The following is a 53,747-nucleotide window of genomic DNA, read 5'->3' as shown; positions in this document are numbered from 1 at the left end:
CGGCCGCGCGGCGGCCTAGATAGGCCCGCAGGGCGTCGGCGACGATGGCCGACTTGGAGGTCCCCGGCTTGTTTCCCAGCCGATCGAGTTCGGCGGTCAGGGCGTCGTCGAGATAGAGGTGATGGCGGGGCTTCACGATCGCCCCCTCAGAAAGACGGAAGCAGGTCTTCGTCGCCACGACCGGCCCCTTCGTTCATGGCGTGGGCGCGGGCGACCGGAGCATTGGCCTGGGCGCGGGCCATGGCCGCGCGGTCGGCGGCGACGTCGCCGTCGTCCTCGCCCAGACCCAGACCAAGCTCGACATCCTCGCCGCTCGGCCGGACCGTGGCGTCCTCGGAAAGGCCAGGATGGCGTTGCTGCTGGAGACCGCCCTCCTCGTCCAGCAGGGCCTCGGCGTCGACCGCGCCGGCCAGCTCGGCGTGAGGACCACGCACCTGTCCGCCCCAATCGTCACCGCGCGGCGGCGGACGATCGACATAGCCGCCATCGCGCAGGGTCGGAGGCGCGGCGACACGGCGCGCGAAGTTGTCGTCCTCGTAGTAGCGGAGTTTCTTGGCGCGGATCGGCGCCAGGCCCGACACCAGGACCAGCGCGTCGTCCGGCGGCAGCTGCATGACCTCGCCGGGCGTCAGCAATGGCCGGGCGGTCTCCTGGCGGCTGACCATGACATGGCTGAGCCAGGGCGAGAGCCGGTGGCCGGCATAGTTGCGCTGAGCGCGCAGCTCCGTCGCCGTGCCCAGAGCGTCCGAGATGCGCTTGGCGGTGCGCTCGTCGTTCGATGAGAACGCGATCCGGACGTGGCAGTTGTCCAGAATGGCGTTGTTCTCGCCGTAAGCCTTGGAGATCTGGTTCAGGCTTTGGGCGATCAGGTACGCGCGGATGCCGTAGCCGGCCATGAACGCCAAGGCGGTCTCGAAGAAGTCCAGACGCCCCAGCGCGGGGAACTCGTCGAGCATCATCAGGAGTTGGTGCTTGCGGCTCTTGGCCGGGTCGCCTTCGAGGCGCTCGGTCAGGCGACGGCCGATCTGGTTGAGCACCAGGCGCACCAGCGGCTTGGTCCGGGAGATGTCGGATGGCGGGATGACCAGGTAGAGGGTCACCGGGACGGGCGCGTCGACGAGGTCGGCGATCCGCCAGTCGCAGGCGCTGGTGGTCAAGGCGACGGTCGGGTCGCGATAGAGGCCCAGGAACGACATCGCCGTGGACAGGACGCCGCTGCGTTCGTTCTCGGATTTATTGAGGACCTCGCGCGCCGCGCTGGCGACGACGGGGTGAACCTTGGGCGCGTCCGGCGTGCCCAAATGGTTGGTGGCCATCATCCGCCGCAGGGTGTGGGCGAACGAGCGCTGAGGATCGGACAAGAAGGTGGCGACCCGAGCGAGGGTCTTTTCCTCTTCGGCGTAGAGGACGTGGAGGATGGCCCCGACCAGCAGGCTGTGGCTGGTTTTTTCCCAGTGCGACCGGCGCTCCAAAGCGCCTTCCGGATCGACGAGCACGTCGGCGATATTCTGAACGTCGCGGACTTCGTCGGGTCCTTTGCGGACCTCCAGCAGCGGATTGTAGCGAGCCGACCGCGCGTCGGTCGGGTTGAACAGCAGGCAGTGCGAGAACGTCGAGCGCCAGCCGGCGGTCAGGGTCCAGTTCTCGCCCTTGATGTCGTGGACGACGGCGCTGCCGGTCCACGACAGCAGGGTCGGGACGACCAGACCCACGCCCTTGCCCGAGCGGGTCGGGGCGAAGGCCATGACATGCTCGGGGCCGGCATGGCGCAGGTAGCGGCCAGCCAACTGGCCCAGAAACACGCCTTTCGACCCGAACAATCCGGCGGCCGTCACTTCACGGCGGCTGGCCCAGCGCGAAGATCCGTAGGTGGTGACCTGGCCGGTCTGGCGCGCCCGCCACAGCGAGCCGGCGATCGCGCAGGCGCAGCCGAGAAAACCGCTGGCTCCGGCCAGCAAGCCGGCCTTGTTGAAGACCGACGGGGCGTAGGCCTCGTAGTGGAACCACCAGTCGAAGAGCTGCCAGGGGCGATAGAGGGGCTGGCCGAACGGCGTCGCCCAGGGCTCGCCCAGCTGGACCTGGTAGTCGAGCATCGCCGCGGCCCACTGGGTCGCGGTCCAGACGCCCAGCATCATGATCGCGAAGACCGCGAGGATCTGGCCGATGAGGAGCTTGGTGGGCGTCATGCGCCGGGTCCCGATCGCCCGGCCACGACGTGTGGCGCGGGACCTGGCGAGACTCAGTCGGGGTCCTGGAATCCCTTACAGCGGTTAGGCCCGCGCTAGGACGCGCTAGGCGCCGTCTTGTCCGGCGGGTTCAGTCTGGGCGCATCTTCGCGGGGCGCGCCAGTCTTGCGCTTGTCAGAAAATATGTGATACTTTCTGACAAGGAGACATGTCATGTCCGCGCTCGCAGATCATATCCTCGCCCACGCCGAAGCCGCGCCCGAAGGGACGACGCTTCGCGCCAAGGAGTTGCTGCATCTGGGATCGCGCGCCGCCGTCGATCAGGCGCTCGTGCGTCTGTCGCGTTCGGGCGCGCTGAGCCGCATCGGTCGGGGCCTCTACCTTCGTCCTCGGCAGGGTAAATACGGCCCCCGCACGCCCTCCGCCGCCACGGTGGTGCAGGCGATTTCCAGCACCACCGGCGAGGTCATCGCAAGCCATGGCGCGGCGGCCGCCAACGCCCTGGGCCTGACCACCCAGACACCGATAAAGGCGATCTATCTCACTTCGGGCAAAAGCCGGGGACTGAAGATCGGGGGCCAACAGCTCGAACTTCGCCACGCCCGGGACTGGGAGTTGCTGTTGCCCGGCCAGCCGGCCGGCGACGCCGTCCGTGCACTCGCCTGGGCTGGCCCTGAACGCGCCGCCGAAACGCTCAAGGCTCTCAAGCGCCGACTGCCGGCCGAGACCGTGCAGACCCTCCTGAACCTGCGAGGTCGTCTGCCCACATGGCTGGCTCAGGAAGTTTCGAGCCTGGCGCGTGGCTGACCGGTTCCTGAACCTCTCCCGGGATGATCGTCGCGAGGTGCTTGAGGCCGCGCCCGGGCGTGGCCTCGAACGTGCGTCCTATCTGCTCGAAAAGGATGTCTGGGTCGTCTGGACACTCGAGGCGCTCTTCGCCGCGCCGTTCGCCGACGGCCTGGTGTTCAAGGGCGGCACGTCGCTATCCAAGGCCTACGATATCATCGACCGGTTTTCCGAAGACGTCGACCTGACCTACGACATCGGCAAGCTGACGGGCGACCCACGCTTTGGCGACCCGGCCCAATTGACGCCTGAAGAGGCCAAGAGCGTTTCGCGACGCGTGCGCGAACGTCTCTTGCCACGCTTCATCCGCGATACGGTCGCACCATACCTTGCCGAACGCCTGGCGGCTGACGGCCTTCCCGCTCACGTCGAACAGGACGGTCAGGACCTGCTCGTGGTTTACGAGACCGCGGCCGACTACCCCGGCTATGTGCGCCCCCGAGTGAAGCTGGAATTTGGCGCCCGCGCCACCGGGCAGCCCGCCTCACCGCGTCCGGTCGACTGCTATCTGGCTAAGGCCTTCGAAGAGCTGGAGTTTCCTGCGGCCACGCCCTGCGTGATGACCGCCGAACGAACCTTCTGGGAGAAGGCCACGGCGGTTCACGTCTTCTGCGTTCAAGGCCGCTTCAAGGGCGGGGCGGGCTTTGCCCGACACTGCTACGACCTAGCGCGGCTGGATCTGGCCGGCGTCGCCGATGTCGCCATCGCGGATCCGGAGTTGGCCAAGGCCGTGGCTGACCACAAGTCCAAGTTCTTCATCGAAGCCGATCCTGCCGGGGAAGTCATCGACTACGGGGCGGCCGTTGCAGGCGGCCTGCGGTTGGTCCCGGAGGGCGAGGCTCGCGCCGTGCTCGAAGCCGACTACCAAGCCATGATCGAGGCCGGCTATCTGGACGGCGTCGCCGAGCCCTTCGACGCGCTGATGGCGCGATGCCAGAGCCTGCAGGACAAGGCCAACGCGGCCAGATCCAGCGCCACGCCGTAGGCTGCCAATCGACAGAAAGCTCTCGTGGATCACGACCGCCTGGCCTAAGCCAACTCGTCCCAGTCGATGGCGTTGATCGGCGATCGAATGTCGATCGGCGGCCAAGCCACGGCCTCGAACTGCGCCAGACACTTGGCCCCAAACTTCGGCTCCACCCGCATCGCCCAGCCGATCAGGCCGCGGACCCTATGATAGAGGGTCGACACGGAGAGCTTTTGCCGTTCCGCATGTCGCGATGGACCAAAATCCTCGCTGGCCAGGTAGTGCAGATGCTGGCGCAGATCATCCTTGAATTCGCGCGACAGCCGGGGCTCGGGTCCGTCGACCAGCATGCCAAGGACGATCCGGCGCGCGCCTGGTCCGCGGATGGCCGTCTTGCGCAGGTTCGGCCTATAGCCGGCCTCCGACAGTTCGCGCAGAACCTTGCGCTTGAAGGCCGCCACCGTGGCGCGCGTGTGCGGCTTTCGGGCCGAGAACGCCAGGTCGTCGGCATAGCGCGTGTATTTCATGTTCGCCGCAGCGGCCATCGCCGCGAACCGATCGTCCAGATGGCGCATGACCAGATTGGAGAGCATCGGACTGGTCGGTGCGCCTTGAGGTAGGAAACCTTCCGCAGCGTGCTGATAGGCCTTGATAGTTGGCCAGCGCACGGCCGGGTCAACGCTGGGGCTCTTGCCGCCGGACGCCACGACAGTTGTCAGTCTGGCCAACTCGAAGGCGATCAGGTCCGGATAGCCAAGACCTTCAAAGACCTCGCAGATCTTACCTTCTGTCACCCGGGTGAAGAAGTCTTCGATATCGACCTTAAGGAGGAAATCACAGCCGCAATGCATCCTCGCGGCGAACTCAGGTCGCGAACCGGGGTGGTAGGCGTAGCTCGCAGGATGGGCGCGGGTGTGTTGGAGGATGTTGCGGACGATCCAGTCCTGCGTCGTCTTAAGCTCCCGATTGGGCGTGCAGATCAGGCGAACGCGTGTGCGTCCGGGGATCGCCTTCTTCAAGGTGAAGACCTTGTAGGGGTGCGTCCGACGCGCGACGACGCTGCGCAACAGGCCGTAGCGCGTGCCCGTCATTTCGCTGAGGTGGCGCAGGGTGAAGACGGGCGTCATCCGCGGATCGACGCGCCGGATCCGCTCCATGATCGCGAGCGCGGAGTCGATCACCGCGCCGGGCACGCCCTGGCGCTCGCCATCGAAACGATAGTGCTGAGGGTTCCAGGACGACACTTACTTCGACCCACTCCGGTGGGTAATACTGCAAGGCGCACCCAAGACACCGCCAGGAAAGGCTTGCAGTATTGCGCAGCATGAAAAGAGAGCTACGCGAGACGAGCGCCGAGAATCCGACGCCCTAGGCTTCCGCGAAGAAGCCCATCGCCGCTTTCGCGGCGCATTCCTAATTGCCCTCAAGGAACCCTCAGCTGACTGGGATAGTAGAAGGGACTGTCCTTGCTGGGAAGCACCGGTCGCCGCCGACCTCGCCGACGCAGGCGCGCAAGCTCCTTTCGCCCCAGCGGCGTCATGGTGAGCTTGTCGGTCAGCCATCGCGCGACCTGCGCGAAGCGCAGTATCGACTCCGTCTCGGCAACGCCCAGACTCGAGCGCCCCGAAACCGCCTTGGCATCTCTGGCGCCGTCCTCGCAGGCGGCTAGCACCATCATCGTCGAGACCCACAATTTCGTGGTCGGCGCCGAGAGGGCTTCCTGGGCGCTGCGCACCCCGAGCAGACGTTGGGCCCGCTCGTCCAACGCCTGGGTCTCGCTAACAGGAAAGGCTTCCACCGTCGCGGCCGTGCTGCGGCCATGAAACAGTGGTCTCCAGCCGTCGGCCCGGCTCCAGAGCATGGCGGGCGCGTTGTTCGGACAGCCGTGGGCGAAGGCGATCAGGGCCCCGCCGCCTCGGAAGCCGAACGGATTGTTTCGCCTGGGCGGATAGCGGCGGCACAGATCGACCATCTTGACCGAAGCTGATCGGCCGAACCCGCCAAACAAGGTCGGACATCCGACGGCCAGGCGGACCTGAGGCTTCAACTTCTGGCTCTCGAGGATGTAGAGGCCTTCGGTCAAAGCCGAATAGGCCACGACCGTGAACTTCAGGCGCCCGCCCGACCGCCAGCTGCGCAAGGTCGCCACGTACCGGAACGCCTCCAACATGTCGTGGACGCGTTTGCCCGATCCGATGAAGTCGGTGACAATCACGATATGGCCGACGCGATCGGCCCTCAGTTTATCCGGGCCGGGATGGGACAGCGCCACCTCGGGGTTCTGTCGGCAGTAGTCGGTAATCAGCTGGGCGACCACGCCCTCGCTGCCGATCTCCTGATCGCGAGGATCGGCTCGAACGGGCTGCACGCCGGGGCCCGTCGCCTTGCCGTGACGCGAGTCAGGAAAGAACGCGGGAATCTTGCCGAACACCTTTTTGACCGGTCGCTCGGCATAGAGGGCGATCTTTCCATCCGCCGATGGCCTAGACGCGACGACCTCGTCCAGCAGCCGCCGCATTCCGCGCTGAAACGCCTCTCCACTGACCAGCAGGATCTCGTCGATGAGAGAGGCTGCGGCTTCCCGGTCGGACTCGTCGAATTGCAGGAGCCATTCGGCCGATCGGGATATGCCTGACAGGAAGGTCATGGCGCTAAACTTTGGATGGAGCACACGCATCGCCTCGACGCGCGAGATCGAGCTTTGCTGAAAGTGCCCGGTTGAGTTGCGGGACGCAACCCACCGCCTAGTCGATTGCGGGGCCGCCCCGCCCGCGTCCAATGGTCCAGCTGACGCCGGCCTCGCGCAGCACGCCGGACACGGCGCGGCCCTCCTGGCCGTCCAGCGCTGGACGCCACGGCACGAGCGTGAAGTCGCGGCTGCGCTCGATCATCGCAAAGCGTCCGCTGGCCAGGTCGACCGCGCGCCGATAGACGCCCTCGACCCGCTGCCCCGGCCGCGCCTCGGAGAAGGCCAGCCCGGTCTCGCGGGCCAGGCCTTCGGCCGCCGCGATCAGGTCGCGCCGTTGCAGACGCGTCAGGAGGCCGGCGCGATAGATCACCCGGTCCTGCTCCTGCTGGGCCAGGCCCTGCTCGATCAACCATTGGCGACGCTGGGCCAACGCCTGGCGCACGTCGCGCCCGAACCCGGCGTCGCGCAGCGGTTCGGGCGCCTCGGCGATCAGTTCGCGATCAAGCCAGGTGGCGCCGACCGCGCCGACCTGCTGGTCGAGCCGCTGGGCCGACAGGGTGCGGACCACGACGGGCGCGTCCTGGGCCTGCTTCTTCTCGTAGGCGCCGGCCCGCTCGACGTGGTCGGCGGCGATGATCCAGGTCCCGTCGTCCTGGCGCTCGACCCCGGCGCGTCCCCGACGTAGGGCCTCGAGCCTTCGGACATGGGTCTGCGCGAAGGCGGCCGAGGCGGTCGGATCGGTGGCCAGGTGCAGGTCGAGGCTGTAGCGCCCGTCGTTGACGGCGGCGATCCTGGCCACGGTATGATCGACGGCCCGGGGCTCGACCGGACGCGGCGCGATCGCCACCACCGCGCCCTCCGGGATCGGCTCGACCGCCAGGCCCCGGCCGATCTCGACATAGTGGGCGCGACCATCGACGCCGTCGACGACCAGATAATGGCGATCCTTCAACTCGTCCGACAGGCCGCGCGCGACCAGGCGGCCGACCAATGGTCGGGCACCCGGCCCCCCTGGCTGGTAGATGACCTGATCGGCCGGGGCGCGCGCGACGCCGCCCGCCTCCAGCGAACGGTACAGCGTCTTCTGGATGTCGCCGCGCTCACCCATGCGGCGCAGGGTGTCTTCCAGACCGTCGGCCAGGCGCCAGCGGGTCGGCGCGCGCTCCTGCGCCAAGCCCAGGCGCGCGAGGGTCTGCAGCCGCCCGGCCCGGACGGAATAGAGCAGCGGATCGACATGGCGCGGCGAGAACAGGCCCGCTTCGTCGACGTCGCGCAGCAGGCCGCGGTCCAGGCTCGTCAGTCGCTCCTGATCGACCTCGCGCCGCAACCGCCCTTCGATCTCGTGGTCGGCGCGCGGTCCCAGGTCCAGCGACACCAGCTCGGCGGCGCGCTCGCGCAAGCCCTGGGTCAGGTAGTCCTTGGCGATGACCAGCTCGCGGCCCTGGTCATCGCGACCGCGCACGATGATGTGGGTGTGGGGGTGGCCGGTGTTGTGGTGATCGACGGCCACCCAATCGAGCTTGGTGTCGAGGTCGGCTTCCATCCGCGCCATCAGGCGGCGGGTCAGGGGCTTGAGGTCCTCGTACTCGGCACCGTCCTCGGGCGAGACGATGAACCGGAATTGCCGGGCGTCGCCGCCGGCCTCGGCCCGGTCGATGAAGGCGCGGCCGTCGGCCTTGTCGGAGGCGGCGTCATAGAGCTGGCCGGGCGCGCCCTCGCGGGTGACGCCGTCGCGCTGGACATAGCGCATGTGGGCGCGGGCCGCGTCCAGGCCCTTGCCGGCAAGCTTCGGAATCGAGAACTTCACGATCACCCGGCGGGCGCGGTAGGCGGCGAACCGGTCGCGTGAGGACAGCACCCGGGCGACGCCCGCGCCCTTGCCGATCCGCGCGCCGGTGAACTTGAGCTTGCGCGGCGCCTTGCCGAAGACCCCGCCGCTGGCCAGCATGGCCGAGCGCAGCACCCGCGACAGATAGCTCTTGCCCTGCTTGGAGCCCAGCGCTCGGGGCTTGCCCAGGCGTGGCTCGAAATCGTCGTTCTGGACCATGGCAACTCTCCCGCCAGTCCTATGACCGATCGCGCCGATCACCGAAATTGGCGCTATGAATTGTCTTTTCGCGTCAGCGGCTTAGGCCAAGAATGGCGCCAATCCCGTCCGCATGGCGCCATGCCGCCATCTAAGAAAACGATGTGCAGACAAGGCCTTGAGGCGACGGGACCGCAGGGATGGCGCCGGTGCTTTATCTTGCCTTACCCGCGCATCCTTCGTTTGCGTCCGGTTGTTGCACTCTTGTTCTCGTCCAGCGGGATCAACCATCTCTGGCTCCTGATCTGTGAGGGAGTACGGCGGTGGCGTCGAAGCGGTACCAAAACCGTGCGCTGCGGATGTGGTGGGCGGTCCACGTCGAGGCCTGGCGTCTGAGCGGCCTTTCGCGGTCGGCCTACTGCCAGCAGCACCGGCTCAACAGCGAGACGTTCGGGCGCTGGCTGAAAGTGATCGGCGACGCCGACGCCTTGCGCCACAAGCCTTCGCGCAAGGCAAAGCCGTTGCCGCGACGCTCGACAAACGAGGCCCGCAATAAGGCCGTTCAGGCGTTCTGGGCCATGCACGTCGAGGCCCAATTGTGGAGCGGATTGAGCGCGGCCGAGTACGCCAGCGCCCATCGATTGACGCCGTCGTCGCTGCGGCAATGGCGTCGCAGGCTCGATGAAGAGCCCCTTGGGGTCGACTGGAGAGAGCTCGTTCATCCCAGCGCCCGCCCGTATGTGGGGTCCAGACGAAGCACTAGTGCTAAGGCCGGCCGCGCTGAATCCGGCTTGACGGAGGCGCCTCGCACGCTGCGCGAGGGCGACGGCCGCTCCAGCCGGCGCACGTTCAGCGAAGAGCAAAAGCGCGCCATGGTCGCCGAGACGGAAGCGCCCGGCGCCACGGTCAGCGCGGTGGCCAGACGCCACGGCGTTGTCACCAGCATGCTCTTCCGCTGGCGCGCCCAGATGGGCCTTGGCCAAGGCGAGCGCGCACAGTTGGCGCGGGTCAGGCTCACGGGCGAGGGCCTCAAGGCGGCCGGCGAAATCCCCGCCACGGCCATACCGCTGCCTATTCCCGAGGGGGCGATCGCCGTCGATCTGGGCGACGGACGACGGGTGTTCGCGCCGCCCGGCAGCGATCCCGACGCCGTCCGGCGGTACGTCAAAGAGCGCGAGGCGGCCCGATGATGCTCATCCCGTCGGGCGTGAAGGTGCATCTGGCGCTGGGCCACACCGACATGCGCAAGGGCTTCGAAGGCCTGTCGATGCTGGTCCAGGAAGTGCTCAAGGAAGACCCGTTCTCGGGCCATCTCTTCGCCTTCCGAGGCCGCCGCGCCGACACGATCAAGCTGCTCTACTGGGACGGGACAGGCCTTTGCCTGTTCACAAAGCGCCTCCAGCATGGCCGCTTCGTCTGGCCCCAGATCACCACGCCGGGCGGCGCCGTGGTGCTCTCGCCCGCGCAGCTCTCCATGCTCATCGAGGGCATCGACTGGCGCTTCCCAGAGCGCACCTGGCGGCCCGCCATCGCCGGCTGAGACACCGCCAAAACCCTTGCGCCACAAGGGGAAATGGCTTGGTCGCGGAGTCCGAAAAGTGTAGAATCGGGCATGCGGCTGGATCTGGAAAACCTGCCTACCGACACGGCCTTGCTGCACCAACTGGTGCGCGAAATGGCCGGCTTCGTCGAGGCGCGGGACGGCGAGATCGAGCGGCTCAAGACCATCATCAAGCAGCTCCAGCGCGCGCAGTTTGGCCGCCGCTCCGAGCGCCTGGATCCCGATCAGTTGGCGCTGGGCCTGGAAGATGTCGAGGCCGATCTGGCCGCTGTCGAAGCGCGCCGCCCTGACGTCTTGCCCGCGCCTCGGCCAATGCAGCCCAAGCGCAAAGCCTTGCCCGAGCACCTGCCGCGCGAGGAGCGCGTGCTCGATGTCGAGCGCCAGGTCTGCGCCTGCGGCGAGCCGCTGCATGGCATCGGCGAGAGCGTCAGCGAGATGCTCGACTGGGTCCCAGCGCAGTTGCGGGTGATCCGGATCGTGCGCCCCAAGTACGCCTGCCGCGCCTGCGCCAGCGTCGTTCAGGCGCCCGCGCCGGAGCGGCCAATCGCCGGCGGTCTGGCCACGCCCGCGCTGCTGGCCCAGGTGCTGGTCAGCAAGTACTGCGATCACACGCCACTCTATAGGCAGTCTAAGATCTTCGCCCGCCATGGCGTCGATCTGGAGCGCTCGACGCTGGCCGGATGGGTCGGCGGGGCTTGCTGGTGGCTTGAAGCCCTGCACGACAGGCTGGCCGCAAACCTCTTCGCCAGCAGCCATCTCTTCGCCGACGACACGCCCATCCCGGTGCTCGATCCGGGTCGTGGGCGCACCAAGACAGGACGTCTGTGGGCCTATGCCCGCGATGATCGCCCTTGGGGCGGGCCGGAGCCGCCCGGCGCGGTCTACGTCTATGCGCCAGACCGCCGAGGCGAGCGCCCCGCTGCTCATCTGGCGCGATTCAAGGGCGTGCTGCAGGTCGATGGCTATGCTGGCTTCGAGCCGCTGGCTGCGTCCGGCGAGGTCCAGTTGGCCGCCTGCTGGGCGCATGCTCGGCGTAAGTTCTATGAGATCGCCGAGGCCACCAAGTCGACCGTGGCCGTCGAGGCCTTGCGTCGGATCGGCGAGCTTTACGCCATCGAAGCCCAGGTGCGTGGACAGTCGGCGGCCTTGCGCAAGGCCGCGCGGCAGGAATCTTCCCGCCCGCTGGTGGCGGCGCTGAAGACCTGGTTGGAACGGGAGCTGGCCCGCGTGCCGCCACGAAGCGCCCTGGCCGACGCCATCCGCTATGCGCTCGGCCGCTGGGAAGGCCTCTGCCTGTTCCTCGCCGACGGGCGCGTTGATCTCGACAACAACCCCGTCGAGCGCTCGATCCGGCCCGTCGCGCTGGGCCGCAAGAACCATCTCTTCGCCGGGAGCGACGGCGGCGGCGCCCGCTGGGCCGTGGTCGCCTCGCTGATCGAGACCGCCAAGATGAACGGCGTCGAACCCTTCGCCTACCTGCGCGATGTGCTGGAGCGGATGGTCGAAGGCCATCCCGTCAACCGCCTCGACGAGCTGCTGCCCTGGGCCTGGAAGAGCGGAAATCACGTCAACACCTGACCGACGTGCAGCGGCCGGACGCTTACCATCCTTCCCCTCCCGTCCCGGCAACCCGACACCGCCATCACGGCGTCTCTCGGCCCCGCGCCGACCGGGGGACAAACAGCCCGGCCGACGGCGCGGGCGTGGCGTCCGGATCGATGGCCTGTAGCGGGAAGAACAATCGCGTCCCCGACAGCACGGCGGGCGGCAAGGCCGCTTCGCCGGGGGTCTGGGCGAGGGTTTCGATATAGCGGCGGGTCTCGGCCGGAAGCGGCGCGCCGGTCTCCAGGTGGGCGGCGTAGCGGGCCGGTCCGGCGTTGTAGGCGGCCAGCAGACCGGGGTAGCCGAACCGTGCGCGTAGGGCGGAAAGATAGGCCGCGCCCGCCAGGATGTTGTCTCGCGGATCGTAGGGATCGGGTCCCAGACCGTGGGCCCTGGCCAACTCCCGATAGGTCCCGGGCATCAGCTGCATGAGCCCCATTGCCCCGGCCTTTGATGTGATCGGCACGCCGTTGAGGTGGGTTCGCCCGCCGCTTTCGGCGCGCATCACCGCCACGATCCAAGCCTGCGGAATGTCGAACCGCTGGGCCGCCTCGGCGATCCACGGACGCCATTGGTCGATACGTTCGGGCGTCGCCGGGCTTGCCGCGACGACCGCCGCCAGGACGATCAGGGTAGCCATAGCGGGGTCGCCCGGCCGATGACCGCGCCCTTGCCGACCGGCCCGAAATAACGCCCGTCGAACGAGTCCGGCGCGGGATTGAGCAGCAGGACCGCGCCGCCCGACAGCCGCTCGCACCCCGACCACCACGGCAGCTTACGCCCCCGGCGGTCGGCCGCGCGGCGCATGGCGACGGGCCGGCCGTTGACCGCGATCGAGGTCCCGACCGCGCAGACCTCGTCGCCCGAGACGGCGGCCACGGCCTTGATCATCGGCACATTGGCGGGGAGGTAGCGGCGCTGGGCGGCCAGGCGCCGCGCGGCGGGCGGCGGCTCTGCCAGCACGTGATCGCCGACGCGGACCGGCGCGCCCGGCCTGATCCGCCAGAGACCGACCGGCGCGCTGGCGCTGGCGTTCCAGACCAGGCGCGGGGCGGGATCGAAGACCAGCGGCGCTGCCAGGGCGACCAGCGCGCCGGCGGAGAGACCGGCCAGGACCTGGCCGCGCGGGGTGAGCCAACGGCTAAACATGGCGGTCCTCGCGCTCGGCGTCACGGCGCGAACCGTTGCGCCGCGACCAGGCGTCCAGGTCGTCGATGTGGTAGCGGATGAACCGGCCGTGGCGCCGGAAGGCCGGGCCTTGGCCCTGGCCGCGCATGGTCTCCAGCGTGCGTTCGGCCAGCCCTATATAGTGCGCGGCCTGGGCGGTGTTGAGGAACGGGCTGCCCTTGCGCGCGCGGGCGGCCCGGTTGATCGCGTCGTCTTCGTCCATCATCGCCGTGCTCCCTTTCCTCGTGGGGCGCGGCGAGGGTTGATGGGGTTTGGCCGCGCTGGGGCGAGCAGACCGCGCCCAGCGCGCGGGCGGGACGTACGCAAACGCGCCTACGAAATTCGTTCCCCCCTGCCGTTGGGCGGGCGGTGGCCCCCGCGCCGGGCGGCGCGGGGGCGAGGCCGGTCAGTCCTCGGGGTTCCAGATCAGGGCGAAGACGTCGTCGTCGTCCTGGCCGGCGGCGCGACCGAGTTTGACCTTGTAGGTGCGCGGGCCGATGTCGGGATGGGCCAGGGTCAGGCCGACATATTCCTGGCCCTTGACCTGACCGACGTTGTTCCAGCCGGCGCCGATCTCGATCCCGGACGCCACGACCCGGTAGTCGGGATAGGCGGGCGAGGGCTTGTCGCGGACGGGCACGATCTCGATGTCGGCGCGGATGTTGAGCGTGCGGAGCTGGCCCTTGAAGGCGCCGGTTTCCGAGCGGGTGACGTGGCCGAGGGTGGCGGTCATGGCGGGGGTCCTTTCAGCGATCCGTCGGGGCCGATCCCCGGCGACAGGCGCCCGTCATGGGCGGCCCGGCCCGCCTTGACCCGCAGGACCCTTGAGGGTCCGGAGGGCCGCAGCGCAGCGCAGGACCCGAGCGACGGGCTTTTTTGCAGCGAAGCGGGCGCGAGGAGCCGCGCCCTCTTGTCTTGGGCGCGGCGGGGAAAAAAGTTCGGCGCGACGGTTCGAGGCGGGACGGGACGCCCATAGGGTCCAAGCCATCGTCGTGGGGTCGTGTCCGACGGTTTGCTGCAAGGCCCCCCGCCATGATCGCCCGCTCGGCCACGCCGCCCGCTCGGAAACCGGCGCCTTCAAGGGCCAGCGCCGTCACCCTCATGGCCTGGCCGCCATCGGGATCGCCCGGCCGCGACAAGTCCTCGCCCGCCTATCGCCGCGCTCGGGACGGGACGTCCGGGATCGAGATCGGCGCCGGCTGGCGCAGCGGCGGCCGGGTCACGGGCCAGGAGTATGTCGGCCTGACCCTGGCCCATCCCGACATCGGCTCGCCCGCCTGCGAGGTCGGGCTTCTGTCGCGCGGCCGGCCAGGACGACGACGACGTCTTCGCCCTGATCAGGACCTTCGAGGACTGACCGGCCCCGCCCTCGCGCCGCCCGGCGCGGGGGCCGCCGCCTGCCCAACGCCATGAGAAAAACCCCGCGTCGCCAGACGCGGGGCTCAGGGTCTTGGAGGGATCGGGGCGGGCCGCCGCCCGCCCCGCCGCTCATTCGGCCGCGAGGATGGCCGGGTTGGGATCGCTGACCAGGGCCACGGCCGGGGTCGGGACCTCGCCCGCGCCGGGGGTTTTGACCCGACGCAGCAGGGGCGCGACCGCCTTGCTGCGCTCGGCGGTGGCGAAGCGCCGCTTGGTGTAGGCGGCGGCCGGGAAGGTCAGCCAGCGCGGCGTCCAACGCGCGACCTTGGGACGGTCGTTCGTCCCGTCGAGGAAGTCGCGCAGGATGGCCTTCTGGGTCTTGACCTTCTCGGCCAGATTGCCGTCGGCGACCTTCTTGCCGCCGACCTCCCTGAGCATGGCGTTGACCGCCTCGCGGTCGCGGATCAGCTCGAAGAAGGCCGCGTCCGGGCTCCAGAACGCGGCCATGTCGACCTTCAGATGCAGGCCCGCCGCCTCGACCTCGGCGCTCCCGGCGGCCAGCGCCTCGCCCATGACCACGGCGGCGATCGCCAGGACGTCGGCGTCGGGCAGGGACAGGAGCTTGGCGAAGACGCCCGCCGCGCCGCCGTCGCGTCGCCCCCCGACCAGAGCGCCATCGGCCTCGACGCCCAGCAGGGCGGCGGCGGCCGCCTGCTTGGCCCGAAACCGCGCCTCGGCCGGGCTGGCCATGAGGCTGGCCGACACCGCCTCGGCGCCCGCCCGCCGGGGATCGGCCTCGACGCGCCACAACGCCGACCCGGCCACGGCGTGGGCCACCAGCAGCCGCAAGGCCACGCCCGCATGGTCGGCCAGGACCGCGCGCACGGCGGCGTGGCGGTGCAGGTCGATATAGGTCTGCTGTGCGCTGGTGACCTCGGCGCGGTCGGTCTTCGGACCGTCGGCGCCGCCCTCGCCGCGCGCGGCTTTCGCGGCGGCGGCTTCGGCGCGCCGGGCCTCCTTGGCGCTCAGCCAGCCTTCGTGCGGCGTCACCTCGCCGCGCGAACTGACGGCCAGGAACACCTTGCCGCCCTTGGCCTTGGAGACCCGTTCGTGCTTCCAGGACTCGAAGGACTTGCCGGTCTCCAGCACCTCCACCGCGCTCCAGCCGTCGGCTAACAGGGCTTCGCGCTTGGCCGCCAAGGCCTGGTTCTGGCAGGTCCAGAAGAGGTTGGGATCGGTGAAATAGCTGTCCTCGCCGAACAGGTCGGCGATGATCTGGCCGGGGTAATCGTCGAGCCGGAACAGGGCGTTCTTGGCCGGGATCGAGGCGCCGCCGAACAGCCAGGTCTTGAGCTGGGCGCCGGTCGGGGCGCGGCGCTCGGGATCGTCCAGCATGGCCAGCCACTCCTTCTGCTGGCTCTTAGTCGCGAGCGTCAGCGAGCGGACCGTGGCCACGTCGATGGCCTCGCGGCGATAGAGGCCCCGGATGCGCGGCAAGAGGTTGCCCAACGCCAGGGTGCGCCGGACCACCGCGTCAGTCATGTGGAAGGTGGCGGCGATCTGCTCGGGCGTGCGGCCCTTGCGGATCAGCTTGGCGAAGGTCTCCCAGCAGGTGACCTCGTCGGCCGGGAGGCGCGCGAGGTTTTCGATCAGCGAGGCCTCGATGGCGGCGGCGTCGTCGCCGGGCGCCAGGATGCCGATGGGCACCGGATCGATCTCCACGCCCTGGGCGATGGCGGCCATGGCCGCGAACCAGCGCCGCCGCCCGGCGACGATCTCGAAATGACCGGGGACGACGGCTCCGTCCTGCGTCTTTTCCTGCACCAGCATGGTCAGCAGAACCCCGCGCTGACGGATCGACGGGGCGATGTCGGCGGTGTCCGGATCAGGCCGCCCGTAGTTCATGTTGAGCGGCGAGATGGTCATGTTGCGGGGGTCGGCGAAAGCGAGTTTCATGGCGGTTGCTCCTGTTGTTCAGGGGTGGAACCGGCCCCGTCCGTGTTGCTGTCCAGGCTGCGGGCGGGGCCGGGGATGCGCCGGGATTGGCGCAGGGCGTCCGGCGCCGGGGCTTGATCCCGGCGCGCGGAAGGGCGGGATCAAGCGGCCATGGCGAGTCGCGCCACGGCGCTAGGCTCGGGCGACGGCGCGGCCTGGAAGGCCAGCAAGAAGTCAGCGGCCTTGGAGGCCTGGGACGCGGCCCGGAAGATGGCGCGGTTGTCCTCGCGCAGGACCTCCAGCCACGCGCCGATGTAGTCGGCATGGCGCACGGTGGGGACGATGCCGAGGGTCGCGCAGACGAAGGCCGCGCCCATTTCGGCGACCAGCTCCTCGCGCGCATAGGCCTTGCCGCCCCGGTGGCCCGACTGGTCGCGGTCCAGGCGGCAGCGGTGGCCGGTCCAGTGCGACAGCTCGTGGAAGGCGGTGCGGTAGTAGTTGATCTGGTCGGTGAAGGCCGGTTGCGGCGGAACCTGCACGTAGTCGAACAGGGGATCATAGAAGGCGCGCGGTCCGCCGACGCGGAAGTCCGCGCCCGTGGCGGCGATCAGCGCCTCGGCGTGGAGGACGGCTTGGCGCTCAGGCAGCGGCGCGGGTTCGGGATCGACGCCCGACAAGCCTTCGCATTGGGCCAGATTGAAGACGGTGAAGCGCTTCAGAAACGACACCTTGCCGGGCTCGTCGCCGTCACGCGCGGCGCGTTCCCGCTCGGCCTGGGGCGTGAAGCGATCGGCATAGACCACGCTCGTGCCGCGCTCGCCGCGCCGCACGCAGCCCCCGGCGGCCAGGGCCTGCTTGAAGGTCAGCCAACCCTGGGACGGATAGCCGTGCTCGATGACCGCGCCCCACAGCAAGAGGATGTTGACGCCCGAATAGCGCCGCCCGGTGATCCCGTTGCGCGGCAGGGACAGCGCCGCGCGCCCGGCCGTTCCCCACGGCTGCACCCAGGGCAGGCGCCCGGCCTCCAGCTGGTCGATGATCCGGTGCGTGACCTCGTCATAGAGGCTGGCTTCAGCTTGCCGGGATGGCTCCCGCCGGGAGGGCGAGGCCTTGGCGGCGGACTTGCGGCGTTGGCCGGTCGGGCGCATGAGCGGGCTCCTTCCCCGCCCCAAAACCCCGCATCCTTTCGCCGGAAAGGGGGGTGGGCGGCGAAGAGCGGCCGAAGAGGCCCGTCGCCGGATGGTGGCACCCGAAGGGCCGAAACGCAGTGGAGGAGCCGGCCCTGGCCGGCTTGCCGCCGCCCAAGGCGGGCCTAGAAGGGCGCGCCGCCCACCCCCGTTTCAGGGGAAAGGAAAACAAGGAAAGTCATCGCGCGCAGCGCGATGGCCGTGCCAGGATCACGACTGATCGACACAGGACCATGCGTCCGAGCGATGGAGGACGTCTTGGACATCGATCCGGAAGAGCATACCGACGAGCACGACGACCGCGGCTACCAGCCTTCATCCGAAATCGATCCCGCAACCCTGCCCGCCGCGCTGCGCAGCCTTGAACTGCTCGATGATCCCTACCTGTCCATGCAGGCGACGAACCTGGGCATGGTCGACATGTTCTGCATGAGTTTGGAGGATCAGCTGCTGGCGACTTATTGGGCTACCGACCGCACCCCTGTGATGGACGCCACCTTCGTGTCGGCCCAATCGCAGATGTGGATCTTCGCCGCCTACGAGTTGCTCAGGACCTGGCGCCAGCGCGCCAAGGACTCGATCAAATGGGCCGAGAACGGCGGCTTGCCCACCAAGATCGCCGACCTAAGCAAGGATGTCGGGTTCTTGCACACCGGACGCTTGATGCGCGCCGCGCAGCTGGAGCGCCTGCTGGCCGAACCCGCGCGGGTGGACAAGCTGCGCGAGGATTTGCGGCGAATTCACATGCCGTACGCGCGGATGCACTTCCTTCGCATCGCCCTGGCCAAGCATGAGGTCAGCGGCCGCAAGAACGCCATCGCCTACGCGCCGGGCTATGGGCGGATCAACATGTGGTGCGGCGCCATCGATTTCGAGCTTTCGAACGGCCGCTACATCCTGGGGAACATCAATCGGCGCGACATCGCCAACGACATCCGCTCGATCATGCTCAATCCAGACCCGCCTTCGCCCGAGCATCTGGCCGAGTTCGACGCCTTTATGAAGGGCCCTCCTGGCGGATCGGAGGCTTAGAACCTGGCGCTGTCCGCAGGCAGGCCCTGATGGACCGATGTCCAGGGCCATTCAGGCCTCCGGCGCGTGCTCGGCCGGCCGGGCCTTGCTGGAAAGCATGCGAGCCCCGTCGCGTTCGATCACCACGATCACCGCTTCGTCCCGCCAGACCTCCACCGACACGGCGCTGGCATGCTCGCGAAGCAAGCTCCACGCGTGAGCGACATAGGCGTCGGGCGCAAGCGCCTGAACGTCGACCGCCGTGGCGACCTGATTGTCGGCCAGGCAAACGAAGGTGTAGGTGTCCATTCCGGCAAGCCTAGCATCGATTGCGAGCGGCGCTGGAGGGAAAGGACCGCCGCTTCCGACTTGCTCGCCGTTCGATTCGACCTGTCTCTAGACTGATCGACCGACGGAGCGACCACCTTGCCGACCGATGTTGAGGCTCGTCAGCACTTGATCGCCTCCGATCGACTGGAGCGGCTCGCCGCAGCCATGGACGTCTGGGACTTCAACGCGTTCGACACCTGGCGCCCGACGATATGGCGCCTCATGGAAGACGTGCTCGATGCTCGGGTGTGTCGGGAGTTTGAACGCCATCCACCGGAGTATTTGGTGGGCGACGACCTTTCATGGCTGGACGCGATCATCGCGGACGCCACGGGCGCGCACACCGACATCAAGACGATGGCGGCGGACCGCATCGCCCGTCATTTTCGGGCCTTCCGGACCTGCCACGCGACCCGGACGGCCGATGTCGAGGCCTTCTATCGCGACGGCCTACGGCCGCTGGATCCCCAGACGGCCCACACGCGCGCCGCCAAGATCTTCTTGGGTGGCCAATTTCCGGAACTCTCGCAAGACGATCTCGACCAAGCCATCCGCGCTGTCGGCACGGACACCAGGGAGGGCCGCGTCTATTTCGACGCTAACGAGCGAGCCCTGATCGATCATGCCGGCCACTACCTCCTCTATGGCGGCGAGTACCTGGTCGCGATCGCCGCCCACCTGCCGCGCTATCGGGACTATCGACAGTGCCTCAAGGCTTTCGGAGCGCCGACCCTGTTCGTCTGCGATGTCCCGTTCGCATCGATGCACAGCTACACGCTGCTTGAGTTTGCCGGCGTGGCCCTGGAGTACATGTTCGAGCGCTTGGCCGACGACGACTTCGAACCCGAGCGCTTTCGCGGCGCGGGGTTCTCCATTCGCCGTCCCCTGCCGCCGGAATACATCGTCGGCCACTACCATCCCACCTGCATCCGCGACCCATTCCTAGGCTATGCGGTGTTGGCGGAACCGGCGCCCGCCGGGCCTCAATGATGAACCGTCAACTTCGACTCCGTACCCGTCATCGATCGGATGCCGACCATGCCGCATGATACTCCGGCGTCCAGACCCGCACCACGCATGGCAAACCCATCGCTCTACAAGAATTCAGATTCCGATCCTCGAGGTCCATGGATGGCATCGGACCTGACCATCGCGAGCGTCCGCCCCCGTCAAATTTATGAGTTGATGGGGAGCCTCCCACCGGAGGGCCGCAGCTGGCGATATACCCGCCAGCGCATGCAGGAGTTCGAAGCTGAAGGTCGTCTCGTCTTGCGAGCCGGCGGCCGCCCGTTCCTGAAGCGCTACATGGCCGATGCGGCCGGCGTGGCCGCCCCGTCGCCAGACGAGGTGGCGCAGCTACCGCCATTCGCCGCGTTCATCCGGGAGTTCTCGGCCGACTTGGCGCGCCGACTGGCCTTGCGGCCCGGCGATCTCAAGGACCTGGAATGGCGCGATCTCGAGCGGGCGTTGGCCGAAGCGTGCGAAGGTCTCGGCTTTCAAACCCGTTTGACGCGCCCGGCCAAGGACGGCGGTTTCGATATCGAGCTAGTAGCCGCCGGCGAGACCTACTTGGTCGAGGTCAAGCACTGGTCGGCGCCGTCTCGTGTGGGAAGCCCCGAGGTCACGCAGTTTGCGGAAATCGTCGTCTCTCGTGCCGCCGCCCGGGGTTTGTTGCTCTCCACCTCGGGCTTTCGATCCGCAGTGATGGCGGAACGGCTCGAAGTGGCGCCCCAGCGGGTCGCCTTGGGCGACGGACAAAAGATCATCGGCCTCTGTCAGCGCTATCTTGAAACCACACAGGGTATGTGGTGGCCGCAAACGCAGCTGCCCGAGGTGCTCTTTCTCGACACCTTTTAGCGATAAACACGCGCTTCTCCACGGACCTTCGATATTGAAGCTCGGAGGCTCGACCTCTCACGTCAACTTAAGCCCTAGGTGGCGACTTGCGGACAAGCGGATCTCCGTAGACGCTCATCGCGAAATGGACATCCGCCGTGTCGCCGAGACGCTCGCTGACCGCCGCATTGCCGGCGGCATTGGCGTCGATCACTGGCGCTCCGACGCTCCACGCCGCGAGGAACCCAGGAAGCCAGTAGACGGGAACGCTGGCGCTCAACGGCCAAGGAGAGCCGATCACTGTCGAACAGCCGGCGTTCAACAATTGCTTGGCCAGACCCATTGTCGTCTGCGCGCCGGGCATGGCGTCGACGCGTCCGCCGCTGCAAACCAACAACACGACGACCTTCACGTCCGACAACGCCCGGGCCAGGGCGCGCGAAGGCTCGGCCAGCCCGGCCTCGTCGCTGATCCCCTTGAAGAACCGGCCGTCGGGTAGATGCAATCCGCCATGAGCGCCAACGATGGCGAGTTCGGCGCCGGCGAAATCGGCAGGGATCGTTGGTTCCTGATTTAAAGATATCGCGTGCAGATCGAACGTCGACTGCAGGCGTTCGGCCATGACACCCAATGTCGGCATCTGCTCCGGCGCGGACGCTGTCGAAATCCAGGCACGCGGCGGACTTGCGACGCGATCGCGTCGCGCAGCGGCATGAGCGAGCCAAGTTAGCGACGGCGCCATCGCTATCGCGCGATGGCGAGCTGCAAAGTCGCCGTCCACGGGGATCAAGTTCGCCGGTAAGGACTGGAGCGCGGTGTCCATGATCATGACCGCCCGGCGGGGAGGCAGACTGCTCACGCCGACCGAGCGCAGACTTGTTAGGAAGGCATTCGCTTCATCGCGATCAAAGCCGTAGTTGTAGGGATACCGTCGCGACCATTGCCGGAACGCAGCTATCGAGAAAGTCCGCTCGTCTTCGACCTGCACGGTTTCACCGGCTTCTTCGTCGACTTCGACCCGCACCAGACGACTTTGTTCGTCGAGGCCCAATAGGGTGACACCCAACCCAGTCCGCGCGATATCCCGCGCGATGCGTAGCGGTGTCTCCGGGCGCGAAGGCAGGTCGACCGGCTCGGCGTCACCTATTTCGTCCCATCGCGTCACGGCCTGGTCAGCGAGCAGTTCGATGGCGAAAGCGACATCCTGTACCGCTCCCACGGCCGCCCCATTCAGGAATCGACGAGCGAGAATGGCCAGGTTGCGCATGTCGAATCCCGCGTCGCCGGCAAAGCGAGCGTTTTCCGTCCGGCCCGCCATTTGCGCCAGCGCGGCCGCATCAGGGCGATCTGCGGCAAAGACGCGAACCTGGTCGGCGATCGCGCCACCGAGCCGATCGATGGCGCTCGCCATGAGATCATCGACGTCCGCAGGCGTCTGAACGGCTTGAGCTCGCGCCAGACGCACGGCCTGAACCAGCAGCGTGGCCACCGGACCAAGCTCATCCCGTTTCTCCAAGACCACGCGGCAGTTGTCGGCGATCCGCTCGACCAAGGCTTCTAACTGGGCCGGATCGTCATCGTGCGAACCCAGGTCTGAGAAATCGAGCAGCAAGGTCACCGTCTCGAGCCGGTGTGCGTAGCGCTCAGCAAATCCGCTTTCCGTCAGCATGTCACTCGCCTGGCCGAGGAGACGACGCGACAGCAAGCTCAGACCCAGATCTCGAAACACCCGGATCAGCGATTGAATCTCGTACCAAACCTCCGCGGCTAAGACGGGTACCCGGCGTGCGGCGCCGCATGACAGCGCCAGCAAGGCTTCGAGCAAATCACCTGTCCGATGGTAGACATCGCCATAGGCGAACCAAGCAGCCCGCTGCCGCGCCGGGTCGGTTCCGCTGAGCTCAAGAACCCCCTCGATCAGGTCACGCGCCTGTTGGCGACGCCCGGCCGCCACAAGCTTGCCCCCTGCCAGCCTCATGGCGGTCAGATCAAGGTTTGGCTCGTTGGTGTAAGGCGCAAGAGCCGCTGCAACGGCGGTCGTTATCTTGAGCGCGCGCTCGTCGGCGTCATCGACCAGCGTGTCGCCCTGCATCTCAACCATCTCGAGAAGATCGCTGGCGATCCTCGGCTTGAAGTCGCGGGGCAACAACTGCGGAGGAAAGGTCAGACGACCGATCGAAACAACGGGCTCACTTTCAATCCAAGCCCGGGCGGCGGAAATGACGGCGCGCAGGTCTTCTTCAGTCGGTAACGGCCCAACGACGGGCGGCGTTGGACGGATCTCGGGTCTGAGGCTGGCAAGGGCGAAGAGCGCATGGGCTGCCGCCAATCTGCCGCTACTGCCACTGGTCTCGACCGAGACTAGTCGGGCCAGGGACGTTCGAATGGTGACGTCCCCAGGTACTACGCCCAGGTACCAGGCGGTCGTTTGGATAACGAGCGACAGGTCATCCTCGATCTCGTCGTCGTCAGATCGGCGGCGCAGAAACCTCTGGCTGGCGAAATGAAGCAGATGCTTGATTTCGGTCGCCGTTCGCCGATCGTCCGCCCCCGTCGACATGAGGATGTTCGTGGCCAAGGGCAGCAGATCATGCCGTTCGGCATGTTGGGCCAGCGCGACGCGGCCGATGTCGGCGAACGCGGCCCAATCTGCGTCGAAAGCCTCGTAGACCGCGTCGTAGTCGACATCGGCGGAGCCCAGGCTGGTTGCGAGCCATGTGTAGAAATTCGCCTCGTCCGCGCGGTCGGCGATGTCCCGCAGCAACGCAGCTGCGGCGGCGTAGTCGCCGTCGCGCCGGCGCTCCATCAAGCGATATTCCAGCAAGGCCGTGGATTGGGGGAAGCGACCACCCATCCTCTGCACACAGGCTTCCACGACATCGGCGACGCCGACTTCGTGGGCCAACCGCATGGCGGTTTCCAGGTCCTCTTCGCGTTCGAGTGAGGCAACGGCCGGGCGCAAGAGTCTGGCCACGAGGTCCCCGTCATGGGCCCGGTGAGCCACGCGGGCATAGGCGATGGCGACATCCGGCGGCAGGACCGACGGGCCGGCCAGTTCGGCGTTCAAAAGCTGCACGGCCGCTCCGTGCAGGCCGGCTTGCGAGAGCAGCTGAATCTTCATCCGCGACTTGACGAGATCGGAATAGGCCAAGCGATCGATTTCGGTGATTACGTCACCGACCCGTCCGGACTGGATCGCCTGCAGCCAGGCGACGGCGCGCTCGGCGACGACGGCCTCCGGTGAGTGCTCGGGGCCGCCGCCGATGACCCCGCAATCGTCGTCGATCTGGTTCAGACGCAGCTGGTTTTCCGGACGGAACGGGAAATCCTCTCCGGCGTCTACCAAGACGTAGATGGCGGTTTGGCGCGCGCGCTCCACGCACGACTTCGCCAGACGCGCTAGGTGCTGGCTCCAGATCGTCTCCGGCTGTCCAAGACCATCGGGGCGGTCAAGCTGCAAGGCGGCGTCGCGATATCGAGCCCCATAGGGCACCATGACCGCCTGCTTGGCAGCCGGTGCGGGAAACGCGGCCAGCACGGACGTCTGATCTAGATTTGATGTACTGACCACTTTGAGCGCGCGAGCTAACCAGCCGGGAAAATGCGGGTCGTCCGTCGGGACGGAAGCGGCGGTGAGCGCCGCGGTCACCGCTGCTCGCAGTTGCGCCTCGTCAGGATCGCTGGCCTGTCGCGGAGCGAGAACGACCGTGACGGTGTCGACTAGGTTGGCCTCACCATCACTGATCCCCAGCAACACGGCCACCTGCTCAGCCAGGCGGCCAAGCTCTGCGGGACCCATGCAATAGAGGTCGGCCTTTCCCATCATGGGCGCATTTCGCAACATCATGTCCTGCAAGGTCATGGCGGGGCTGTCCTCGTTGGACATGAAGGATCTCCATGGACGGTGACGCGACCGAGATTGACGGGCGACAAGGGTCGGCCCGACGCCCTTATCGACTTGCGCGCTAGCCCTGGCTAGGCTCCCGGACAAGGGGCGCTCCATGACCAAGGAGACCGGCAAGAAAGCCGCCAGCGACGCGGCCAAGGTGCTGTCGGACCCGACGTCCACGGCCGCCGAAAAGAGCGCGGCGGGCGCGGCCCTGACCCAGCGCGCCGGCCCAAAATCGTCGGCCGCCAACGAGACCACGAGCCCCGCCGCCGCCAAGAAGGCCAGCAAGGTCCTGTCGGATCCGAAATCCACGGCCGCGGAGAAGACGGCGGCGGCCTCGGCGCTGGCCCAGGCCGCGCCGAAGGCCAAGCCCGCCAAGCCGCCGGCCAAACCCGCGTCGAAGCCGGCGGCGAAACCGGCCGCGCCCAAGCCCGCGACGGCTAAGCCTGCCGCGCCCAAACCAGCCGCCAAGCCGAGCGCACCAAAGCGCAAGTAAGCGTGGCGCGCCTTGGCCATGGAAGCCATCACGCGAGGCTGGGCGACTGTGCGACGTGGCCTGATCGGCGCCGTCGCCCTCGCCGTACTCGCTCAGCCCGTCCAGGCCCAGACCCCCACGGCCGGCGACTGGACCGGCCGGGTCGGCGATGGCGCGACGGCCCTGCGCCTGAACCTCCACCTCGCCGCCCAGGGCGGCCTTCTGTCGGGCACGTTCGACAGCGTCGACCAAGGCGCGATGGGCCTGCCGCTGGCCAATGTCGAAGCGCGGGACGGCCGCCTGTCGTTCGACTTGCCGGTCGCCCATGGCCGCTATGTCGGCGCCTGGGACGCGGGCGCGAAGGCCTATGTCGGAACCTGGAGCCAGGCCGGACAGACCACGCCGCTGACCTTGGTCGCCGGCGCGGCCGCGGCGCCCGCCGCCGCGACCTTGACCCCGGCGCGCTTCGACTATGTCCCGGCTGCGCCGGCGCGGCCCCGCGTCGGACCCGCCCTTCCAGTCGGGCGCTGCATCAATCTCTCCAACATGCTCGAGGCGCCGACCGAAGGCGCCTGGGGGCGCCCCATCCAGGACGGCGACTTCCCGTTCATCGCCAAGGGCGGGTTCACGACGGTGCGGATCCCGGTCCGCTGGTCGGCGCACGCGGCCAAGACGCCACCCTACGCGATCGATCCGGCGTTCATGGCTCGCGTGGCGCACGTCGTGAAGACGGCCACGGATCATCGGCTCAAAGTCATCCTCAACGCCCACAATTTCGATGAGCTGACGGCCGATCCCCCAGGCCAGACCGAACGCTTCGCCGCGCTCTGGCGCCAGATCGGCGCGCGGTTCGCCCAGGCGCCGGACACCGTCTGGTTCGAGCTGATCAACGAGCCGCACGACAAGCTGGACGACGCCAACCTCGGCGCGGTCCTGGCGCCGGCCCTGGCCGCGGCGCGCGAGCGCAATCCGCGCCGGCCGGTGCTGATCGGCGGCGGCGACTGGAGCGGCCTTGGTAGTCTCGCCACTCTGGTCCTGCCCGACGATCCCTATGTCGTGCCGACCTTCCACTACTACGACCCCTTCGCGTTCACCCATCAGGGCGCGACCTGGGTCGAGCATCCGCCGCCGTTCGGCCGCCGCTGGGGCTCGGCGGCGGACAAGGCGTTGCTCGACCAGGACCTCACCAAGGTCAGCGCCTACATGGCGCGCACGGGCCGGGTCCCGGTGATGGGCGAGTTCGGGGCGCAGGATGATCCGCGCGTGCCGATCGAGGACCGCGTCCGATACTACGGCGCGGTCAGCGCCGCCTTCGCCTCGGTCGGCGTCCAGGGCTGCGCCTGGGGGTACGCGTCGGGATTTCGCCTGCGCGACGGCGCCGGCTGGTTGCCCGGGATCGCGTCGGCGATCGTGACGACCAAATAGGGGTCCGCGACGGCGCGTCCGACTTCCTTGACGGCGCCGAACGCGACTAGAAGCGGGCATGATCATCGCCGCCGCGCTCACCGCCATCATCGCCTGCAACGCCCCCGCCGTTCATGACGGCGACACCCTGCGCTGTGGCGCCGAGCGCGTGCGCCTGTTCGGAGTCGATGCGCCGGAGGTTCGCCGCGGCAAGACCCCCGCCGAGCCGCTGGCCTACGAAACGCGCGACGAACTGATCCGCCTGACGCGCGGTCGCGTCGGGTGCCGCTTTGTCGATCGCGACCGCTATGGCCGTTTCGTGGGCCGTTGCTGGTCGGACGCCAGCCCCGACATCAACGCCGCCCTGATCCGATCGGGCCTCGCGACGGAGTATCGACGCTACAGCAAGGGCGCCTATGCGACGGCGGAGGATGAAGCGCGCCGCGCCGGCCGCGGCGCCTGGCGGCGTCCCTAATCATCCACACGCGGCCCACAGGTGCGACGCCGACGCGCGATGAGTCCGATTGACTCTCTTGGCCCCAAGGAGAACATATAAGGAACATCGGAGCCCCCCATGCCATCCCAACCCGCGATTTCGCGTGCGACGCCGCACGCCTGCGCCTCAGTTTACGTTCCCTTCGAGGCCGACATCGAGACCCTGGCCGAGTGCGTCGCGCCCGACCGTCACCTGCGGACGATCTGCGGCTGCGGCGAGATGGCCGAGTTCGACGCGACAGCCTGGCTCGAGCGCCGCCTGGGCGACTTCTCCATCATCAATTTCACCGACCGGCTGCGCTGTCCCTGCGGTCGACGCCAGGGCCGCTTTGAGGTCTGGCCCGGACCGGCTGGCTGCTCGGGCCTGAAAACCCGTTTCGCCGCCTCGCTCTACGACTGAACCATGTCGATCCCACCACCATCTCCGCCCGTGACGCCGACCGCGCCGCGCGCCGATCGCCGCGTCATGAAGCTGACCCGCGTCCGGGTCGACACCACCGACAAGACCTCCAGGACCCTGCACTTCCTTCATCCCGACGGTACGGGCCGCGGCAATTCGCGGGTCGGCTTCGTCTCGCCCGAGCACGTGCCGGCGTTCGAGGGCGAGGAGGCCTGGTTCGAGATGGAGCGCGTCAGGGCCAAGCCCTGGTCGTACTGGCGCGCCGTCCGGCGCGTGGATCCGCCGCCCCATGCCTGAGCCCAGCGACGCCGACCGGCGCAAGGCCGCGCAGCTCGATCCTGCTTTCGCCGACGCCCGGCTGATCGACGCTCTGGAGCGCGGCTGGGAGATCGGCTTTCGCTGCCAGTACTGCGGTACGGGCAAGACCTGGCGCCGGGACACGATGTTGGGCCGGGCGCGGCGCTATCTCAACTGCACCATGGCCCGGATCCAGGCCCGTCTGCCCTGTCCGCGATGCCCTGGCCGCATGCCGATCATGACAATGTCCGGCGTGGTCGACCCCGGCGAGGCCGAACGCCGTCGCTGGGCCACCATCTCCCTGCTGCTCGATGCGGGCCTGAACCCCACTGACTACGGTTACGGCTGGACACCGCCGGACCGGCAAGCGGGCTGACGAGTATCATGGACCTGCAACCCAGCCTTTTCGACCTGCCGCTGGCCCCGCGCCGACCGATGCCCGACGGCTTCCGCTACCAGCCAGACCTGATCACCCTCGACGAGGAGCGCGCCCTGGTCCGCCAGTTTGAAGGCCTCGACTTCAAGCCCTACGAACACCTGGGTTATCTGGGCAATCGCCGCGTGGCCGCGTTCGGCTGGCGACGCGCCGCCGACGGCGCCATGGTCGCGACCGGCGAAGGTGTTCCCGACTTCCTCACGCCCCTGCTGGAGAAGGTCGCGGCGTTCACGGGCCTGGCCGCCAAAAGCTTCCGCCACGCCCTGGTCACCGAATACGCGCCCGGCGCCGGCATCGGCTGGCATCGTGACCGGCCGCCAGCCGTGGCCATCGCCGGCGTCTCGCTGCTGTCGCCCTGCACGTTCCGCCTGCGCCGCAAGGTGGGCGACAGATGGGATCGCGCCTCGATCATCGCCGCGCCGCGCTCGGCCTATCTGATGAGCGGCTCTTCGCGCAGCGACTGGCAGCACAGCATCCCGGAGGTGGAGGCCCTGCGCTACTCGGTGACCTTCCGCACGGTTCGCGCCTAGAGCCCCGAGCGCCAGAGCGGCTCTGGCCCGCCCAAAAACCGGAAAACATCTGCGTTAAACCGACTGTGCCGCACTCTCCTCCTTCATCCATTCCGAGATTTTGGCCTTATGATAAGTGCATGACCAACCAACGGCGGACGCGACACGCCTTGCAGCCGCTTCGCTCGGGTCGACGATGACGACCCGCGCCCGACCGGTCGGACGGGCGCGGTTGCCATCCGATTTTAGCTCGCCGTATTCTTGGCTGTGAAACCCGCACCGCAAAATGAACCGCGCGTGGAAATCCGCCTCTGGAAGCGAATAGCCCAGAAAGGTCACCTCCGAAGCGGTGCTAAGTACATCGACTGTTCTTCGCCATAGGTGCTGGGAGATCTCATCTTCAAAATGCTTGCTGTACACAGGCGGCACGATGAAGGGCATGTATCGTCGGCGGCTAGAGATCGGGGCCCGAAAAGGCTTGAAGGCGTACATGCCTGTTTCCTTGTCGCCGAAGAGCGAAAAGGTTTTGTCTCCCTGCAGGTGCTTTCCCGTATCGTGGAGATACCAATTGAGAGAGCCGTGAGGCTTAATCAGTTGCGGCCCTTCGCACTGGACGCCCAAACCATATGAATCAGGACAAACGTTCTCGCCAAATAGAAGTTGATCCAAGACCAAATCCCAATTGAAAGAAATGACTATCGCCTTTTCATTTTGAATTTTTTCGACTAATTTTTTCAGCCAAGGCGGACTCTTTTTCAGCGATGACTGCTGAAGTTCATGGAACCACTCCGACAACTCCAGAAGAAGCTCTTGCTGACGCTGATCGAGCTTTTCGGATGTGAACTTACCTGTCGCGGGACGACTAGAGCTGAATAGCTGACTATTCGCCTGCATCTCCGATAGCAGCGCTTCGATGTTCGGGAAGCTGTCAGGCAGCGCCGCGTTGAAATTTGGATGGTGGAAACGGATGACATCAGCAAGGTCTTGCGAGAGACCCTTCGCGTCCAAGCGTGCCCACATCTTCACGAGCAGGTTCGCGATGGTTGGAAAGCCCAACCCCGCCGACAGTCCCGCACCGACGACGTAAACCGATTTTGCCTTCACCGGCGCCCCCCCCCAAAAAGGCCTAGCCCGCCCAGCCGCGGTAACATCGAGGCAGGAGAGCGAAATAGCGCCGGCGACGCAATGTCACGCTGTATGTCCAGCGATTTACACGCCTATGAAATCATGATTTCATGATTTCATGACCTATGAAGCCGCGGCGACTGGACGCGACGAACATCTGCAGATCCAAGTGCCGTCGACGACCAAGCATGACTTGGCGGTCAAGGCGGCCAGCGCACGCGAGCCGATACGCGTCCTAGTATTGAAGGCGCTGCAGGCCTACGGCATCGATGTTCCTGACGAGGCCATCCAGGATCGAAGGAAGGGCCGTCGCTGATGACTGACGACTTCAGTCCCCTCACCGTCGCGAGCTATGCGGCTCAGGCGGGCTCGACCGACCAGCGCTCAGACGGAAACTCGATGAGCTTTCCGCTTCTCGGCCTATTCGGTGAAACTGGGGGCCTGTTGAGCGTCGCAAAGAAGAAGCAACGCGACCGCAATTCGTACCTTGGCTACTCAAGCGCAGTGGTCGAGGAATTTGGCGACGTACTATGGTACCTCGCCGCCGTCGCGGCACGCGGCGACATTCGTTTGAGCGCCATCGCTGCGAACGCCCTCGAAGGGTCGTCAGATTGGGGACGGGAACGCCCGGACCTCACGTTCGAGCAGTTGCAACCGGACGATCTGAATCACACCGTCAAGCGCAATCCTGCCTTCGAAACCACGCTGCTTCAGTTGGCACAGGATGTCGGCACCCTGATCGAGGACCATAACGCCGGTAATCTATCCGACAACCGCGACCTTCTCGCCCGCCGGCTTGCGACTATCATGGGACGATTACTCCAGTCGACCAAGGAAGCAGGCGTCACGCTTGAGGCTGCGGCCGTCAAGAATCTCAGCAAGAACTTCGACCGTTGGCCCCAGGAGCGCGCGTACCCGACCCCCTTTGACGAAGCGGCCGACCCGAACGAGCGCCTCCCTCGTTTTCTGAAGATCGAGATCTTCGAGCGCGAGATCGGAGAGCAACGGTTCGTCTATCAGCGGTGCAACGACATCTTCATTGGCGACCGCCTCACCGACAACGCCGCCGTCGCCGACAACTATCGTTTCCATGATGTCTTTCATTTCGCCCACATGGCAGTTCTCGGATGGTCTCCGGTCATTCGGGCGCTGCTTCACCTGAAGCGAAAGAGCACCCCCAAGATCGATGAGGCTGAGGATGGCGCCCGCGCGATCCTGATCGAGGAAGGGGTCACCACCTGGATTTTCGGCCAGGCGAAGGAGCTTCATTTTTTCGATGGTCTCGGACCGGGCAAATTGCCGCTCGACATGCTCAAGCACGTCAGGCAGTTCGTCGCCGGCTACGAAGTGGGCGAGCGTCCCTTGTGGCTCTGGGAAGAGGCGATCTTGCAGGGTTACGAGGCGTTCCGCTTCCTCTGCAAGCACCGCTGCGGTCGCCTGATCGTCGACATGAACAATCATAGCCTGAAGATCGAGGCGCTGCCCAAATGACTCCTGATCAGTTCGTCGACACGCTTGCCGCGACCCACCTGCCCGCCGTGTTCAACCCCTGGGGTGAACAGTGCGAGATCCACGATCTCAAGGATGCCGCCGAGACGCGACGCGGCAATTTCGCGAAGTTCCTACAGGCCTCTCTCGATGGTGGGGTCAAGACGATGTGGATTGCGCGCGACCTTGGCTACCGCGGCGGACGTCGCACCGGCATTCCGCTGACGGACGAGGTCCATCTCGGATCCTGCGGCGCCCTGCTGGGTGGGGTGAACCTTGATCGAGCAACCGACGGCCCGGTCGTGGCCGAACGGACCGCCGCCGTTATCTGGCGGGTACTCTCGCGGATCGGGGAGCCCGTAATGCTGTGGAACGTGTTTCCTTTCCACCCGCATGTGGACGGCGATCCGATGTCCAACCGTTGCCATACGCGGCAAGAGCGGGAGGCCACCTGGCCCCTGCTCGAGGCACTCATCGAGATGATCGAGCCCACTCGGATCGTGGCCATTGGCCGCGACGCGAACCTCGCCCTGGCGGAACTGGGCGTCGAGACCATCGCCGTCCGGCACCCAAGCTACGGCGGACAATCGGAGTTCATCGCCAGTATGTACGACCTCTACGGCGTCGATGAGGAGGCGTCGGCGCCACCGCTTCCATTCGGCGATCCGCCCACCGCACGTGAACTGCGAGTCGCCTAAGCGCAGGCCTCGAGAAGAGCAGCAATCTCGGCGGTCGAGGTCGAATCAGGCCTGTCGACCTGCGCGTGAGTCGAGACCAGCGTCATCGCCCCCACCGTGACGCGCCCTTCCTTCGCGATGAAATCCATCAGCTGACCCAAGCCGATGATATTCCCCAGAAGCTTCTCGATATAGAAGTGGTTGCGATACATCGCCGTCAGATCGAGAACGTCTACGCCGTTTTCCTTTCGCAACTTGAAGCTAGCGAAGCTCAGGCACTGGCCGCCATACGGCGAATTGTCGACATCTCTGAGCGGGTCGAAAATCTGCAGCTCAAACTTGTTCCGCGCCCTCACGTTCGGATTTTTTATCCTGGCAACAATGTCGGCCAACTGATTGACGGGCTTCCCCTGACCGTTGGGCAGACGGATCATGCGCTCAAAATAGTAGCCCGACCAACGGTCCGACTTGCCGACCACCGGGAGGACGTTCTCCTCGAACCGCTGGTAGAATTTGGGTGCTCCGTGACGACGGTAGAGCCCCGCCGGAAATAGCGTGTTCGCGACTGTATCGACGCCCTTCTTGCCCTTAGAGCGCAGAAACGCATCGACCGCCTCCACAGCCGGATCGGCAAGCGAAGCTCGTAGAAGTGGGTTCTCCACGCCAATGATCACGTTGGATGCGTGGTGACCCTTCTGTCCTTCGACAGTCTTGGTCGCCTCACGCCATGCCGACACGCAATCAGGCTGCGGCTCGATGGGCATATACATCGACATCATCCGTCAAAATCGCCGCGCCAAACAGCCTCGGCCCCATGTATTCCTCGGTAATCCAGGCGTGGCCGGCCTTCCCCCAAGCCGCACCCCAACTATTACGCACAAGTAGCGCCGACCGCCCTCCGACGTCCCCTTCGGCCACCACCACGACAGCGTGACGGACTGGTGTGTCGATTGGCTCACTGGGCTTTGCGTGAACCACGCCATCCAAGTCGGGTGAGAAAAAGCTGTCCGACAACCTGAGCAGTGCGACGACGGCACGGCCGGACGCGAGCTCGGACCTGATCGCGGCGACGCTAACCGGCAGAGCTGAACCTCTGCGCCCAAATAGCGGTGTCGCGCCTGCCGGCGGTCGCCATTCCGCTAGATCTGACGGCAGCGAGACCAAGTAAGGCCATCCGGCCTCGATAGGCTGTCCGTCTTCCCGCAGCGCGTTCAGCATGTGCGGCAACGTTGCGCCCTGTGTGGGAAGACGCCCGCCCCTTCGCTGGGCGTGGTAAAAGGCGAACTCACACGACAAGGCGACCCGTTCACCGCGAACCTGAGCGTGCGCATCGCTGGCCGCGAAGGCCAAGCAAGTTGGACGTTGCCCCTGATCGCGAACTGGTCCTAGCGCCGGTCGGAGATCATGCTGGATCGAAACGGTGAGCGTCACAGCTCCTCCAAAATTCGACGCCGCTCAAACCGCGATAGCCCAGCTTCTTCCGGGCCGCTCAGATCGAACTCAAAGTCCAGGGAACCTGCCGCGTCGCCAGACCAAGGACGGCGCTCGTCCATCCGCAGATGTCCGCGGGGCGCATCCACAGGTTCGACGGTCAGTTTCCGCAGAACGGGGTTGCCAATGCCCTCGTCGTCAATCGCTTCTCGTTGATCGCGAACGATCGCGAAACCGCTCGCCGCAAGCTGATCGACATTCCAGACGTAACCGGCGCTACTGCGCTCTTCTAGCTGGAGAACGAAGAGGTCGTTTCGGCTTCCGGCAATGTGACCACCTTGATCGCGTGCGGTCAGTCGCCATACGTCACCACGATAGTTTGGCGGCTGATAGTCGCCCAGGAGAGCCACTTTCAGTTCCCGTGGCTTGACGCTGAGGAGCCGTTGACGCTGAGCTCCCGTGATCAAGTTGTGGCGCTCAAGAGACCTGCAGGTGGCCTCGTAACTGGCGCCCAGGCGAACCGACAACTGGTAAGCAATGGCCGGATGGATCAGATCGTCAGTTCGCCACCCTTGCCGCTGGCAATGCAAAATGACCAACCATCGCGGCATCATGAACGCCGTGGCGAATGCGTCTGCTTCCGTCTCCTGGAATTCGATGTCTTGAGCTCTGGCCAAGGGCGCACGCCGTAGGATGTTGTTCTCGTCATCCAGGCTTGGCCGATGCCCCATCGCGAAATGCCCAAGCTCATGGGCAGCGGTGAAGCGTTGAATGCTCATGGGACGCTCGGTAGTGACCAGAATCCCGGGCATCGGCGCGGGCAGGAACACCCCAAGTAGCCCCTGCAGCGGTCGCAGCATCAGCGGCAGGCCGAGCTGGTAGATGGCTCCGAATACATCGACTGGCTCACCCGAACTCTCGACGAGTTCACGAACACCAAGGTCCCGAAGCATTCGCCCCGCCGCCATCGTGCCGGCCCGCACCGCGCTGGCGTAGTTGTCCGCCACCGCTAGACCTTCGGCGCTTGGGAACGGGCGCGAAGAAACTCTGCGAAGCGCCCAACTTCCTCGCGGTCGGCCTCCGACAAGGCGGCGACCTGACGGGCCAGATGGGCGACGTCGGCCGGTAGCGTCGCGGCTCCCTCGTCCTCGCCCGTGAGATAGGCGACCGACTGCCGATAGAGGCGCGCCAGTCGCGTCAACTCGATCGCCTCAACGCGCCGCTGACCACTCTCGATGTCGGACAGCGCAGTCCTAGGCAGCTTGAGGTAACCTGCCACCTCCTCCTGCTTGAGGCCCAGATAGCGCCGTGCGTCCCGCAAGCGGGTTCCGAGGCGACGCCGCGCCAAATCGTCCGCCGCGTCCGCGTCGTCGCTCACGCCTTCACTCCGTTGGCCTTGTTCCATGAGCGCTCGATACGCGGGAGCAAATGCTCGATCGCCGCATCGATCGACTTGTACCCGCCGGTCTGCACAACGCTGTCGCGCAGCTTGTGGCCGAGAATGGGATCGAGTTCGCAGAGCACGTCGACCACCGTCAGGGAGTCGAAGCGGATAAAGGTTCTCATCGCTGCCGCAGGCGCCTTGGGTAATTCAATGCCCTGCACCGGCGCCTCGTTCTCCGCGAGCAACAGCAACTCCTTACGCAGCGCCGCCTCGACAGCCACTGCCGGGAAAACTTTCTGCTCGGCCTTTTCCTTCACCTCGGGATCCATTTCACCACCCCTGAGAACACATAACGACGATATAATGTCTGAAATTCCAACATGCAACCCTGAGAGCAACAAGCTTCACCTAACCAGGTGAAGCCCCAAAGGCCTGGAATCAAAGGTTTGACCGTTGAAAAACGCGTCAGCGATCGTCACCCGAAGGGCCGAGACCGCTAAGCGGGCTCGGCGGCGGCCGGCGTAGCCGACGGCGTAGAGCGCGATCGCGCGGAACGCGCGAGACGCCCATCCTCCGCTTAGATCTCGAAATGGTCAGGCACCGCAGCGACGATCTTGGCGAACAAGGCAACCGGATCTTCGTTCATCGCTCGCGCCAGAGCGATGAACTCCAAGATGTCAACGCGACGTTGGGAGCGCTCGATGGTTGAGATGACCGTCTGGTCTCTTCCGATCTTTGTAGCAACCTCAGCTTGGGTCAGACCTGACCGTTTGCGAGCGCCAATCAAAGCCTCGACGACACAAAGGTGCGCTCCGTCGAAGATTGATTTGGGCATGATCGCCGACCGAAATTGGACCGGCAATCCAGATATATGGAAAAATCTCTTAGGTGATTTTCCCATAATTTATTAGGATTCACCCCGCGCGCCGCTCGGCTCGGGATGATTTATGTCTCCGCTCGATGGTCAAATCACCGCCCCGGACACCCCGCCCTCGGAGGGCGGGACGCCGCCGCTCGCCGACGCCTATCTGCGCCATCGCGACTGGCTGACGGCGCTCCTGGCGCGCCGTTATCCGCAGGACGCCGACGATATCGCCCAGGACACCTGGCTGCGCGTCCACGACTACCAGCCGCCCAGGCCCGTCCGCAGTCCCAAGTCGCTGCTGGCCCGCATCGCCCTGAACCTGGCGGCCAGCCGCTTCCGCCGGAGCGCGCGCGAGACCCCCACCGATCCCGACCACAAGCCCCTGGCCGACCAGACGATCGACGCCAGCCAGGAGCAGGCGATCCTTTTCGAACAGATGTTGCTCGCCTTACCGCCCAAGTTGCGCGATGTTTTCGCCCTGAACCATGTCAGGGGCCTCACCTATCGGGAAATCGCGCAGCTGCGCGGCATCTCGGTCAAGGCGGTGGAAAAGCGGATGACCCAGGCTATCGCCCGATGCGCCGACATGATCCGGAGCTAGGCGGATCACGTCATGATCGATGACAAGACCCAGGCCGCAAGCGCCCAGCCGGGCGGTGGGGAGCCCCGCAGCGCCGACGACAAGCGCGCGCGCGACGAAGCGGCCGCCTGGTACGCCAAGCTCAGCGCCCAGCGGGTCAGCAACGCCGAACTGACGACCTTCTTCGCCTGGCGCGAAAACAGCCTCAACGACGCGGCCTACACCCGCATCGAGGCCCTGACGACCGGCGTGCGCGCCCTGGCCGACGATCCCAGGCTCCAAGCCATCGCCGAGACGGCCGCGCGCCGGCCGCGCGGGATCGGCGCGCGGCTGCGAGGCCTCGGTCAAGGTCGCGGCGCCCGGACGATCGGCTTTGGCGCGGCCCTGGCGGCGGCCGCGGTGATTGGCGCGGTGCTGCTTGGCCAAGCGGGCCAGCAGACCTATCGTACCGAGATCGGCGAGCGGCGGGCCATCAGCCTGGCCGACGGCTCGACGGTCGAACTCAACACCAACAGCCAGGTGCGGGTGCGGCTGTCCAAGGCCCAGCGCAGCCTGATCCTCGACAGGGGCCAGGCGATGTTCGTCGTCGCCCATGACGCCGGACGCCCCTTCGTGGTCACGGCGGGCGACACGGCGGTGCGGGCGATCGGCACGCGGTTCGAGGTCTATCGCGCCGACGACGCGGTGCGGGTGACCCTGGCCGAAGGCCGCGTCCAGGTTAGCCAGACCGGCAAGGCCGGCGCGCAAAACACCACGCGGCCCGCGCCGGTGATCCTGACGGCGGGACAGCGGGTCGATGTCGCCCGCGCCGCGCCAGCCAAACCGGTCGTCGTCGACGTGGCGGCGGCCACCGGCTGGACCAACGGGCGCCTGACCTTCAAGGACGTGCCGCTGGCCGAGGCCGTGGCGGAGGTCAACCGCTACAGCCGCCGCCAGGTGGTGCTGGGTCCAGGAGCGCCGGCCGACCAGCGGGTCAATGGCGAGTTCGACGCTGGCGACACCGAGACCTTCGCCCGGGGGATGGCCGCCTTGCTGGACCTCAAGAGCGTCCCGCGTCCGGACGGCGGCGTCGAACTGACCGCCGAACGCTCCGGCCCCGCTTGACGTCATAAATCTTTCGCATCCCGGTAGGGTGTGACGCCTTCCCAGGAGTCTTACCCCCGCCGCGCCCCGGCGAGAGACCGCCATCGTGGCGGCCCCGTGCGCGCGGCGGGGGGATGTGAACGATGCGCGCTTATCGTCAAAGCCTGTTGGGGCTCAGTTGCCTGACGCTGGCCGTCGGCTGGGTCGGCCCGGTCCTGGCCGCCGAAGGCCTTCAAGCCAATGCGCCCGGTGGACCAAGCAAGACCAGTCAGGCCGCCGATCCGGTGGTCGAGGTGCGCCTGGCCAAGGGTCCGCTCGGCGCGGCCCTGTTCGCGCTGGGACGCCAGACGGGCACTCAGATCCTGTTCACCAGCGAGATGGTGGCCGGCCGCAGCGGGCCGGCGGTCAGCGGGCGGATGACCGCCGCCGAGGCCCTGGACCGGCTGCTGGTCGGGGTCGATCTCGAGGTCCAGCGCATGACCGGCAAGGTGTTCGTGCTGCGGACCCGCGCCCAGCTGATCTCGACGGCCGGGTCGCCACGCGCCCAGGACACCGACACCGATGCGCAGCCCGTCTCGCCGCTGGTCCAGGCCGCGGCGGAAGATCCGACCCTGCTGTCGGAGATCGTGGTCGGCAGCCATATCCGGGGCGCCAAGGACAGCGCCTCGCCGGTGATCGTCCTGGATCGCGAGAGCCTGGATCGGGCCGGCCGCACCAGCGTCGCCGACGCGCTTTCGGCCTTGCCCCAGGCGTTCGGCGGTCTCGGCAACGAGGACGCCAGCTCGACCGGCGCCGATCCGACCGGGACCAATTCCAACAAGGCCACGGGCGTGAACCTGCGGGGCCTGGGCACCGACGCCACCCTGGTGCTGGTCAATGGCCGGCGCCTGGCCGGGACGGGCCTGCGCGGCGACTTCGCCGACGTCTCGTCGATCCCGATGGCGGCGGTGGAGCGCATCGAAGTGCTGCTCGACGGGGCCTCGGCCCTCTATGGCTCGGACGCGGTGGGCGGCGTCGTCAACATCGTGCTGCGCAAGCGCTTCGACGGCGCCGAGACCCGTGCGCTGGTCGGCGGAACCACCCAGGGTGGGGCGAGCCAATGGTCGTTCGGCCAGACGGTCGGGCACGACTGGGACAGCGGCAATCTGGTGGTCAGCTACGAGCACAGCGCCCGCGACCGGCTGAAAGGGCGGGACCGGGACTATGCTGGCCAGGCGGACCTGCGCGCCCTCGGCGGCACGGATCATCGCCGCTATTACGGCATGCCGGGCGCCATCCTGCGCGCCAACGCCGCCGGGGTGCTGGTCCCGGCCTATGCGATCCCCGCCGGCCAGAACGGCACGGGGCTGACGCCCGCCAGCTTCCAGGCCGGCACGGTCAATCTGGAAAACCAGCTGGCCGCCTATGACGTGCTGCCGCGCCAACGCCGCGACAGCCTCTATGTCGCCTTGGCGCAGGACCTGACGCCGGGCGTGTCGCTGTCGGCCGACGCGCGGGCCACGCGCCGCCGGTTCACCAACCGCAGCGTCGCCTCCAGCCCCACCCTGACGGTCAACCGCAACAACCCCTATTTCGTGTCGCCGACCGGCCAGACCTCCGAGCGCATCGCCTATTCGTTCCTCAACGAACTGGGCGGCCAGCGGGTCAACGGCGTGGCCGACACCCTGGGCCTCAGCTTCGGTGGCCAGGCCCGCCTGCCGGGGACCTGGCGGCTGGACGCCTACGGCGCCTATGGCCTGGAACAGGGCCGCTCGCGCACCGACAACCTCGTCAACACCAGCTACCTGTCCGAGGCCCTGGGGACCACCGCCAACAACGCCGCCACCCCGTTCAGCACGGCGGCCAACGGCTTCTTCAACCCGTTCATCGGCCAGGGCTCCAATTCCAAGGCGATCCTCGATTTCATCAGCGGTGGCTACCTGACGCGCAAGACGCGCGGCGAGACGGCTTCAGTCAATCTCAAGCTCGACGGCGAACTCTTCACCCTGCCGGCCGGGGCGGTCGGCCTGGCGGTCGGCGGCCAGGTTCGGCGCGAGGCCTTGAAGACCGGCGGCGTCAGCCTAACCTCGGGCTTTGTCCCGACCGAGGTGGCGCGGCGTGACGTCCACCGCACGATCGACGCGGCGTTCGCCGAAGTGCGCGTGCCGATCTTCGGCGGCGGCTTCGTGCGGCCCGGTCTGCAACGGCTGGAGCTGTCGGCGGCCGTCCGGCGCGAGGACTATGGCGAGATCGCCAGCACCGACCCGAAGGTCGGGGTGATCTGGTCGCCGGCCGCCGGTCTGACGGTCAAGGCCAGCTACGGAACCTCCTTCCGGGCCCCGGCCCTGATCGAGCTAAACGAGCCGCAGATCTATGCGCCGACCACCCTGACGCGGAACGGTCAGGACACCATCGTGATGATCCTCTACGGCGGCAATCTCGACCTGCGCCCCGAGACCGCGACGTCCAAGACCCTGACCGTTGAACTGGCGCCGGCGCGCTGGCCCCGGTTCAAGGCGTCGGTCACGGGTTTCGACACCCGCTTCACCGACCGCATCGGCCAACCGGGTCTGGACAACCTCTCCACGGTGCTGACCGCGCCGGAGTTCGCCCCGTTCGTCAGCCTGGTCGCGCCGGGCAGCAACCCCGCGGATCTCGCCCGCATCCAGGCCCTGATCGACGATCCGCGCTCCCTGGCCCAGGGCATCTTCCCGGCCCAGTCCTATGCGGCGATCATCGACGGGCGCTGGGTCAATACCGGTCAACTGCGCGTGCGCGGCTTCGACATCTCGGCGCGCTACGCCGCCCAGCTCGGCCAGGATCCGCTGGCGCTCACCGCCGACATCACCTGGCTCGTCGACTACCAGCGCAAGATCACGCCGCAGGCCCGCGCCGTGCAGCAGGCGGGGGTCGCCGGCCAGCCGGCGGACCTGCGCCTGCGGGCCGCCGCCAGCTGGACCCACGGCGCCCTGACCACAACGGCGGCGCTCAGCCATGTCGGTGATCTGCGCACCGAGACCGGCGGCCGGATCAAGCCGTGGACCACCGCCGACCTCAACCTGACCTACGGCTTCAAGGCCGGGCCGATGCGGGGCCTCTCATTGGCCCTGAACGTCCAGAACCTGCTGGACGACGATCCGCCGTTCTACGACTCCAGCCTTGGCGTCGGCTACGACCCGGCCAACGCCGACCCCCTTGGCCGCACCGTGACCCTGCAGCTGACCAAGACCTGGTAGCGGCGCGCCCGCGCCCCTGACCCCAACCCCGTAATCCGGAGCCTCCCCATGCGCCGCCTCGCGCCGCGCCTGCTCGCCTGCGCCCTTTTCGGGACCGGCGCGGCGCAGGCCACGCCGTTCACCGTCGACCAGCTGCTGAACCAGCAGCGGCTGGGCGCGGTGAGCATCGATCCCTCCCAGCGCTGGCTGGTCGTCCCGACCACCGCGCCGTACCGGTCGGCGACCTCGTGGGCGCTGGAGTTCGACACGCCGATGACCATCACCCGGTTGTCGGTGGTCGACCTGCGGGCCGACAGTCCGCCCCGGTTGTTGCTGGGCGAGGCGGACGGGGGCGCGGGCGATGGGCCCGGCGCCTATGGCTACACGCCGGGGCCCTTCGCGCCGTCAGGGGCGCGGATGGCGGTGATCCGGGCGCGAAGCGCCAGCCTCGAAGTGGGGATCGTCACCCTGGCGACAGGGGCGGTCGTGTGGACGGGGCTCTTTCCGACCTCCGACGTCTGGGGCCGATCGATGCAGTGGGCGGGCGAGGACCGGCTCGTCGTCCTGGCCAAGGATCCAGACACGCCGGCGATGGGCGCGCTCACCGGCGCCCAGACGCAAGGCCGCCTGATCGACAAATGGCGGGAGACGCAAAACGGCCGCCCAGGCGTCACCCTGCTCGGGGCCGGCCGCTATCTCGACCGCACGCCCTCGGCGCCGCCGGGACGGCTGGTGGCGGTCGACGCGACCACCGGCCAGGGCCGCGTCCTGGCGCAAGGGGCGTTCATCGACCTGGAGGTGGCGCCGGGCGGGCGACGGGCCGCCATGCTCGCCGAGGCCGAGACCCTGCATCCGGATCCCTCGCGCCCAGCCTATACGACCGATCCCTACCGTCGCCGGCGGGTCGTTGTGGTCGATCTCGCCAGCGGCGCGACCTGGTCGCCGTGTCCGACCTGCGAGGTCGCCACCGATCTCCTGGCCTGGTCGCCGAGCGGCCTGCAACTGCTTGTCTATGCCAAGCCCGACGCGGAAAGCTGGGCGGCGGCGCGCTACTGGCGCCTGAACGCCGCGGCCCAGCGCGCGCAGCCCCTTGAGGATCCGACCGCCCAGACCAGCGCCGAGACCACGCGCTACGGCTCTCGCGTGCCGCGCGCCGACTGGATGGGCGAGGATCCGCTGATCCTGGCGAGGGCGCCGGGCGCGCCGACGGGCCAGACCGACTGGCTGCGCTGGACGACGGACGGGCCCCGTCCCCTGACCCTGGGCCTGCCGCCGGGCCCGCGCGCGTTGGAAGCGACCGCCGCCAACGCCATCATCGTCTCCCAGGCCGGCAAGCTCTGGCGGATCGACGGCCAAGGCCGGGCCAAGCTGCTGGGGACCGGCGCCAGTGTTCCGGGTCCCGGCGCGGCGGGCGGCGAGCGCCTGGCGTTCAACAATCGCCCCGCCGTCGAGGCCCTGGCCCTGGCCTTGCCGGCTCCGGACGGCCAGGACCTTGGCCAAGTGCGCGATCATCGCCTGCGGCGGCTGGGCCTGACCACCGCCCCCGGCGAGAGCGTGCTGGCCGCGGCCGGACAGGCCGGCGCGCTGGCCAGCCTTGGCCGTGACGCCCATGGCGTCGAGCGTGTGGTCCTGCGCCGCCGCGATCGCTCGCCCCAGACTGTCGCCACCCTGAACGCCCAGTTGGCGCAGGTGGATTTCGCGCGGCCACGGGCGATCACGCACCAGGGACCGCGCGGCCAGGCCCTGACCAGCTGGCTCTACCTGCCGCCCGATCTGCCGGCCGGCCGCAAGGCGCCGCTGGTGACGATCCCGTATCTGGGCCGCAACTATCCCGGCCCGCCGGCCAGCCAGAGCGCCCCAGCCCGACAGGTGTTCCTCAACGCCCAGATCCTCGCCGGCGCCGGCTACGCGGTGCTGCTGCCCAGTCTGCCGATCGATCCGGAGCGTGAACCGGCCCAGGGTCTAGCCGACCAGATCCTGAACGTCGTCGACGCGGCGGCGGCCCAGACGCCGGCGATCGACGCCAGCCGGCTGGCCCTGATGGGCCACAGCTACGGCGGCTACACCGTGCTGACCGCCGCGACCCAGAGCCCGCGCTTCAAGGCCGTGGTCGCCAGCGCCTTCTCCGCCGACCTCGTCGGCCACTACACCCGCAAAAGCCTCTCGGCGACGGTGCTGCCCGAGGCCGGGATGAGCCTGATGGGCGACGCCGGATGGGCGGAGCTGGGTCAGGGGCGGATGGGCGCGCCGCCCTGGCGTGATCCGCAACGCTATGTCCGCAACAGCCCCGTCCTGGCCGCCGACAAGATCACCGCCCCGGTCATGCTGATCATGGGCGACCTCGACGGCGATCCGGCCCAGGCCCTGACCATGTTCGGGGCGCTCTTCCGGCAGGACAAGGACGCGATGCTGCTGACCTATCATGGCGAGGGCCACGTCGTGCTGACCCCCGGCAACATCGCCGACGAGTATCGCCGCGTGCTCGACTTCCTGAACGAACGGATCGGCGACGGCGCGATCGGTCCGAACGCCGGCGGCGCACCGGCTAGACCGTCGTGATCTTCCGCTCCCAGGCCCGGACCCAGGCCTCGACCGTCGCCGCCAGCATCACCTCGCCCACGCAGTCGCGCCAGATCATCGGCTCGGGATGCAGCAGCGGTTCGAGCCGGTCGATGTCGATCAGGCCCTCGGCCGCCAGCCGGCCGTCGAGCAGGAACGGCCGCAGGGCCGGCAGGCTGGCGGCGACGCTCTTGGAAAAGAACACCGTGACGTCGCCCTTGGAGCGGCGGTGCAGGCTCTCGGGCGGCAGGCGGTCGGCGAAGGCCGCCCGGGCGAACGGCCGATCGACCGCGCCGAGCGCCAGGATCGGCGCGGGGATGGCCAGGCACGCCTCGACGATCGGCTGGGCCATCAGCGGATGGATCAGATCGGCGGCCCGGCCTCGCAGGCTGTCGCCATAGGCGGTCTGGATGTTGGTCAGGCCGCGGATCTGGATGCGCTTGGCCGGGCTGACGCCGCGATGGTCGGCCACCCAGGGATGGGGCGGCGGCAGGGCCACGCCGTCGGCCAGGAAGCTCGGCGGTGGAATCCCCGGCGACAGGCGCGCCAAGGGCTGCATCGCGCGTCCCATCAACGACCACACCGTGCTGCGGGTCCGCCGGGCCAACATGGCCAGGGAGGCGGCGCGACCGGCCGGCGTGGGACGCCCCCGAAGGATATCGGCGGCCAGGGCGGGATGCCCCATCTGATAGAAGACGCCGTCGCCGCCCTGGCCGGTGAACAGCGCCTGGGCCCCGATCTTGCGCAACTGCTCGGCCAGGTCGCGGTCGAGATCGGGGTCCTGGGCGTTGAGGCCCGGCCGGGCGGCGCCGGCGGTCTGATCCAGCACGGCCTCGTCCACGGCCATCAGGCCCCGCGGGCTGGTCACCAACGAAAAGCCGAAGCGATCGGCGATGCGCTGGGCCCAGGCCCGCTCGTCGCCTTCGCGCTGCGGCCAATAGGCGTTGATCGCCGCGACCACCGGCGCGCCGCAGCGGGCGAGGCTGGCGGCGACGATCGCCGAGTCCAGGCCGCCGGAGATTTCCAGCAGGATGGAAGCGCGATCCTTGGCCAGGGCCGCCACGCAGTTGTCGACCAGATCGGCCAGGCCCTTGGGATCGAGCCAGGTTCGAGACGGCCGCGCGTGATCGGCCGGTCGCCACAGCCGGGTCGCCTGGCTCGCGTCCCAGCCCGCCCGCATGACGCCGGGGCCGACGGCGACGACGCCCGCCAAGGGGCAGATCTCGCTCCAGAGATTGCCGCGCGCCAGGAGGTCGCCGAGCTTGGCCCAATCGACGGCGAGCCCTTCGGGCGCGCAGGCCCCCCGCCCAGGCGGGATCGAGGCGATGAACGTCACCTCATCGCGAACCCAGGTCAGGCAATCCAGCGCCCCGGTCGGATCGCGGTAGAGCACGGGCGGCGCATCACCCGCCTTGAGGATCGCCACATAGCGCCCCCAGGCGTGGCGGGTCAGGAGCCGCGCGGCGTCGGCCGGCGCCACGCCGACCATCAGGTGAAGGGGAAAATCCTGCGCGCGCCCCTCACGGGTCGCGGCGGTGTCGAAGAGGTCGCCGATCACGGCCCCGCCCTGGTTTGGCGCGGCCCTGACCCTCGGGGGACGGACGCCGCGGACATAGACCGCGATCTCGTGGGCGCGATGGGCCAGGGTCCAGTCCCCTTCGGCCTCGATCGCGGCGCGCTTGGCCTCCGCCGCCTGGCTCGGCACGCCTCGGGGCCAGACCATGGCGAGATACTCGCCCATCAGACCGCCAGGATCGGGGTGTAGGCGATCAGGCGTTCGACATCGTCGTCCAGCGCCACCGGCCCGGACTGCAGCCAGCAGTGGGCCATGAACGGCCAGGTCCGCACCCCGATCACCCAGTCGGCGTCGAGCCCGAGGCGCCGCAGATAGGCCAAGAGGTGATAGCTGCGCTTGAGGCAGGCGCCGCCGACCGGCGACCAGGGCCGCAGGACCGCGAAGACGGCGGCGGCGTCCAAGACGGCCTCATGGTGCGCGACGTCAGCGGACTCATTGACCGGCGGGCGGCCTCGCCGCGCGCGCTCCAGGATCCGCGCGAAGTCGAGGCGGCGGAAATCGCGCGCCGCCGCGCCGCTGGCGAGCAGGCCGGCGGCGATCTCTCGGGCGCCTGGACGGCGACCGGCGCCGCGCAGGTCGAGGGTGGGTTTGGGCGGGATCGCCCGGACCGCCGGCCTGGGCGTGTGCGTCACCAGACCGGCCTCGACCAGGGTCTGGGCGGACGCCTCGTCGCGCGGGATCACCGCGCCGCCGTCATCCAACGTCACCCGCAAGCTGGCCTGGACAAGGCAGAGATAGGCGTCGGCGGCGACGTCGAGAAAGACGATGTCCTCGTCGATCGCCGCCGCATGAACATCGCGGGCCAACCACAGCGCCATCGCGGCCTCCCAGCCGATTGCCCTGTCGCGCGGCGCGGCGGCCGCGCGGCAGGACCGATCGCTCAGAACCAGGCGAGCTGGGGTTGCATCGGCTCGCGCAGGCCCTCGTCGTCGACCGAGCGGGTCAGATCGAGCGCGCCGCCGAGGCGGATCACCCGAAGGGTCACGGTGGAGTTGGACATGGCTTTGACTTTCGCTGTGGCCGCGTCAAAGACGCGGCGGCGTTACGGATCTCGACGGCAAGGACGCCGACGAGGCGATGGGCGGCGCGACCGGGCGCGTCGCCGCGGCCGGGTCAGACGAAGTAGTACTGGCTGCTGCCGGCTTCCTTGATCGTCCCTTCCTCGATGGACAGGGTCAGGGCCTTGGCGGCGCCCAGGCGCAGCAGGATGAGACGGGGGGTAATGGAGGTCATGGCAGGCTCCTTTTTCGAAACGCCGCCGATCGCGGCCTCTCAAGCCAGCGCCCCGCCTGTTTGATATTCAAACGATATCCGGTCGATATTTTCCGCCCCCGGCCAGGCGGGCGATGGCGTGGGCGGCGCCCATCCGCCGACGGTGGTGCGCGCGCACCGCGCTCCTTAGCGCCGCGCCATTGCCGGTCTCGAAGGCCGACACGACGCCCAGGGCCTCGGCCGACAGATCGGCGAACAGTTGCGCCTCGATCGGCTGAAACGGGGCCAGCCGTTCGGCGGTGCGCTGATAGGCTTGGGCGAGCATCAGATCGTCCGCGCCGAGCACGATTTCGAGGAACAGCGCCTCGAGGATCGCGGCGGGGTCGTGCCCGGGCTCGGCCAGGTCGGCGGCGAAGCGGAAGGACGGGCGGGCCGGCCAGTCACGATGCTTGGCGCGCCGTTCGGCGTCCGGCGCCAGGGCCGCCGCCAGATAGAGCAGGCGCAGGTGGTAGAGTTCGGCCAGGGCCGGGCCGTCGAGGTTGGGCCTGGTGTAGGCCGGTCCCCGTTTCTCGACGAGATCTTCGCCCGCCAATCGCGACAGCGCCTCTCGCACCGGCGTCGACGACAGGCGCAGCTCCGCCGCGATCAGGTTGATGGGCAGGGCCGCGCCTGGCGCGTCCACGCCCAGGCGAAGACGACGCCGCAAGGCGCCCAGCGCCAGGCCGAAGGAGTCGCGCGATGGAGGCAAGGTCTTGGTCCGCGATGCCGCCTCGCCAGTTTCAACCTCGTCGCAGCCCGGTCGACCCTCTGGCGCGACCAGCAGACGCCGACGCGCGGGTTTCTCGACAAGTTCTGGCGTTTGGCGGTGATTTTAGACGTCGCATGGACCGTGTTTTCACCGCCGACCCGCCAACCTGCATGAACCGTGCAGGAATCCGGTACGACCTTTCGGAAAATTCGCACGAACACGGATGAACACGCTTGGTGGTCGGCTAGGCGACATTAAATGTGGCCGAACAGCCCGGAATACGTAGGGTTGTGCTTTGACCATGGGTTCGCGTGAGGACTCATGTCTGTAGCCAGTGTCGAGTACAGCTTTGGTCAAACGCGCATCCGAGGACCTGGAGCGTCAGCGCCAGCTCCTGTCAAAGACCCTGAAACTGATCCGCGGCTTGCGCCACATGAGCGCCCGCGCGGTCGCCGACGCCATGGGCATGCCGCTGCGCAGCTACTACAGCTTCGAAGCTGGCCAGGGTCCGCTGGACATCGCCAAGATCTGGCGGTTCGGCGAGGCCACCGACAGCGATCCGGCCGGCATCATGGACACGCTGATGCTCGGCTCGCCCGACCACGCCCTGCGCAGCATGGACAACAAGATCGTCTCCATTCAATTGGCCTCGTTCCGTCGGTTCAGCGACAAGGTCGGAGACCGGATGACCCACATCGGCCCGGCCATCCTGATCGAGGCGTTCAAGCGCCCGTTCGACAGTCTTGAGGATCATCTGGACAAGCGCGACGAGAACACCGAGCGCTGGTTGGCGGAGAATCTGCCAAGGATGCTGCCACCGGACGAATAGTCCTGGCCCGCCGCTGGCGGGGAACGTCGAGGATTGGCGGGCCGCGCCAGATCGCATCGACGGCGATGTCGACCGCGTCCGGATCGACCGGCGCCCGCAAGCCCCAGTGCCCGGGCAGGGTCTCCATCGCGCCGGCTCGCAGGCGCGCATAGTCCGCGCGGTAGCGAGGATTTCGTCGCAGGAACTCCCAGGCCAGACGCGCCAGGCACAGGGCGACGCCGGCGGCTTCCACGGATGCCGGGACGAGCGGGGGCGGGACGGCGGCGACGAGGGGCTTGGCCATGGCTTTATTGAAGCGCCTGATCCGCTCGACCCGGAATCACCGTCGCCGCGAGGCTCGGCGGTCGCTTCGGAAAATTGGCGCCGTCGTCCGGTCCGCGCCGGATTGCCGTCCACGCCTACCGGTTTCCTGCACGACGTCTACCAAAGCCGGCACAGGCCGTGCAGATCTCCCGTCAGCGCACACGATGTCCCCAGGAAAGATCCCGACAGCAGCAGCAGCATGACCGCGCTCCCGCCCCTCCAGGCGGCGGAGCGCCAGACCTCGACGGTCTTGGGCGGATCGGTGCGGGCCGGCCGCAGGCCGCAGAGCGCGCGGTAGCCGCCCGCGACGAGATCCTCGGCGGCGCGCAGCAAGCGCTGGACGCGCATGCGCATATAGTCGGATCGGCCGCCCCAATCCTCGTGAACCCGGGCCTCCCCGAACAGCAGCATGGCGATGTCGCGCTGGCTGGCCCCCGCGCGCCGGGCGTCGTGCGCCCGAAGCATTTGAACCCAGCGCGTGGCCTTCGAGCGCGAACCCCGTCCAACCGATGAAAGTCGTCCAGTGTCGCGCAACGCGATCAGCGAACGCAGGCCGTCCATCGACGCCACGCCGACGCTATAGGCGGGCAGATGGAACCGGCAACGCACGGGTCCGGCCAGGACGTCGCCGTCGGCCACGGCGAAGCGAAGACGCCGCGCGCCGTCGCTGACCATCACGTGTTGATGGCCGTCCTGCGTGCGCACCACGATGACGGCCAGGTCGAGCCCGCGCAGATCGAGGGCGTCTGGATCCTCGACCATCGCCGGTGTCAGGCTCAGCACCGGCACCGAACTGTCGGCTTGCCAGCGCCAAAGCACCGTAGGAACCGGGTCGGCGCCTGGGCCTTCGCCCGCGAAACAGAGACCCGGGACGACGCCGGCCAGATCCTGCGACTCGGTCACGGTCTGTCGTCGCCCAAATTCCCAGGCCCACACCGACGGGTCGGCCGCGAGCAGGGGGCGATAGGCCTCTTGGGACCTCCAGGGCGGCAATGGCGTCCGATCCGCCGACATGGCGACCCGCTCATCATGGCGCAGGACTAAAAGTCTGGCCAAAGGTCCAAGGGCTGTCGAGGGGCGGCCGGCGTCGGCGCCGGTTGCGCCTGGGCGGAAGCCGGGTCATTCATCGCCGGGTTGGACGGCCCCGACACGCTGTGGCGGGACCGTCCAGACGAAGACGAAGACCAGACGGAGGACGCGCATGGCGCCCGTGCTCGATCCTGAGATCGCCGACCTGGCGCCCTGGTCCGAGAGCCTGACGGACTACGACCTACAGCATCTGGTCGTCTACCTGCGCCTGCTCGACGCCCGCCGGGACGAGGCTGACTGGCGCGAAGTCGCGCTCTTGGTGCTGCACCGCGACGCCGCCCAGGATGAGGCCTCGGCCCGCGCCTGCTGGGAGACGCACTTGAAGCGGGCCGAGTGGATGACGACGACCGGCTACAAGGACCTCCTCACGGCCAAGACGGGCCAAGCCTAGTGGAGGCGCTAGGCGCCGCCCTCTGTTCGGAAGCGCGCCTTGGCCGGATAAACGACCCCCACGCCGACGTCGCTGGTTGAGGTCCGGGCGCCGAGCGCGACCCATGTCTGCAGATCCGCGATGCGGTAAACGACCCTGCCGCCGAGCTTCGAATAGGCTGGCCCCGTTCGGTAGGAGCGATGCTTTTCCATGGTCCTTGGCGAGAGGCTGACGAAGCGCGCCGCCTCCTTCGTGTAGAGCAGCCGGGGTGGCGGGAGCAGTTCATAGTGCGTGTGGGACTCGTGACTGGCGAACCGGAAGCGGCTCGTCTTGCAAGACATCTGGCGACGGCCGTTACCCTACCGGCCGCCCGCCACGATCTGACTCCGCCCGCCCTCGTATCGCCAACTCCGCTTTTCGTACGCGCTGGGCGCTATCGACATCGCCTGGTCCCGGTCTTGCCCCGGGCCGGGTTGCTTGAACGCCCCGCCGCGCCAAGGTGAAGGCCCATGAGCCCACGTGAATGGACGGCCCCGATCCGGTGGGCGCCGGCGCGGGCGCCGGGAGCCGACCTCATGGCCGACGAGAAGTTCCTGACCACCGAGGAGGTCGCCGAGCGCTATCGCGGCGAGGTCTCGATCGGCACCCTCGAAAATTGGCGCGCCCAACGCATCGGCCCTCCCTTTGTCAAAATCGGCAAGGCCGTGCTCTATCCGATCGAGGAATTGGACGCCTGGGACCGGCGGAATCTCGTCAGCTGCGACGACGCCAAGGTCGTGGGACGCCGCCGCCTGCGATCCGATGGCGAACCCCTCCCATTTCGCTAGCATCGGGACCACCGGCCTTGAGGCGGGCCGTTCGACGAGGCTGACGGGCGGCGGCGGACGTGGTCAACGACGGCGCGTCCGCGCGCGCGGTTGATGTGGATCATTGTCTTTGCGGCGGACGGCGCTGAAGATGGTGTTTCAGATGCAGCGCTCTGGGCTTCCTGGAGCTGACACCGATCGGTCCAGAGATGCAGAACCGCGGGACGTCACTTGATCATCCGACTTCGCGCCGCGGTCTGCGAGGCTGCGCGGTCGCCTTGATCGGCCTGTGTGGGGCCTATCAGGTCTGGCTCGGGACCTATTTCAAAGGCCGCCGGTCCTTGCGGAGGACCTGCGCTTCTTCGGCGTCGGACACGACGCGCTCAGGGCCGCCCAGCCCCGCCTCGAACCATGGTTGCACCTGGTGTTCACGGTGCTCGGCGGACAGATGGCGGCCGTCGGCGTGCTCGTGATCGGCGCGAGCGTTCGGCTCGGCCACCGGAAAGCCAGCCGCAGCGAGCTTGCCCTGTTGGCCGTGGCCGGCACCCTGTCGGTCGGAACGATGGCCGCGGTGAATTTCGCCTTGGGATCGGACTTTCGCTGGCTGCTGATCTTGCCGGCCGGACTGTGGCTTCTTAGTCTTGTGCTGGCGCTGGGCGGCCCGCCAGGGCCTGCATGGGCGGAGGACCGTCATGCCCGATGACAGCGGCGCCAGAGGCGATCTTGACGCGGTGCTGAACAGGGATTGCTTTTGCATCACATTGGATGGCGCCGGCCTGCGGGCGGCGATCGAGGCGCAAACGCGCGACGCGGACCTTCTCGCCGCGCTGCTGTCGGCCAGGCCCCACCTTTTCTCCCAAGGCCCGGTGTTCCTCTCCAGCCGCGACCTGTCGGCCATGGCCGATGTTGTCGCCGCCATCGAGGCGGCCGCGCAGAGCCCGGCCTATCAGGCGACGGTTCTGGAGTGGGCTCCCGACATCGCCCGTGCGGATTTGGGTCCGCGCGGCGTCTTCATGGGCTACGACTTTCACCTGGGCCCAGATGGCCCCAGGCTCATCGAGGTCAACACCAACGCCGGCGGCGCCTTCCTCAACGCCTTCCTCGCGCGGGCGCAGACCGCCTGCTGCCGTGAAGCCGAGGCGGCGTTGGGCGCGCCCCTGCTCGCCCAATTCGAGCCCGCGGTCTGGCGCATGTTCCTCACCGAATGGCGCCTGCAAGGGCGGCTAAGCCCGCCGCGGACCATCGCCCTGGTCGATGATGGCCCCCAGGACCAGTACCTCTACCCCGAGTTTCTCATCGCCCAGCGTTTCTTTGAACGGCAAGGCTTGAAGGCCTGGATCCTCGACCCGGCCCAACTGCGCTTCGCCGAGGGCGGGTTGCGGCACGAAGGGGAGACGATCGACATCGTTTATAATCGCCTGGTCGATTTCTCGCTCGAGGCCGCCGAGCATAGGGCCCTGCGGGAGGCTTATCTGGCCGGGGCGGTCGTGGTCACGCCCAATCCGCGCAACCACGCCCTGTTCGCCGACAAGCGCAACCTGGCCCTGTTGTCCGATCCGTCAGCCGCCGCGCGTTGGGGACTATCGCCGGATCAACAGAACAGCCTTACGGCCGTTCCGCCGACCACCCTGGTCACCGCCCAGAACGCCGAAGGGCTGTGGACCAGGCGCAAGGGGCTGTTCTTCAAGCCCGCCGGCGGTCATGGCGGCAAGGCGGTCTATCGCGGCGACAAGCTGACCCAGCGCGTCTGGTCGCAGATCCAGCAGGGCGGCTACATCGCCCAGGGGCTGGCCCCGCCCAGCGAGCGCCGGATCCGGATCGACGGCGAGATTCAGAGCCTGAAGCTCGACGTGCGCCTCTACACCTATCGCGGCGCGCCGCTGCTGCTCGCCGCCCGCGTCTATCAGGGCCAGACGACCAATTTTCGGACCCCCGGCGGGGGCTTCGCGCCGGTCTTCGTCCTCGATGCCTTGGACTAGCGCATCTTGGGACGCGCCGCCGCGACACTCGCCGGGCGGTCGGCTGGCGCCGAAAAGTGCTCGGCGGCGTCGCGCGCCATCCGGCCCACGCACCAGCGCGCATAGGCGGGGGCCGTCAGGAGCCCAAGCAGGCGGCCGGCTTGGCCCTTGGGAAGCGCGTAGCGGATCCAGACTCGCAGCTTCGAACCGTTGGGCGTGGGCGAGCGATCAAGGCCCATCTTGTCGGCTTAAAGGATGAGCAGGCGGGTGGCGCCGGTGGTTCGCCAGGCCTTGGGACGGTGCGGATCGCGTTTGGTCACGACCTCGTCGACCGCCAGAGAAAGGCCGATCTTAGCAATTCATGAAATCGCAAAATCCAACTATTATTCTCTATACGGGATACCAATAGCTAATTCTCAGAAAAATATCGCAACATGAATAATGCTCAGTATTGAATAACAATCTGACGGACTTTATAAGATATTTGTTGGCTTTCATGCAAAATACGAACCTGGCTAGCGCAATCACTTTCCGCCACGCTTGCCTTTAAAGTATTTCACAGCGTCAGCCGTCGTGCCGCCAAGGCACCAACGCCCGTAGAACCTCCCCAATAGCAAGCCGAGCCATCGGCGCGGCCCGGTTGGAAGATCGTAGTCGATCCAAACCGTGAGGCGAGAGCCCAAGGCTGTGGGCGTTATGTCGAACCCCATGCGATAGCCCGATAGAATGACGAGCTGTGAAGCGCCCGCCGTTTCCCACTGTTTTGAATGGGGTCGGTCCCGGGCCGTGACCACCTCGTCGACAAACAAGCGCAATCCCAAAGCCGAGCCGTCCATTCGAATATGGGAGCCCACGACCTGGCCGCGCCCTTCGTCGAAGTCGTACGACATCCGGCCGCCGGCCATCATCATGGACGACTTGGTCATATGGGCGGCCAGACGGGTCTGATCGTCGAGGTGGTCAAACACCTCGTCGGGCGTGGCGGTCAGGTCCACCGTCTGGCTTAATTGGCTGCCCATACGACCCAAGCCTTCTGCGTCCTACTTCTTCTCGCCCGCCATCTTCGCGGCGCAGGTCTTATGCATCTGCTCCATTTCGGCCTTGGTCAGGGCCTTGCCGTTTGGCCAGGTCGGAGCGCCGGTCTTGTCGCGCCCATGATCATGCGGCGCCGTGCGGTCCATGGCCTTGCCCATGACCGACTTGCACATTTCGTGCGTCGGCGCGTCGGCGGCAGCTGGACGGGTCGCGGTCTGTTGCTGCTGGGCAAAAGCCGTTCCCGAGACGGTCAGGACGAGTATCGAGGCGATAGCGAGCGCGCGCATGGCGTTCCTCCGTTGCAAGTGTGTTCCATGATGCGCGCCGCCCCGACCATCGCCTTGATCCGGATCAATGCCCAAATCCCCGCCTTGCCTAGTCTGGACGGAAAATCGGTGGAGCACGGCCGATGCCGTTGAACCTTACAAACCGCGCCCTCGCCTTGGCCGCGCTGTCGTCCGGCCTTGTTCTGTCCTTCTTCGTCCTGCGCGAACACTGGGCTCACGCCCTGGGCCTGGCGCCCTATCTGCTCCTGCTGGCCTGTCCCCTGATGCACCTGTTCCATCACGGTCATGGCGGTCATCGCCACGGCCGCGACGGACCTGCCCAGGCGCCGCCCCCAAAGCCGACGCCTGAGGGCCGCGTGGCATTGGGCGATGAACGGCTTGAGGCGTTTTGAGGGATCGGGCCGCGTCCCGCGTAGACACGTAGGACAAAGTCGCCCTTCAACAGGACCCGCCCCATGACCTATCGCGCTTTCCTCGCCACCGCCGTTCTGTCGGCCTCGATCCTGGCCGGCGGCCAGGCCAGCGCCCACGCCAAGCTGGT

The 53,747-nt window shown here is 67.6% G+C and carries 59 protein-coding genes and 1 pseudogene (1 of these 60 running past the window's edge); 29 read left to right on the top strand and 31 right to left on the bottom strand.

Translation table 11 applies throughout. The features are described 5' to 3' along the window. A protein-coding gene (locus AC1RJ9_RS24005) for a ribbon-helix-helix domain-containing protein (protein ID WP_492840567.1) crosses the window boundary here: on the bottom strand, nt 1-136 show its beginning. Its footprint begins 263 nt before the window's first position; the window shows 136 of its 399 coding nt (coding positions 1-136); it begins with the start codon at nt 134-136; its stop codon lies beyond the left edge, outside the window. Nucleotides 137-146: 10 nt separating this feature from the next. Continuing rightward, nucleotides 147-2,186 carry a conjugal transfer protein TraG gene (locus AC1RJ9_RS24000; protein ID WP_492840569.1) on the bottom strand — a complete coding sequence of 680 codons (2,040 nt, stop codon included), beginning with the start codon at nt 2,184-2,186 and terminating at the stop codon, nt 147-149. 213 nt (nt 2,187-2,399) lie between these two features. On the opposite strand from AC1RJ9_RS24000, the gene AC1RJ9_RS23995 reads away from it, so the two are divergent. Next, on the top strand, nt 2,400-2,993 hold the full coding sequence (locus tag AC1RJ9_RS23995; RefSeq protein WP_492840571.1) for a DUF6088 family protein: 594 nt from the start codon (nt 2,400-2,402) through the stop codon (nt 2,991-2,993). Further along, entirely contained in the window at nt 2,986-4,017 is a 1,032-nt protein-coding gene (locus AC1RJ9_RS23990; protein ID WP_062093394.1) for a nucleotidyl transferase AbiEii/AbiGii toxin family protein, read from the top strand. Before AC1RJ9_RS23995 ends, AC1RJ9_RS23990 begins: the two co-directional genes overlap by 8 nt. A gap of 44 nt (nt 4,018-4,061) precedes the next feature. Here the strand turns inward: AC1RJ9_RS23990 and AC1RJ9_RS23985 are convergent, their stop codons facing one another. The 3 genes from AC1RJ9_RS23985 to rlxS form a co-directional block, all read right to left on the bottom strand. Continuing rightward, nucleotides 4,062-5,243: a reverse transcriptase family protein gene (locus AC1RJ9_RS23985; protein ID WP_062093395.1), complete on the bottom strand. Its 1,182-nt coding sequence runs from the start codon at nt 5,241-5,243 to the stop codon at nt 4,062-4,064. A 179-nt stretch (nt 5,244-5,422) separates the two neighbouring features. After that, nucleotides 5,423-6,778 carry a phosphoribosyltransferase-like protein gene (locus AC1RJ9_RS23980; RefSeq protein ID WP_492840574.1) on the bottom strand — a complete coding sequence of 452 codons (1,356 nt, stop codon included), beginning with the start codon at nt 6,776-6,778 and terminating at the stop codon, nt 5,423-5,425. Next, a complete protein-coding gene (rlxS, locus tag AC1RJ9_RS23975) occupies nt 6,744-8,735 on the bottom strand; it encodes a relaxase/mobilization nuclease RlxS (protein ID WP_492840576.1) in 1,992 nt (663 codons plus the stop codon). The genes AC1RJ9_RS23980 and rlxS overlap by 35 nt, the downstream gene beginning before the upstream one ends. Before the next feature lie 302 nt (nt 8,736-9,037). On the opposite strand from rlxS, the gene tnpA reads away from it, so the two are divergent. The 3 genes from tnpA (at nt 9,038) to tnpC (ending at nt 11,853) form a co-directional block, all read left to right on the top strand. Next, nucleotides 9,038-9,904 carry an IS66-like element accessory protein TnpA gene (gene tnpA / locus AC1RJ9_RS23970; RefSeq protein ID WP_492840579.1) on the top strand — a complete coding sequence of 289 codons (867 nt, stop codon included), beginning with the start codon at nt 9,038-9,040 and terminating at the stop codon, nt 9,902-9,904. Beyond that, a complete protein-coding gene (gene tnpB, locus AC1RJ9_RS23965) occupies nt 9,901-10,254 on the top strand; it encodes an IS66 family insertion sequence element accessory protein TnpB (protein ID WP_099539012.1) in 354 nt (117 codons plus the stop codon). The genes tnpA and tnpB overlap by 4 nt, the downstream gene beginning before the upstream one ends. A gap of 72 nt (nt 10,255-10,326) precedes the next feature. After that, complete coding sequence (gene tnpC / locus AC1RJ9_RS23960; RefSeq protein ID WP_492840581.1) at nt 10,327-11,853, top strand: IS66 family transposase; 1,527 nt, start codon at nt 10,327-10,329, stop codon at nt 11,851-11,853. 64 nt (nt 11,854-11,917) lie between these two features. Here tnpC and AC1RJ9_RS23955 read toward each other — a convergent pair whose 3' ends face one another. The 4 genes from AC1RJ9_RS23955 to AC1RJ9_RS23940 form a co-directional block, all read right to left on the bottom strand. Then, the gene (locus AC1RJ9_RS23955; protein ID WP_492840583.1) at nt 11,918-12,517 is read right to left on the bottom strand and encodes a lytic transglycosylase domain-containing protein; all 600 of its coding nucleotides are present in this window, start codon (nt 12,515-12,517) and stop codon (nt 11,918-11,920) included. Then, on the bottom strand, nt 12,505-13,026 hold the full coding sequence (locus AC1RJ9_RS23950; protein ID WP_492840585.1) for a S26 family signal peptidase: 522 nt from the start codon (nt 13,024-13,026) through the stop codon (nt 12,505-12,507). The genes AC1RJ9_RS23955 and AC1RJ9_RS23950 overlap by 13 nt, the downstream gene beginning before the upstream one ends. Further along, the gene (locus AC1RJ9_RS23945; protein ID WP_201723080.1) at nt 13,019-13,270 is read right to left on the bottom strand and encodes a helix-turn-helix domain-containing protein; all 252 of its coding nucleotides are present in this window, start codon (nt 13,268-13,270) and stop codon (nt 13,019-13,021) included. The genes AC1RJ9_RS23950 and AC1RJ9_RS23945 overlap by 8 nt, the downstream gene beginning before the upstream one ends. A 180-nt stretch (nt 13,271-13,450) precedes the next feature. Then, nucleotides 13,451-13,777 (bottom strand): DUF736 domain-containing protein, encoded by a 327-nt coding sequence (locus AC1RJ9_RS23940; RefSeq protein WP_099538427.1) that lies wholly within the window; start codon nt 13,775-13,777, stop codon nt 13,451-13,453. A gap of 299 nt (nt 13,778-14,076) precedes the next feature. On the opposite strand from AC1RJ9_RS23940, the gene AC1RJ9_RS23935 reads away from it, so the two are divergent. After that, nucleotides 14,077-14,457 carry a DUF736 family protein gene (locus AC1RJ9_RS23935; RefSeq protein ID WP_492840587.1) on the top strand — a complete coding sequence of 127 codons (381 nt, stop codon included), beginning with the start codon at nt 14,077-14,079 and terminating at the stop codon, nt 14,455-14,457. A gap of 75 nt (nt 14,458-14,532) precedes the next feature. On the opposite strand, the gene AC1RJ9_RS23930 is transcribed toward AC1RJ9_RS23935, so the two are convergent. After that, entirely contained in the window at nt 14,533-16,359 is a 1,827-nt protein-coding gene (locus tag AC1RJ9_RS23930; RefSeq protein ID WP_492840589.1) for a ParB/RepB/Spo0J family partition protein, read from the bottom strand. Nucleotides 16,360-16,499: 140 nt separating this feature from the next. Next, entirely contained in the window at nt 16,500-17,486 is a 987-nt protein-coding gene (locus AC1RJ9_RS23925) for an ArdC family protein (protein ID WP_492840591.1), read from the bottom strand. A gap of 297 nt (nt 17,487-17,783) precedes the next feature. On the opposite strand from AC1RJ9_RS23925, the gene AC1RJ9_RS23920 reads away from it, so the two are divergent. Continuing rightward, entirely contained in the window at nt 17,784-18,557 is a 774-nt protein-coding gene (locus tag AC1RJ9_RS23920) for a hypothetical protein (RefSeq protein ID WP_184717338.1), read from the top strand. Between the two features lie 51 nt (nt 18,558-18,608). Here AC1RJ9_RS23920 and AC1RJ9_RS23915 read toward each other — a convergent pair whose 3' ends face one another. Continuing rightward, entirely contained in the window at nt 18,609-18,845 is a 237-nt protein-coding gene (locus AC1RJ9_RS23915) for a hypothetical protein (RefSeq protein WP_492840594.1), read from the bottom strand. Nucleotides 18,846-18,962: 117 nt separating this feature from the next. Between AC1RJ9_RS23915 and AC1RJ9_RS23910 the strand changes: the two genes are divergently transcribed. Both AC1RJ9_RS23910 and AC1RJ9_RS23905 read left to right on the top strand, forming a co-directional pair. Then, nucleotides 18,963-19,856, top strand: a complete 894-nt coding sequence (locus AC1RJ9_RS23910) for a hypothetical protein (RefSeq protein WP_492840596.1) — start codon at nt 18,963-18,965, stop codon at nt 19,854-19,856. A gap of 141 nt (nt 19,857-19,997) precedes the next feature. Continuing rightward, nucleotides 19,998-20,723 carry a restriction endonuclease gene (locus AC1RJ9_RS23905; protein ID WP_492840598.1) on the top strand — a complete coding sequence of 242 codons (726 nt, stop codon included), beginning with the start codon at nt 19,998-20,000 and terminating at the stop codon, nt 20,721-20,723. Between the two features lie 67 nt (nt 20,724-20,790). On the opposite strand, the gene AC1RJ9_RS23900 is transcribed toward AC1RJ9_RS23905, so the two are convergent. Next, entirely contained in the window at nt 20,791-24,588 is a 3,798-nt protein-coding gene (locus AC1RJ9_RS23900; protein WP_492840600.1) for a hypothetical protein, read from the bottom strand. A 115-nt stretch (nt 24,589-24,703) separates the two neighbouring features. Here AC1RJ9_RS23900 and AC1RJ9_RS23895 point away from each other — a divergent pair, with 115 nt between their 5' ends. The 7 genes from AC1RJ9_RS23895 to AC1RJ9_RS23865 all read left to right on the top strand — a co-directional run bounded on the left by AC1RJ9_RS23895 (nt 24,704) and on the right by AC1RJ9_RS23865 (nt 28,628). Beyond that, the gene (locus AC1RJ9_RS23895) at nt 24,704-25,087 is read left to right on the top strand and encodes a hypothetical protein (RefSeq protein WP_492840602.1); all 384 of its coding nucleotides are present in this window, start codon (nt 24,704-24,706) and stop codon (nt 25,085-25,087) included. Between the two features lie 18 nt (nt 25,088-25,105). Continuing rightward, nucleotides 25,106-26,491, top strand: a complete 1,386-nt coding sequence (locus tag AC1RJ9_RS23890; protein ID WP_492840604.1) for a glycoside hydrolase family 5 protein — start codon at nt 25,106-25,108, stop codon at nt 26,489-26,491. 58 nt (nt 26,492-26,549) lie between these two features. Further along, nucleotides 26,550-26,945 carry a thermonuclease family protein gene (locus AC1RJ9_RS23885; protein ID WP_184717328.1) on the top strand — a complete coding sequence of 132 codons (396 nt, stop codon included), beginning with the start codon at nt 26,550-26,552 and terminating at the stop codon, nt 26,943-26,945. A 99-nt stretch (nt 26,946-27,044) separates the two neighbouring features. Then, nucleotides 27,045-27,365 carry a hypothetical protein gene (locus AC1RJ9_RS23880; RefSeq protein ID WP_184717321.1) on the top strand — a complete coding sequence of 107 codons (321 nt, stop codon included), beginning with the start codon at nt 27,045-27,047 and terminating at the stop codon, nt 27,363-27,365. 3 nt (nt 27,366-27,368) lie between these two features. Then, a complete protein-coding gene (locus AC1RJ9_RS23875) occupies nt 27,369-27,662 on the top strand; it encodes a hypothetical protein (RefSeq protein WP_492840607.1) in 294 nt (97 codons plus the stop codon). Then, nucleotides 27,655-28,038, top strand: coding sequence for a hypothetical protein (locus AC1RJ9_RS23870; protein ID WP_492840609.1), 384 nt, complete (start codon nt 27,655-27,657; stop codon nt 28,036-28,038). The genes AC1RJ9_RS23875 and AC1RJ9_RS23870 overlap by 8 nt, the downstream gene beginning before the upstream one ends. An 8-nt stretch (nt 28,039-28,046) precedes the next feature. After that, nucleotides 28,047-28,628 (top strand): alpha-ketoglutarate-dependent dioxygenase AlkB, encoded by a 582-nt coding sequence (locus tag AC1RJ9_RS23865; RefSeq protein ID WP_492840611.1) that lies wholly within the window; start codon nt 28,047-28,049, stop codon nt 28,626-28,628. A gap of 54 nt (nt 28,629-28,682) precedes the next feature. Here AC1RJ9_RS23865 and AC1RJ9_RS23860 read toward each other — a convergent pair whose 3' ends face one another. Beyond that, entirely contained in the window at nt 28,683-29,711 is a 1,029-nt protein-coding gene (locus tag AC1RJ9_RS23860) for a hypothetical protein (RefSeq protein WP_184717313.1), read from the bottom strand. Nucleotides 29,712-29,850: 139 nt separating this feature from the next. Here AC1RJ9_RS23860 and AC1RJ9_RS23855 point away from each other — a divergent pair, with 139 nt between their 5' ends. Genes AC1RJ9_RS23855 through AC1RJ9_RS23845 form a run of 3 tightly spaced genes read left to right on the top strand, consistent with a single transcriptional unit; the run spans nt 29,851 to nt 31,918 of the window. Continuing rightward, nucleotides 29,851-30,048, top strand: a complete 198-nt coding sequence (locus AC1RJ9_RS23855; protein ID WP_184717311.1) for a hypothetical protein — start codon at nt 29,851-29,853, stop codon at nt 30,046-30,048. After that, the gene (locus AC1RJ9_RS23850) at nt 30,048-31,223 is read left to right on the top strand and encodes a nucleoside triphosphate pyrophosphohydrolase family protein (RefSeq protein ID WP_184717309.1); all 1,176 of its coding nucleotides are present in this window, start codon (nt 30,048-30,050) and stop codon (nt 31,221-31,223) included. Before AC1RJ9_RS23855 ends, AC1RJ9_RS23850 begins: the two co-directional genes overlap by 1 nt. After that, nucleotides 31,220-31,918 (top strand): uracil-DNA glycosylase family protein, encoded by a 699-nt coding sequence (locus AC1RJ9_RS23845; protein ID WP_184717307.1) that lies wholly within the window; start codon nt 31,220-31,222, stop codon nt 31,916-31,918. The genes AC1RJ9_RS23850 and AC1RJ9_RS23845 overlap by 4 nt, the downstream gene beginning before the upstream one ends. On the opposite strand, the gene AC1RJ9_RS23840 is transcribed toward AC1RJ9_RS23845, so the two are convergent. The 6 genes from AC1RJ9_RS23840 to AC1RJ9_RS23815 all read right to left on the bottom strand — a co-directional run bounded on the left by AC1RJ9_RS23840 (nt 31,915) and on the right by AC1RJ9_RS23815 (nt 35,547). Then, a complete protein-coding gene (locus tag AC1RJ9_RS23840) occupies nt 31,915-32,667 on the bottom strand; it encodes a hypothetical protein (RefSeq protein ID WP_492840614.1) in 753 nt (250 codons plus the stop codon). The two genes, AC1RJ9_RS23845 and AC1RJ9_RS23840, sit on opposite strands and share 4 nt — an antisense overlap. Further along, nucleotides 32,639-33,115 (bottom strand): C1 family peptidase, encoded by a 477-nt coding sequence (locus AC1RJ9_RS23835; RefSeq protein ID WP_343699767.1) that lies wholly within the window; start codon nt 33,113-33,115, stop codon nt 32,639-32,641. The genes AC1RJ9_RS23840 and AC1RJ9_RS23835 overlap by 29 nt, the downstream gene beginning before the upstream one ends. A gap of 209 nt (nt 33,116-33,324) precedes the next feature. Further along, on the bottom strand, nt 33,325-34,335 hold the full coding sequence (locus tag AC1RJ9_RS23830) for an ImmA/IrrE family metallo-endopeptidase (RefSeq protein WP_184717301.1): 1,011 nt from the start codon (nt 34,333-34,335) through the stop codon (nt 33,325-33,327). A gap of 2 nt (nt 34,336-34,337) precedes the next feature. Further along, nucleotides 34,338-34,706 carry a helix-turn-helix domain-containing protein gene (locus tag AC1RJ9_RS23825; RefSeq protein WP_221444628.1) on the bottom strand — a complete coding sequence of 123 codons (369 nt, stop codon included), beginning with the start codon at nt 34,704-34,706 and terminating at the stop codon, nt 34,338-34,340. Next, nucleotides 34,703-35,041 (bottom strand): hypothetical protein, encoded by a 339-nt coding sequence (locus tag AC1RJ9_RS23820; protein WP_184717290.1) that lies wholly within the window; start codon nt 35,039-35,041, stop codon nt 34,703-34,705. The genes AC1RJ9_RS23825 and AC1RJ9_RS23820 overlap by 4 nt, the downstream gene beginning before the upstream one ends. A 248-nt stretch (nt 35,042-35,289) precedes the next feature. Beyond that, nucleotides 35,290-35,547 (bottom strand): helix-turn-helix domain-containing protein, encoded by a 258-nt coding sequence (locus AC1RJ9_RS23815; RefSeq protein WP_184717288.1) that lies wholly within the window; start codon nt 35,545-35,547, stop codon nt 35,290-35,292. 112 nt (nt 35,548-35,659) lie between these two features. Here AC1RJ9_RS23815 and AC1RJ9_RS23810 point away from each other — a divergent pair, with 112 nt between their 5' ends. The 4 genes from AC1RJ9_RS23810 (at nt 35,660) to AC1RJ9_RS23795 (ending at nt 42,993) form a co-directional block, all read left to right on the top strand. Then, on the top strand, nt 35,660-36,178 hold the full coding sequence (locus tag AC1RJ9_RS23810; RefSeq protein WP_492840618.1) for an RNA polymerase sigma factor: 519 nt from the start codon (nt 35,660-35,662) through the stop codon (nt 36,176-36,178). Nucleotides 36,179-36,190: 12 nt separating this feature from the next. Next, entirely contained in the window at nt 36,191-37,261 is a 1,071-nt protein-coding gene (locus tag AC1RJ9_RS23805; protein ID WP_492840620.1) for a FecR family protein, read from the top strand. Nucleotides 37,262-37,383: 122 nt separating this feature from the next. Beyond that, nucleotides 37,384-40,455, top strand: a complete 3,072-nt coding sequence (locus tag AC1RJ9_RS23800; RefSeq protein WP_492840622.1) for a TonB-dependent receptor — start codon at nt 37,384-37,386, stop codon at nt 40,453-40,455. Between the two features lie 48 nt (nt 40,456-40,503). After that, nucleotides 40,504-42,993, top strand: coding sequence for a prolyl oligopeptidase family serine peptidase (locus AC1RJ9_RS23795; protein WP_492840624.1), 2,490 nt, complete (start codon nt 40,504-40,506; stop codon nt 42,991-42,993). Here the strand turns inward: AC1RJ9_RS23795 and AC1RJ9_RS23790 are convergent. From AC1RJ9_RS23790 to AC1RJ9_RS23770, 5 genes are all read right to left on the bottom strand, one after another. Then, nucleotides 42,980-44,737 carry a lasso peptide isopeptide bond-forming cyclase gene (locus AC1RJ9_RS23790; protein ID WP_492840637.1) on the bottom strand — a complete coding sequence of 586 codons (1,758 nt, stop codon included), beginning with the start codon at nt 44,735-44,737 and terminating at the stop codon, nt 42,980-42,982. The two genes, AC1RJ9_RS23795 and AC1RJ9_RS23790, sit on opposite strands and share 14 nt — an antisense overlap. Next, nucleotides 44,734-45,387 (bottom strand): lasso peptide biosynthesis B2 protein, encoded by a 654-nt coding sequence (locus AC1RJ9_RS23785; protein WP_492840626.1) that lies wholly within the window; start codon nt 45,385-45,387, stop codon nt 44,734-44,736. Before AC1RJ9_RS23785 ends, AC1RJ9_RS23790 begins: the two co-directional genes overlap by 4 nt. 62 nt (nt 45,388-45,449) lie before the next feature. Next, nucleotides 45,450-45,569, bottom strand: a complete 120-nt coding sequence (locus AC1RJ9_RS23780) for a hypothetical protein (protein ID WP_492840628.1) — start codon at nt 45,567-45,569, stop codon at nt 45,450-45,452. A gap of 113 nt (nt 45,570-45,682) precedes the next feature. Continuing rightward, on the bottom strand, nt 45,683-45,802 hold the full coding sequence (locus AC1RJ9_RS23775; RefSeq protein ID WP_082769428.1) for a hypothetical protein: 120 nt from the start codon (nt 45,800-45,802) through the stop codon (nt 45,683-45,685). Between the two features lie 67 nt (nt 45,803-45,869). Further along, nucleotides 45,870-46,601, bottom strand: coding sequence for a GntR family transcriptional regulator (locus AC1RJ9_RS23770; protein WP_492840638.1), 732 nt, complete (start codon nt 46,599-46,601; stop codon nt 45,870-45,872). Between the two features lie 277 nt (nt 46,602-46,878). On the opposite strand from AC1RJ9_RS23770, the gene AC1RJ9_RS23765 reads away from it, so the two are divergent. Next, nucleotides 46,879-47,358, top strand: a complete 480-nt coding sequence (locus tag AC1RJ9_RS23765; RefSeq protein WP_066685886.1) for a helix-turn-helix domain-containing protein — start codon at nt 46,879-46,881, stop codon at nt 47,356-47,358. Here the strand turns inward: AC1RJ9_RS23765 and AC1RJ9_RS23760 are convergent. Then, complete coding sequence (locus AC1RJ9_RS23760) at nt 47,252-47,641, bottom strand: transcriptional regulator domain-containing protein (protein WP_492840631.1); 390 nt, start codon at nt 47,639-47,641, stop codon at nt 47,252-47,254. The genes AC1RJ9_RS23765 and AC1RJ9_RS23760 overlap by 107 nt on opposite strands. 137 nt (nt 47,642-47,778) lie before the next feature. Beyond that, nucleotides 47,779-48,788, bottom strand: a pseudogene (locus AC1RJ9_RS23755) (DUF2285 domain-containing protein). 74 nt (nt 48,789-48,862) lie between these two features. Here AC1RJ9_RS23755 and AC1RJ9_RS23750 point away from each other — a divergent pair. Then, nucleotides 48,863-49,141: a DNA -binding domain-containing protein gene (locus AC1RJ9_RS23750; RefSeq protein WP_066685885.1), complete on the top strand. Its 279-nt coding sequence runs from the start codon at nt 48,863-48,865 to the stop codon at nt 49,139-49,141. Between the two features lie 8 nt (nt 49,142-49,149). Here the strand turns inward: AC1RJ9_RS23750 and AC1RJ9_RS23745 are convergent, their stop codons facing one another. Next, nucleotides 49,150-49,461 (bottom strand): helix-turn-helix transcriptional regulator, encoded by a 312-nt coding sequence (locus AC1RJ9_RS23745; protein WP_231732078.1) that lies wholly within the window; start codon nt 49,459-49,461, stop codon nt 49,150-49,152. A 234-nt stretch (nt 49,462-49,695) separates the two neighbouring features. On the opposite strand from AC1RJ9_RS23745, the gene AC1RJ9_RS23740 reads away from it, so the two are divergent. The 3 genes from AC1RJ9_RS23740 to AC1RJ9_RS23730 all read left to right on the top strand — a co-directional run bounded on the left by AC1RJ9_RS23740 (nt 49,696) and on the right by AC1RJ9_RS23730 (nt 51,905). Next, nucleotides 49,696-49,947 carry a helix-turn-helix transcriptional regulator gene (locus tag AC1RJ9_RS23740; protein ID WP_066685884.1) on the top strand — a complete coding sequence of 84 codons (252 nt, stop codon included), beginning with the start codon at nt 49,696-49,698 and terminating at the stop codon, nt 49,945-49,947. A gap of 394 nt (nt 49,948-50,341) precedes the next feature. Beyond that, nucleotides 50,342-50,629, top strand: coding sequence for a hypothetical protein (locus AC1RJ9_RS23735; protein WP_156449519.1), 288 nt, complete (start codon nt 50,342-50,344; stop codon nt 50,627-50,629). Continuing rightward, nucleotides 50,619-51,905, top strand: coding sequence for an ATP-grasp domain-containing protein (locus AC1RJ9_RS23730; protein WP_066685881.1), 1,287 nt, complete (start codon nt 50,619-50,621; stop codon nt 51,903-51,905). Before AC1RJ9_RS23735 ends, AC1RJ9_RS23730 begins: the two co-directional genes overlap by 11 nt. Here the strand turns inward: AC1RJ9_RS23730 and AC1RJ9_RS23725 are convergent. The 3 genes from AC1RJ9_RS23725 to AC1RJ9_RS23715 form a co-directional block, all read right to left on the bottom strand. Continuing rightward, nucleotides 51,902-52,123: a hypothetical protein gene (locus tag AC1RJ9_RS23725; RefSeq protein WP_062098090.1), complete on the bottom strand. Its 222-nt coding sequence runs from the start codon at nt 52,121-52,123 to the stop codon at nt 51,902-51,904. The two genes, AC1RJ9_RS23730 and AC1RJ9_RS23725, sit on opposite strands and share 4 nt — an antisense overlap. Nucleotides 52,124-52,408: 285 nt before the next feature. Beyond that, complete coding sequence (locus AC1RJ9_RS23720) at nt 52,409-52,903, bottom strand: SRPBCC family protein (protein WP_066685880.1); 495 nt, start codon at nt 52,901-52,903, stop codon at nt 52,409-52,411. A gap of 21 nt (nt 52,904-52,924) precedes the next feature. Then, nucleotides 52,925-53,206 carry a hypothetical protein gene (locus tag AC1RJ9_RS23715; protein WP_062098094.1) on the bottom strand — a complete coding sequence of 94 codons (282 nt, stop codon included), beginning with the start codon at nt 53,204-53,206 and terminating at the stop codon, nt 52,925-52,927. Nucleotides 53,207-53,328: 122 nt separating this feature from the next. Between AC1RJ9_RS23715 and AC1RJ9_RS23710 the strand changes: the two genes are divergently transcribed. Beyond that, entirely contained in the window at nt 53,329-53,598 is a 270-nt protein-coding gene (locus AC1RJ9_RS23710; protein WP_062098096.1) for a DUF2933 domain-containing protein, read from the top strand. The last annotated feature ends 149 nt before the right edge of the window (nt 53,599-53,747 follow it).

The organism is Caulobacter sp. GW822-FHT07D08 (assembly GCF_058798735.1).
Note: the sequence above shows the minus strand (reverse complement) of the source record. Positions and strands in the feature narration are given on the sequence as shown.

Excerpts from the sequence above, each read along its gene's own strand:
- AC1RJ9_RS24000 (WP_492840569.1), bottom strand. The coding sequence starts at position 2,186 with ATGACGCCCACCAAGCTCCTCATCGGCCAGATCCTCGCGGTCTTCGCG.
- AC1RJ9_RS23995 (WP_492840571.1), top strand. The coding sequence starts at position 2,400 with ATGTCCGCGCTCGCAGATCATATCCTCGCCCACGCCGAAGCCGCGCCC.
- rlxS (WP_492840576.1), bottom strand. The coding sequence starts at position 8,735 with ATGGTCCAGAACGACGATTTCGAGCCACGCCTGGGCAAGCCCCGAGCG.
- tnpB (WP_099539012.1), top strand. The coding sequence starts at position 9,901 with ATGATGCTCATCCCGTCGGGCGTGAAGGTGCATCTGGCGCTGGGCCAC.
- tnpC (WP_492840581.1), top strand. The coding sequence starts at position 10,327 with ATGCGGCTGGATCTGGAAAACCTGCCTACCGACACGGCCTTGCTGCAC.
- AC1RJ9_RS23955 (WP_492840583.1), bottom strand. The coding sequence starts at position 12,517 with ATGGCTACCCTGATCGTCCTGGCGGCGGTCGTCGCGGCAAGCCCGGCG.
- AC1RJ9_RS23950 (WP_492840585.1), bottom strand. The coding sequence starts at position 13,026 with ATGTTTAGCCGTTGGCTCACCCCGCGCGGCCAGGTCCTGGCCGGTCTC.
- AC1RJ9_RS23945 (WP_201723080.1), bottom strand. The coding sequence starts at position 13,270 with ATGATGGACGAAGACGACGCGATCAACCGGGCCGCCCGCGCGCGCAAG.
- AC1RJ9_RS23940 (WP_099538427.1), bottom strand. The coding sequence starts at position 13,777 with ATGACCGCCACCCTCGGCCACGTCACCCGCTCGGAAACCGGCGCCTTC.
- AC1RJ9_RS23935 (WP_492840587.1), top strand. The coding sequence starts at position 14,077 with ATGATCGCCCGCTCGGCCACGCCGCCCGCTCGGAAACCGGCGCCTTCA.
- AC1RJ9_RS23930 (WP_492840589.1), bottom strand. The coding sequence starts at position 16,359 with ATGAAACTCGCTTTCGCCGACCCCCGCAACATGACCATCTCGCCGCTC.
- AC1RJ9_RS23925 (WP_492840591.1), bottom strand. The coding sequence starts at position 17,486 with ATGCGCCCGACCGGCCAACGCCGCAAGTCCGCCGCCAAGGCCTCGCCC.
- AC1RJ9_RS23915 (WP_492840594.1), bottom strand. The coding sequence starts at position 18,845 with ATGGACACCTACACCTTCGTTTGCCTGGCCGACAATCAGGTCGCCACG.
- AC1RJ9_RS23905 (WP_492840598.1), top strand. The coding sequence starts at position 19,998 with ATGGCATCGGACCTGACCATCGCGAGCGTCCGCCCCCGTCAAATTTAT.
- AC1RJ9_RS23900 (WP_492840600.1), bottom strand. The coding sequence starts at position 24,588 with ATGTCCAACGAGGACAGCCCCGCCATGACCTTGCAGGACATGATGTTG.
- AC1RJ9_RS23895 (WP_492840602.1), top strand. The coding sequence starts at position 24,704 with ATGACCAAGGAGACCGGCAAGAAAGCCGCCAGCGACGCGGCCAAGGTG.
- AC1RJ9_RS23890 (WP_492840604.1), top strand. The coding sequence starts at position 25,106 with ATGGAAGCCATCACGCGAGGCTGGGCGACTGTGCGACGTGGCCTGATC.
- AC1RJ9_RS23885 (WP_184717328.1), top strand. The coding sequence starts at position 26,550 with ATGATCATCGCCGCCGCGCTCACCGCCATCATCGCCTGCAACGCCCCC.
- AC1RJ9_RS23880 (WP_184717321.1), top strand. The coding sequence starts at position 27,045 with ATGCCATCCCAACCCGCGATTTCGCGTGCGACGCCGCACGCCTGCGCC.
- AC1RJ9_RS23875 (WP_492840607.1), top strand. The coding sequence starts at position 27,369 with ATGTCGATCCCACCACCATCTCCGCCCGTGACGCCGACCGCGCCGCGC.
- AC1RJ9_RS23870 (WP_492840609.1), top strand. The coding sequence starts at position 27,655 with ATGCCTGAGCCCAGCGACGCCGACCGGCGCAAGGCCGCGCAGCTCGAT.
- AC1RJ9_RS23865 (WP_492840611.1), top strand. The coding sequence starts at position 28,047 with ATGGACCTGCAACCCAGCCTTTTCGACCTGCCGCTGGCCCCGCGCCGA.
- AC1RJ9_RS23855 (WP_184717311.1), top strand. The coding sequence starts at position 29,851 with ATGACCTATGAAGCCGCGGCGACTGGACGCGACGAACATCTGCAGATC.
- AC1RJ9_RS23850 (WP_184717309.1), top strand. The coding sequence starts at position 30,048 with ATGACTGACGACTTCAGTCCCCTCACCGTCGCGAGCTATGCGGCTCAG.
- AC1RJ9_RS23845 (WP_184717307.1), top strand. The coding sequence starts at position 31,220 with ATGACTCCTGATCAGTTCGTCGACACGCTTGCCGCGACCCACCTGCCC.
- AC1RJ9_RS23840 (WP_492840614.1), bottom strand. The coding sequence starts at position 32,667 with ATGTATATGCCCATCGAGCCGCAGCCTGATTGCGTGTCGGCATGGCGT.
- AC1RJ9_RS23835 (WP_343699767.1), bottom strand. The coding sequence starts at position 33,115 with ATGCTGAACGCGCTGCGGGAAGACGGACAGCCTATCGAGGCCGGATGG.
- AC1RJ9_RS23820 (WP_184717290.1), bottom strand. The coding sequence starts at position 35,041 with ATGGATCCCGAGGTGAAGGAAAAGGCCGAGCAGAAAGTTTTCCCGGCA.
- AC1RJ9_RS23815 (WP_184717288.1), bottom strand. The coding sequence starts at position 35,547 with ATGCCCAAATCAATCTTCGACGGAGCGCACCTTTGTGTCGTCGAGGCT.
- AC1RJ9_RS23810 (WP_492840618.1), top strand. The coding sequence starts at position 35,660 with ATGTCTCCGCTCGATGGTCAAATCACCGCCCCGGACACCCCGCCCTCG.
- AC1RJ9_RS23805 (WP_492840620.1), top strand. The coding sequence starts at position 36,191 with ATGATCGATGACAAGACCCAGGCCGCAAGCGCCCAGCCGGGCGGTGGG.
- AC1RJ9_RS23800 (WP_492840622.1), top strand. The coding sequence starts at position 37,384 with ATGCGCGCTTATCGTCAAAGCCTGTTGGGGCTCAGTTGCCTGACGCTG.
- AC1RJ9_RS23795 (WP_492840624.1), top strand. The coding sequence starts at position 40,504 with ATGCGCCGCCTCGCGCCGCGCCTGCTCGCCTGCGCCCTTTTCGGGACC.
- AC1RJ9_RS23785 (WP_492840626.1), bottom strand. The coding sequence starts at position 45,387 with ATGGCGCTGTGGTTGGCCCGCGATGTTCATGCGGCGGCGATCGACGAG.
- AC1RJ9_RS23780 (WP_492840628.1), bottom strand. The coding sequence starts at position 45,569 with ATGTCCAACTCCACCGTGACCCTTCGGGTGATCCGCCTCGGCGGCGCG.
- AC1RJ9_RS23775 (WP_082769428.1), bottom strand. The coding sequence starts at position 45,802 with ATGACCTCCATTACCCCCCGTCTCATCCTGCTGCGCCTGGGCGCCGCC.
- AC1RJ9_RS23760 (WP_492840631.1), bottom strand. The coding sequence starts at position 47,641 with ATGGCCAAGCCCCTCGTCGCCGCCGTCCCGCCCCCGCTCGTCCCGGCA.
- AC1RJ9_RS23750 (WP_066685885.1), top strand. The coding sequence starts at position 48,863 with ATGGCGCCCGTGCTCGATCCTGAGATCGCCGACCTGGCGCCCTGGTCC.
- AC1RJ9_RS23745 (WP_231732078.1), bottom strand. The coding sequence starts at position 49,461 with ATGTCTTGCAAGACGAGCCGCTTCCGGTTCGCCAGTCACGAGTCCCAC.
- AC1RJ9_RS23740 (WP_066685884.1), top strand. The coding sequence starts at position 49,696 with ATGGCCGACGAGAAGTTCCTGACCACCGAGGAGGTCGCCGAGCGCTAT.
- AC1RJ9_RS23730 (WP_066685881.1), top strand. The coding sequence starts at position 50,619 with ATGCCCGATGACAGCGGCGCCAGAGGCGATCTTGACGCGGTGCTGAAC.
- AC1RJ9_RS23725 (WP_062098090.1), bottom strand. The coding sequence starts at position 52,123 with ATGGGCCTTGATCGCTCGCCCACGCCCAACGGTTCGAAGCTGCGAGTC.
- AC1RJ9_RS23720 (WP_066685880.1), bottom strand. The coding sequence starts at position 52,903 with ATGGGCAGCCAATTAAGCCAGACGGTGGACCTGACCGCCACGCCCGAC.
- AC1RJ9_RS23715 (WP_062098094.1), bottom strand. The coding sequence starts at position 53,206 with ATGCGCGCGCTCGCTATCGCCTCGATACTCGTCCTGACCGTCTCGGGA.
- AC1RJ9_RS23710 (WP_062098096.1), top strand. The coding sequence starts at position 53,329 with ATGCCGTTGAACCTTACAAACCGCGCCCTCGCCTTGGCCGCGCTGTCG.